Source organism: Vibrio sp. CyArs1 (genome assembly GCF_022432925.1).
Lineage (GTDB): Bacteria > Pseudomonadota > Gammaproteobacteria > Enterobacterales > Vibrionaceae > Vibrio > Vibrio mediterranei.
On the sequence record NZ_JAKRBO010000006.1, the window covers coordinates 288,098 to 345,768 of the forward strand.

At 45.1% G+C, this 57,671-nt stretch carries 50 protein-coding genes (2 of these 50 running past the window's edge); 18 read left to right on the top strand and 32 right to left on the bottom strand.

Going from position 1 to position 57,671, the window contains the following annotated elements; translation table 11 throughout:
- Nucleotides 1–221, bottom strand: partial view of a sulfurtransferase TusA family protein gene (locus MMA19_RS18805; protein WP_038167498.1) — the 5' portion only. It extends 7 nt beyond the left edge of the window; the window shows 221 of its 228 coding nt (coding positions 1–221); its start codon is at nt 219–221; its stop codon lies beyond the left edge, outside the window.
- A 291-nt stretch (nt 222–512) separates the two neighbouring features.
- On the opposite strand from MMA19_RS18805, the gene MMA19_RS18810 reads away from it, so the two are divergent.
- The 4 genes from MMA19_RS18810 to MMA19_RS18825 are packed head-to-tail and all read left to right on the top strand — an operon-like array spanning nt 513 to nt 3,336.
- Nucleotides 513–1,964 carry a M48 family metallopeptidase gene (locus MMA19_RS18810; RefSeq protein WP_240206951.1) on the top strand — a complete coding sequence of 484 codons (1,452 nt, stop codon included), beginning with the start codon at nt 513–515 and terminating at the stop codon, nt 1,962–1,964.
- A gap of 22 nt (nt 1,965–1,986) precedes the next feature.
- Nucleotides 1,987–2,337: an arsenate reductase (glutaredoxin) gene (arsC, locus tag MMA19_RS18815; RefSeq protein WP_006072845.1), complete on the top strand. Its 351-nt coding sequence runs from the start codon at nt 1,987–1,989 to the stop codon at nt 2,335–2,337.
- Nucleotides 2,337–2,906, top strand: a complete 570-nt coding sequence (wrbA, locus tag MMA19_RS18820; protein ID WP_240206952.1) for an NAD(P)H:quinone oxidoreductase — start codon at nt 2,337–2,339, stop codon at nt 2,904–2,906. Before arsC ends, wrbA begins: the two co-directional genes overlap by 1 nt.
- A gap of 7 nt (nt 2,907–2,913) precedes the next feature.
- A complete protein-coding gene (locus tag MMA19_RS18825; RefSeq protein ID WP_006072843.1) occupies nt 2,914–3,336 on the top strand; it encodes a DUF2069 domain-containing protein in 423 nt (140 codons plus the stop codon).
- 93 nt (nt 3,337–3,429) lie between these two features.
- Here MMA19_RS18825 and MMA19_RS18830 read toward each other — a convergent pair whose 3' ends face one another.
- Complete coding sequence (locus MMA19_RS18830; RefSeq protein ID WP_240206953.1) at nt 3,430–4,650, bottom strand: DUF2066 domain-containing protein; 1,221 nt, start codon at nt 4,648–4,650, stop codon at nt 3,430–3,432.
- Nucleotides 4,651–4,924: 274 nt separating this feature from the next.
- Here MMA19_RS18830 and MMA19_RS18835 point away from each other — a divergent pair, with 274 nt between their 5' ends.
- Complete coding sequence (locus MMA19_RS18835; protein WP_062460781.1) at nt 4,925–6,166, top strand: uracil-xanthine permease family protein; 1,242 nt, start codon at nt 4,925–4,927, stop codon at nt 6,164–6,166.
- Between the two features lie 66 nt (nt 6,167–6,232).
- Here MMA19_RS18835 and upp read toward each other — a convergent pair whose 3' ends face one another.
- Nucleotides 6,233–6,859 (bottom strand): uracil phosphoribosyltransferase, encoded by a 627-nt coding sequence (upp, locus tag MMA19_RS18840; protein WP_006072840.1) that lies wholly within the window; start codon nt 6,857–6,859, stop codon nt 6,233–6,235.
- Nucleotides 6,860–7,104: 245 nt separating this feature from the next.
- Here upp and purM point away from each other — a divergent pair, with 245 nt between their 5' ends.
- Together purM and purN are read left to right on the top strand one after the other, a co-directional pair.
- The gene (purM, locus tag MMA19_RS18845) at nt 7,105–8,145 is read left to right on the top strand and encodes a phosphoribosylformylglycinamidine cyclo-ligase (protein WP_038227867.1); all 1,041 of its coding nucleotides are present in this window, start codon (nt 7,105–7,107) and stop codon (nt 8,143–8,145) included.
- Nucleotides 8,146–8,149: 4 nt separating this feature from the next.
- Complete coding sequence (gene purN, locus MMA19_RS18850) at nt 8,150–8,788, top strand: phosphoribosylglycinamide formyltransferase (RefSeq protein ID WP_006072838.1); 639 nt, start codon at nt 8,150–8,152, stop codon at nt 8,786–8,788.
- Nucleotides 8,789–8,872: 84 nt separating this feature from the next.
- Here the strand turns inward: purN and MMA19_RS18855 are convergent, their stop codons facing one another.
- Nucleotides 8,873–9,715, bottom strand: a complete 843-nt coding sequence (locus tag MMA19_RS18855; protein WP_240206954.1) for a class II glutamine amidotransferase — start codon at nt 9,713–9,715, stop codon at nt 8,873–8,875.
- 50 nt (nt 9,716–9,765) lie between these two features.
- Nucleotides 9,766–10,341 (bottom strand): D-sedoheptulose 7-phosphate isomerase, encoded by a 576-nt coding sequence (gene lpcA, locus MMA19_RS18860; protein ID WP_006072836.1) that lies wholly within the window; start codon nt 10,339–10,341, stop codon nt 9,766–9,768.
- 316 nt (nt 10,342–10,657) lie between these two features.
- Between lpcA and fadE the strand changes: the two genes are divergently transcribed.
- Entirely contained in the window at nt 10,658–13,102 is a 2,445-nt protein-coding gene (gene fadE, locus MMA19_RS18865) for an acyl-CoA dehydrogenase FadE (RefSeq protein WP_240206955.1), read from the top strand.
- An 86-nt stretch (nt 13,103–13,188) separates the two neighbouring features.
- On the opposite strand, the gene MMA19_RS18870 is transcribed toward fadE, so the two are convergent.
- Both MMA19_RS18870 and dnaQ read right to left on the bottom strand, forming a co-directional pair.
- Nucleotides 13,189–14,433: a TIGR03503 family protein gene (locus tag MMA19_RS18870; protein WP_062460772.1), complete on the bottom strand. Its 1,245-nt coding sequence runs from the start codon at nt 14,431–14,433 to the stop codon at nt 13,189–13,191.
- A 9-nt stretch (nt 14,434–14,442) separates the two neighbouring features.
- Nucleotides 14,443–15,189: a DNA polymerase III subunit epsilon gene (gene dnaQ, locus MMA19_RS18875; RefSeq protein WP_038227872.1), complete on the bottom strand. Its 747-nt coding sequence runs from the start codon at nt 15,187–15,189 to the stop codon at nt 14,443–14,445.
- Nucleotides 15,190–15,246: 57 nt separating this feature from the next.
- Here dnaQ and rnhA point away from each other — a divergent pair, with 57 nt between their 5' ends.
- Nucleotides 15,247–15,711: a ribonuclease HI gene (rnhA, locus tag MMA19_RS18880; RefSeq protein WP_038227874.1), complete on the top strand. Its 465-nt coding sequence runs from the start codon at nt 15,247–15,249 to the stop codon at nt 15,709–15,711.
- A gap of 29 nt (nt 15,712–15,740) precedes the next feature.
- On the opposite strand, the gene MMA19_RS18885 is transcribed toward rnhA, so the two are convergent.
- Nucleotides 15,741–16,481: a class I SAM-dependent methyltransferase gene (locus MMA19_RS18885; RefSeq protein ID WP_240206956.1), complete on the bottom strand. Its 741-nt coding sequence runs from the start codon at nt 16,479–16,481 to the stop codon at nt 15,741–15,743.
- Between the two features lie 38 nt (nt 16,482–16,519).
- Here MMA19_RS18885 and gloB point away from each other — a divergent pair, with 38 nt between their 5' ends.
- Nucleotides 16,520–17,278, top strand: a complete 759-nt coding sequence (gene gloB / locus MMA19_RS18890) for a hydroxyacylglutathione hydrolase (protein WP_038227876.1) — start codon at nt 16,520–16,522, stop codon at nt 17,276–17,278.
- 76 nt (nt 17,279–17,354) lie between these two features.
- Nucleotides 17,355–18,917, top strand: a complete 1,563-nt coding sequence (locus MMA19_RS18895) for a LysM peptidoglycan-binding domain-containing protein (RefSeq protein ID WP_031493868.1) — start codon at nt 17,355–17,357, stop codon at nt 18,915–18,917.
- A gap of 62 nt (nt 18,918–18,979) precedes the next feature.
- On the opposite strand, the gene MMA19_RS18900 is transcribed toward MMA19_RS18895, so the two are convergent.
- The 21 genes from MMA19_RS18900 to rpsB form a co-directional block, all read right to left on the bottom strand.
- On the bottom strand, nt 18,980–19,831 hold the full coding sequence (locus MMA19_RS18900) for an endonuclease/exonuclease/phosphatase family protein (RefSeq protein WP_240206957.1): 852 nt from the start codon (nt 19,829–19,831) through the stop codon (nt 18,980–18,982).
- Nucleotides 19,832–19,897: 66 nt separating this feature from the next.
- Nucleotides 19,898–20,236 (bottom strand): nitrogen regulatory protein P-II, encoded by a 339-nt coding sequence (glnB, locus tag MMA19_RS18905; RefSeq protein WP_031495634.1) that lies wholly within the window; start codon nt 20,234–20,236, stop codon nt 19,898–19,900.
- Nucleotides 20,237–20,355: 119 nt separating this feature from the next.
- A complete protein-coding gene (locus MMA19_RS18910; RefSeq protein ID WP_031495636.1) occupies nt 20,356–20,667 on the bottom strand; it encodes a c-type cytochrome in 312 nt (103 codons plus the stop codon).
- A 112-nt stretch (nt 20,668–20,779) separates the two neighbouring features.
- Nucleotides 20,780–22,093, bottom strand: a complete 1,314-nt coding sequence (gene tilS, locus MMA19_RS18915; protein ID WP_240206958.1) for a tRNA lysidine(34) synthetase TilS — start codon at nt 22,091–22,093, stop codon at nt 20,780–20,782.
- A 67-nt stretch (nt 22,094–22,160) separates the two neighbouring features.
- The gene (gene accA, locus MMA19_RS18920; protein ID WP_006075352.1) at nt 22,161–23,120 is read right to left on the bottom strand and encodes an acetyl-CoA carboxylase carboxyl transferase subunit alpha; all 960 of its coding nucleotides are present in this window, start codon (nt 23,118–23,120) and stop codon (nt 22,161–22,163) included.
- A 50-nt stretch (nt 23,121–23,170) separates the two neighbouring features.
- Nucleotides 23,171–26,650, bottom strand: a complete 3,480-nt coding sequence (gene dnaE / locus MMA19_RS18925; protein WP_171391986.1) for a DNA polymerase III subunit alpha — start codon at nt 26,648–26,650, stop codon at nt 23,171–23,173.
- Between the two features lie 88 nt (nt 26,651–26,738).
- The gene (gene rnhB, locus MMA19_RS18930) at nt 26,739–27,365 is read right to left on the bottom strand and encodes a ribonuclease HII (RefSeq protein ID WP_239941189.1); all 627 of its coding nucleotides are present in this window, start codon (nt 27,363–27,365) and stop codon (nt 26,739–26,741) included.
- Nucleotides 27,362–28,504: a lipid-A-disaccharide synthase gene (gene lpxB, locus MMA19_RS18935; protein ID WP_240206959.1), complete on the bottom strand. Its 1,143-nt coding sequence runs from the start codon at nt 28,502–28,504 to the stop codon at nt 27,362–27,364. The genes rnhB and lpxB overlap by 4 nt, the downstream gene beginning before the upstream one ends.
- 95 nt (nt 28,505–28,599) lie before the next feature.
- On the bottom strand, nt 28,600–29,388 hold the full coding sequence (gene lpxA, locus MMA19_RS18940; protein ID WP_038227893.1) for an acyl-ACP--UDP-N-acetylglucosamine O-acyltransferase: 789 nt from the start codon (nt 29,386–29,388) through the stop codon (nt 28,600–28,602).
- A gap of 1 nt (nt 29,389) precedes the next feature.
- A complete protein-coding gene (gene fabZ, locus MMA19_RS18945) occupies nt 29,390–29,842 on the bottom strand; it encodes a 3-hydroxyacyl-ACP dehydratase FabZ (protein ID WP_006075357.1) in 453 nt (150 codons plus the stop codon).
- 156 nt (nt 29,843–29,998) lie between these two features.
- Nucleotides 29,999–31,030: a UDP-3-O-(3-hydroxymyristoyl)glucosamine N-acyltransferase gene (gene lpxD / locus MMA19_RS18950; protein WP_038227896.1), complete on the bottom strand. Its 1,032-nt coding sequence runs from the start codon at nt 31,028–31,030 to the stop codon at nt 29,999–30,001.
- A gap of 21 nt (nt 31,031–31,051) precedes the next feature.
- The gene (locus tag MMA19_RS18955) at nt 31,052–31,561 is read right to left on the bottom strand and encodes an OmpH family outer membrane protein (RefSeq protein ID WP_038223300.1); all 510 of its coding nucleotides are present in this window, start codon (nt 31,559–31,561) and stop codon (nt 31,052–31,054) included.
- Between the two features lie 50 nt (nt 31,562–31,611).
- Nucleotides 31,612–34,050 (bottom strand): outer membrane protein assembly factor BamA, encoded by a 2,439-nt coding sequence (bamA, locus tag MMA19_RS18960; RefSeq protein WP_088876136.1) that lies wholly within the window; start codon nt 34,048–34,050, stop codon nt 31,612–31,614.
- Nucleotides 34,051–34,097: 47 nt separating this feature from the next.
- Nucleotides 34,098–35,456 carry a sigma E protease regulator RseP gene (gene rseP, locus MMA19_RS18965; RefSeq protein WP_038227900.1) on the bottom strand — a complete coding sequence of 453 codons (1,359 nt, stop codon included), beginning with the start codon at nt 35,454–35,456 and terminating at the stop codon, nt 34,098–34,100.
- A 16-nt stretch (nt 35,457–35,472) separates the two neighbouring features.
- A complete protein-coding gene (gene ispC, locus MMA19_RS18970) occupies nt 35,473–36,672 on the bottom strand; it encodes a 1-deoxy-D-xylulose-5-phosphate reductoisomerase (protein ID WP_062460756.1) in 1,200 nt (399 codons plus the stop codon).
- 59 nt (nt 36,673–36,731) lie between these two features.
- Entirely contained in the window at nt 36,732–37,574 is an 843-nt protein-coding gene (locus MMA19_RS18975) for a phosphatidate cytidylyltransferase (protein ID WP_088876139.1), read from the bottom strand.
- Between the two features lie 12 nt (nt 37,575–37,586).
- Nucleotides 37,587–38,342, bottom strand: a complete 756-nt coding sequence (locus MMA19_RS18980; protein ID WP_038227905.1) for an isoprenyl transferase — start codon at nt 38,340–38,342, stop codon at nt 37,587–37,589.
- A 95-nt stretch (nt 38,343–38,437) separates the two neighbouring features.
- Nucleotides 38,438–38,995, bottom strand: coding sequence for a ribosome recycling factor (gene frr, locus MMA19_RS18985; protein WP_031494736.1), 558 nt, complete (start codon nt 38,993–38,995; stop codon nt 38,438–38,440).
- Nucleotides 38,996–39,078: 83 nt separating this feature from the next.
- Nucleotides 39,079–39,810, bottom strand: coding sequence for a UMP kinase (gene pyrH, locus MMA19_RS18990; protein WP_038227906.1), 732 nt, complete (start codon nt 39,808–39,810; stop codon nt 39,079–39,081).
- A gap of 150 nt (nt 39,811–39,960) precedes the next feature.
- Nucleotides 39,961–40,803, bottom strand: a complete 843-nt coding sequence (gene tsf, locus MMA19_RS18995) for a translation elongation factor Ts (protein ID WP_038227908.1) — start codon at nt 40,801–40,803, stop codon at nt 39,961–39,963.
- A 129-nt stretch (nt 40,804–40,932) separates the two neighbouring features.
- Nucleotides 40,933–41,664: a 30S ribosomal protein S2 gene (gene rpsB, locus MMA19_RS19000; RefSeq protein ID WP_006072474.1), complete on the bottom strand. Its 732-nt coding sequence runs from the start codon at nt 41,662–41,664 to the stop codon at nt 40,933–40,935.
- Nucleotides 41,665–42,034: 370 nt separating this feature from the next.
- On the opposite strand from rpsB, the gene map reads away from it, so the two are divergent.
- From map to MMA19_RS19015, 3 genes are all read left to right on the top strand, one after another.
- Nucleotides 42,035–42,913, top strand: a complete 879-nt coding sequence (gene map, locus MMA19_RS19005) for a type I methionyl aminopeptidase (protein WP_240206960.1) — start codon at nt 42,035–42,037, stop codon at nt 42,911–42,913.
- A gap of 110 nt (nt 42,914–43,023) precedes the next feature.
- Nucleotides 43,024–45,648 carry a bifunctional uridylyltransferase/uridylyl-removing protein GlnD gene (glnD, locus tag MMA19_RS19010; RefSeq protein ID WP_240206961.1) on the top strand — a complete coding sequence of 875 codons (2,625 nt, stop codon included), beginning with the start codon at nt 43,024–43,026 and terminating at the stop codon, nt 45,646–45,648.
- 181 nt (nt 45,649–45,829) lie between these two features.
- Nucleotides 45,830–46,213 (top strand): DUF3461 family protein, encoded by a 384-nt coding sequence (locus MMA19_RS19015; RefSeq protein ID WP_006072480.1) that lies wholly within the window; start codon nt 45,830–45,832, stop codon nt 46,211–46,213.
- A gap of 47 nt (nt 46,214–46,260) precedes the next feature.
- Here the strand turns inward: MMA19_RS19015 and MMA19_RS19020 are convergent, their stop codons facing one another.
- Nucleotides 46,261–47,847 carry an AbgT family transporter gene (locus tag MMA19_RS19020; protein WP_006072482.1) on the bottom strand — a complete coding sequence of 529 codons (1,587 nt, stop codon included), beginning with the start codon at nt 47,845–47,847 and terminating at the stop codon, nt 46,261–46,263.
- Nucleotides 47,848–48,195: 348 nt separating this feature from the next.
- On the opposite strand from MMA19_RS19020, the gene tsaA reads away from it, so the two are divergent.
- From tsaA to MMA19_RS19035, 3 genes are all read left to right on the top strand, one after another.
- Nucleotides 48,196–48,894 (top strand): tRNA (N6-threonylcarbamoyladenosine(37)-N6)-methyltransferase TrmO, encoded by a 699-nt coding sequence (tsaA, locus tag MMA19_RS19025; RefSeq protein ID WP_006072483.1) that lies wholly within the window; start codon nt 48,196–48,198, stop codon nt 48,892–48,894.
- Between the two features lie 90 nt (nt 48,895–48,984).
- Nucleotides 48,985–50,700, top strand: a complete 1,716-nt coding sequence (locus MMA19_RS19030) for a proline--tRNA ligase (protein ID WP_006072485.1) — start codon at nt 48,985–48,987, stop codon at nt 50,698–50,700.
- Between the two features lie 147 nt (nt 50,701–50,847).
- A complete protein-coding gene (locus MMA19_RS19035) occupies nt 50,848–51,534 on the top strand; it encodes a tellurite resistance TerB family protein (protein ID WP_240206962.1) in 687 nt (228 codons plus the stop codon).
- Between the two features lie 47 nt (nt 51,535–51,581).
- On the opposite strand, the gene MMA19_RS19040 is transcribed toward MMA19_RS19035, so the two are convergent.
- Nucleotides 51,582–51,836 carry a DUF3622 domain-containing protein gene (locus MMA19_RS19040; protein ID WP_240206963.1) on the bottom strand — a complete coding sequence of 85 codons (255 nt, stop codon included), beginning with the start codon at nt 51,834–51,836 and terminating at the stop codon, nt 51,582–51,584.
- A gap of 193 nt (nt 51,837–52,029) precedes the next feature.
- Nucleotides 52,030–55,944, bottom strand: coding sequence for a phosphoribosylformylglycinamidine synthase (purL, locus tag MMA19_RS19045; RefSeq protein WP_240206964.1), 3,915 nt, complete (start codon nt 55,942–55,944; stop codon nt 52,030–52,032).
- A gap of 296 nt (nt 55,945–56,240) precedes the next feature.
- Here purL and mltF point away from each other — a divergent pair, with 296 nt between their 5' ends.
- Nucleotides 56,241–57,671 carry the 5' portion of a membrane-bound lytic murein transglycosylase MltF gene (gene mltF / locus MMA19_RS19050; protein ID WP_261359915.1) on the top strand. Its footprint extends 132 nt past the window's final position, so only the first 1,431 of its 1,563 coding nucleotides appear in the window; the start codon lies at nt 56,241–56,243; its stop codon lies beyond the right edge, outside the window.

The following is a 57,671-nucleotide window of genomic DNA, read 5'->3' on the forward strand; positions in this document are numbered from 1 at the left end:
TCCTGTTTACGAATATTGATAACGCTCACTTCACCTTCAATCCTATGATGTATTGCCGCATTCTGGATAGATAAGTATTGAAGGACGTCCGAGACTGAGTGTTTGTCGATTAATCTCACCGACAATAGTTGTCCTATTTCAACCTGTTTAAAAGCGCGCTTGACCAAGAGTAATGACATCGGGCATCGTTCTTCCACTAAGTCTAGATGTATATCGGTCATACACTTTCCATTTGAACAGCGTTGAAACTAAACATATACGCTACGAATCTCTCAAAGTCTTCCATTGTAAAGACTTTTGATAGCATACCCAACCAGTAAGTGTTACAGAAACTATGAATAATGGATATTCACACAAACCAAAGATAACTAAATACAGCTAAGCCCGAGAATGAGAAAACCTTTCCTATCCCAGTTCCGTATGCAAAAATGAGTGGCAAGAGGATAAGGTAGGAAACCAAGTTAGGATTTCATGGTCAAAACTACCACATTTTAAGGAGTCACCTCAGTCGTATGTTGAAACGCGCCCGTTCATTGATTTGCCTATGCGTTGCTACCGCATTAAGCGTCCCTCAAGTTGCCTATGCCGAACTCGATCTTCCTGATATCGGAACTGCAGCAGGGGCGACGTTGACCATAGATCAAGAACTTATTTATGGTGATGCGTATATGCGGATGATTCGCGCTAGCTCTCCAATTGTTAATGACCCAGTGCTCAACGAGTACGTAGACTCTATTGGCCATCGATTGGTTTCCAGTGCTAATGATGTAAAGACCCCTTTCACCTTTTTTATGATACGCGACCGTAACATAAATGCTTTCGCATTCTTTGGTGGTTATGTCGCTTTGCATACGGGGCTGTTCCTTCACGCCCATACTGAAAGCGAACTGGCCTCCGTTATGGCGCACGAAATCGCCCACGTCACTCAGCGCCACTTAGCACGTAGAATGGAAGACGAAGCTCGCCGTTCACCCGCTACCGTTGCAGCACTTGTTGGTTCACTCTTATTGGCGATTGCTTCCCCTCAAGCGGGTATGGCAGCGCTCACAGCGACCACCGCGGGTTCGATGCAAGCTTCTATCAACTATACACGCAGTAACGAAAAAGAGGCCGACCGATTTGGCATTGCCACTCTTGCTCGTGCAAAGTTTGATGTCAACGATATGCCACGCTTCTTCGGTCGCCTTGCGGATGAATATCGTTATGCAAGCAAGCCGCCACCAATGTTACTAACTCACCCACTTCCAGAAGATCGTATTACCGACACTCGTGAGCGAGCTCAGAGCTATCCGCCACTACGAGTACAGCCTTCGATCAATTATCACTTGGCTCGGGCTAGAATTGTGGCCCGCTATGCTGGAATTAAGTCCGCTTCGGCAATGGATTGGTTCGAGCGAACTGCTCGTAAAGCCGGGCCGAAAATTCAGGACTCTTTCGAATACGGCAAAGCCCTAGTGTATCTAGACACAAATAAACTCGATGAAGCTGAAGCGATACTCGACAAGCTTTTAAAGAAAGATCCAAACAATAATTTCTATCTTGATGCAGCATCCGATCTTTACATTGCTCAAAAGAGGCCTGAAAAGGCAGCCGAGCTGATGAAAGAAGTCTTAACTGTTAAGCCTAATAACCCAGTCATCACTATCAATTACGCCAACGCGCTACTCAAGGGCGAAAAATACAAAGACGCAATTCAAGTTCTCCAGCGATACACTCACGAGCACCCTAATGATACTAATGGCTGGCACTTGTTATCCGAAGCTAACATTAAACTAGGCAACAGTGCCGAAGATCTCGCCGCACGCGCTGAAATCTTGGCATTGAATGCTCAGTGGGATAAATCTATTCAGCTTTACTCTCAGGCTAGTCAACTGGCCGAGTTAGGAAGCCTAAAACAGGCTCGCTATGACGCACGTATTGACCAATTACTGGTACAACGTGACCGTTTCATGGCATTACAATAAAACCAAAAAGGAATAGCCATCTATGTCAGTCACCATTTTTCATAATCCACGTTGCTCTAAAAGCCGCCAAACTCTTGCTCTTCTTGAAGAAAAAGGCATTCAACCAGAAGTAGTTAAATACCTAGATACTCCACCAACAGTAGAAAAGCTCAAAGAGATTTTTGGTCAGCTGGAATTAGAAAGCGTTCGTGCGATGATGCGTACTAAAGAAGATATTTACAAGGAACTTAATCTAGCAGATCCAGCACTGACCGATGATCAACTGTTTCAGGCTATGTTCGATAATCCAAAGCTAATCGAGCGTCCTATAGTGGTCAGCAACGGTAAAGCAAAGCACGGCCGCCCACCTGAGCAAGTGCTAGACATTCTATAATGCCATGCCAAATTCTGGTGCTTTACTACAGTCGACATGGAAGCACCAAGCAACTCGCTCGCGCAATAGCGCGAGGAGTTGAATCAGTCGAGCAATGCCAAGCCATTCTGCGTACAGTGGAAGAGTTGACGAAAGAGTCAGACTCAAAGAGTGGCGATCCGGTTGTCTCCATCAAGGATCTAAAGCAATGCGACGGTTTAGCTATGGGGAGTCCAGTTTGGTTTGGCAACATGGCTGCTCCTTTGAAGCACTTTTGGGATCAAACCACCAGCTTATGGATCGCTGGAGACCTAATCGATAAACCCGCTTGTGTGTTTACCTCATCATCTTCATTGCACGGCGGCCAAGAAAGCACCGCCATGAGTATGCTACTTCCTCTGTTACACCACGGAATGATGATTTTAGGTATTCCCTATAGTGAGCCACAGTTGCATACCACGACAACCGGTGGAACGCCTTACGGAGCATCACACGTAGCAGATTCAAGCACACAACTTAGTATTGAAGAGTCAGAGCTAGCTTTTGCGTTAGGAAAACGCTTGGCACAAACCGCCAGAAAATTGAAGTAACGGAATCATGATAGCAATCCCTTTTAAAACCAAAACCATGCGCATCTTTGCACTGGCAGCCAACTTAGCATTGCTAACTTGGGTCACTGTTTGGCACGGCTATTTGTCTCCACACCCTCACATTAGCCCCACTGCGATTACAATCGCTTGGATAATTCCGCTGCTATTACCGTTACCGGGTATTATCGCGGGAAAACCTTATACCCACGCTTGGGCGAACTTTGTGTTGATGTTGTATTTTCTGCATGCACTAACACTGCTTTATGCCGATGAAGGAGAACGTTGGCTAGCATTAGTAGAACTTCTGCTCACCTGTTCGGCCTTCGCAGGAAACATCCTCTACGCCAGATTAAAAGGAAAGGAGCTTGGACTTAAGCTGCCAAGACTGTCTTCGGTAGAGAAAAAGGAAAAGCAACGCTTCGAAGAGTAGGCTTTGAAGAAGAAGGATAGGTTCTTGTTTCAAGACCAAGAAAAAAGGAGGCATTGCCTCCTTTTTTAATCTGTAAATTTACATCTCAGCTAATTATAGCCATTCAAAAGTCAGTTGTGGCTTAGCGATTAGGCCAGATGTAGACGCTGTAGACTCTGATGAGTCCGTAGCCACATTAACCTCATCAACTGACGACACTGTTGCTGGTTCAGCGGTATCGGGCTGAGCTGGAGTATTCGCCTCAGGATTTGCCGTTGAGCTATCGACTTCAGGTAAAGTCGCAGGTACGGCAGTAGGGGCAGGCTCAACCACAGTTTCTTCCGGCAGAACTTCAACCAACTTGACTAAACCAAGCTTAAGTACTTCTTGTTCAAATGACTCAATCGAACCAAGTAAGTAAGCTCTGATAATGACTTCATCACCTTTAACTTCAGCCACTTCCACTTTCGCCGTCGAAGCTAAGCGCCCTAATGCACGTTCCAGAGTAAAGAACGCATCTGCACTCTTCATACCGGTAAAAGACACAGTAACGGTGCCTGCACTTTCGCCGCTAATCACTGTTGCATTTTTAGAGGCGTAATAGTCACTGACTTGATCGATAAGGTTAGCCATTGCAACGCCACCTGACGCTGAACCAGTGATAGGCTCTAACTGGTTTCGACCTAAGGTTTCTGGTGCTTGGTCGTATAGTGTCCAGCGTAAACTACTACCTTCAGCTCTTACAACCATCACCGCATCTACAGGATAACGCTGAGTTGCTTGTGATATTGGACCAACAAAGCCTCCCCACAAATCTGTTGGTTGAATTCCCGTCATGTCATCAAAGTCGCCAACAGGGAACGTTACTGGAAGCCCACGTCGTTTCGCTTCTTTTCTTAACTGATTCGCCGCTTCAGAATTGGTATGCTCCCAAGTGATAGCGCGATCCCGACCGTCATCTTCAACCAACCACACCATGACATTGGCGCGATCAATTGGCCAAGACGACAAATCAGCTTGCTTCAATAGGGTGTTAATTTGCTCACTATTGAATGTCATTCTTAATGCTTGCTCACCATTTAGCCGCGTGTAACCCAACTGTGTAATGAACTGAGAGCTCTTGCCTAGTGCTTTCTTTACCACGGGATTAGCCGCAGCTTTCGAATCACCACTGGCTTTAATGAGTACTTCCAGCATGCCTTGCTGGCGAGCCACTTCATCAGCGTTCGGTTCTTCAGAATTCACCACCACTTCGGTCGAGTAAATATCAACCTTGGTCAGTGCATAAGCTGGCAGTACAAAGACTGTTGCCAACAACCAAGCTAAATAACGCATAAGCATCCTAAATTACAAAGATATAAGTCGAAATGATAAGCAAGTATGAGTTCAGGAGCAAGCCAAGTGCTTCAAGGTTTGGTTAATATTTTTTGCCACAGCTCCTATCCATCAAGATCTAAAGCACGATATCTGGCCTTGTATAGCAATTTTACTAACAAATAATCCAGATTTTTTACCAAGATCATTAAGTAATCGATTGCAAAGTGATATTATCGCGCCAATTTGCCCAAAGCCCTTGGGTGAAAACTTCTATTTGCTTGGATATCAAACTATGAAAACTATCTTACAAGGTTCGCAAATGCTATTCGTCGCGTTTGGTTCCTTAGTCCTAGTACCGCTGCTTACTGGGTTAGATCCTAACGTTGCTCTGTTTGGAGCTGGTGTGGGCACACTGTTGTTCCAATTAATCACCCGTCGTAGCGTTCCTATTTTTCTAGCGTCTTCTTTTGCTTTCATCGCTCCGATCATGTTCGGTGTTCAAACTTGGGGCGTCGGTGCCACTATGGGTGGCTTGATGGCCGCAGGTGTTGTTTACGTCATAATGGGTGCCGTTATCAAAGCAAAAGGCGTGGAGATCATTCACAAGCTATTACCACCTGTTGTAGTAGGCCCGGTTATTATGGTGATTGGTCTTGGCCTAGCGCCAGTTGCTGTAAACATGGCATTGGGTAAAACTGGCGATGGCGCCATTGAACTCGTCAACGGTAATGCCGCACTATGGATTTCGTCAATTTCGCTATTAGTGACGATTGCTGTCAGTGTCTTTGCAAAAGGTTTCCTTAAGCTTCTGCCTATTTTCAGCGGAATCGTGGCGGGATATGTCACTAGTTTAGCATTTGGTGTCGTTGACTTTACTCCTGTTGTTCAAGCGTCTTGGCTGTCGATGCCAAACTTCACTACTCCCGAATTTAACATCAATGCAATTCTGTTCATGTTACCTGTTGCGATTGCACCAGCGGTTGAGCACGTTGGTGATATGCTAGCCATCTCGAACGTTACTGGTAAAGATTATTTGAAAAAGCCAGGGCTTCATCGCACCATCACAGGTGACGGCGTAGCAACAATCGCAGCCTCTATGGTAGGTGCTCCGCCAAACACGACGTATAGCGAAGTTACCGGCGCTGTGATGCTAACCAAAGCGTTCAACCCAGTTATCATGACCTGGGCGGCAGTGACTGCGATCGTCTTAGCATTGGTAGGTAAACTTGGTGCTATTTTACAAACCATCCCTGTTCCTGTGATGGGCGGCATCATGATCTTGCTGTTTGGATCTATCGCTACCGTAGGTCTGAATACACTGATTAAGAACAATGTTGATTTGCATAAATCCCGCAACTTAGTGATTGTCGCTATCACATTAGTATTCGGTATTGGCGGCATGGCATTTGGTATTGGCGACTTCAGCCTTCAAGGTGTGAGTTTGTGCGGTATTGTGGCGATTGTTCTTAACCAGATTCTTCCTCATGACCTAGGTGAGAATAAAATGGTTGATAACGCTCAAATGGAAGATTAATTGCTCTGAACGCAAAAAAGGCTGACACTTGTCAGCCTTTTTCTTTTTAAATCATCAGACTCTTAATTATTGAGTACCGAAAATCTTATCGCCAGCATCACCTAGACCTGGAACGATGTAGCCTTTGTCATTCAGACACTCATCGATAGCAGCAGTATATAGCTCAACATCTGGGTGGGCTTTTTCTAGTGCTTCGATGCCTTCTGGAGCAGCAACAAGAACCAAGACTTTAATTGCTTTACAGCCTTTTTCTTTCAGCAGGTCGATGGTGGCAATCATAGAACCACCCGTTGCTAGCATTGGATCAACAACTAGCGCAATACGCTCGTCGATGTTTGACGCTAGCTTGTTGAAGTAAGGTACCGGCTCCAATGTTTCTTCATCACGATAGATACCAACAACACTGATACGTGCGCTTGGCATGTGCTCAAGCACACCATCCATCATACCTAGACCAGCACGAAGAATTGGCACTACAGTCACTTTCTTACCTTTGATTTGGTCTACTTCAACAGGACCATTCCAACCTTCAATAGTTACTTTCTCAGTTTCAAAGTCTGCGGTCGCTTCATACGTCAACAGGCTACCTACTTCTGTAGCAAGTTCACGGAAACGCTTTGTGCTGATGTCCCCTTCACGCATCAAACCCAGTTTGTGCTTCACAAGAGGGTGTTTAACTTCAACAACTTTCATGTCCTACTCCGGCAATTTTTAACAAAACCTGCAAATTATACATGGTTTCTTTCGCTATTTCAGTCAAGATTATAGGTTAATGGTGTTTTTTCCGCATATTTACTCGCTTAAACCGGCCTATATCAACAGATTACCCTCGCTCAAAAATAGTTTGTAATTTCTTACGCAAACGTTTTCCTTTTTGTTTAAACCCCTGTTAGAATAGCGCCGCTTTTCACATCCATTTATTTATCGAGGACTGTCCCGTGAGCGGAAACAACACTTCCCTAAGCTATAAAGACGCTGGTGTAGATATTGATGCTGGTAACGCATTAGTTGACCGTATTAAAGGCGCGGTTAAGCGCACTCGTCGCCCTGAAGTTATGGGAGGCATCGGTGGATTTGGTGCTTTATGTGAGCTGCCAACTAAATACAAAGAGCCTGTACTCGTATCTGGAACAGACGGTGTGGGTACCAAACTGCGCCTAGCTCTAGATATGAACAAACACGACACTATCGGTATCGATCTGGTTGCGATGTGTGTGAATGACTTGATTGTTCAAGGTGCAGAGCCATTGTTCTTCCTCGACTATTACGCAACAGGCAAACTGGACGTAGACACTGCAGCTGATGTGGTATCTGGTATCGCTGAAGGTTGTATCCAAGCTGGTTGTTCGCTTATTGGTGGCGAAACGGCTGAAATGCCTGGTATGTATGAAGGTGAAGACTACGACGTTGCTGGTTTCTGTGTCGGCGTCGTTGAAAAATCAGAAGTTATCGACGGTACAAAAGTCGCTGCCGGTGACGCACTTATCGCGGTTGGTTCAAGTGGCCCACATTCAAATGGCTACTCTCTTGTACGCAAGATCTTAGAAGTATCTGGCGCAGATAAAAACGAGATGCTAGGCGAACGCACAATTGGTGAACACTTACTAGAACCGACGAAAATTTATATCAAATCAGCTCTGAAAATGATCGCTGAACACGATATCCATGCAATCTCACACATCACAGGTGGTGGTTTCTGGGAAAATATCCCTCGCGTACTTCCTGAAGGAACAAAAGCTGTGATTGATGGCAACAGCTGGGAATGGCCAGCAATCTTCAACTGGCTACAAGAAAAAGGTAATGTTGATACATTTGAGATGTACCGTACCTTCAACTGTGGCGTAGGCCTAATTGTTGCTCTGCCAAAAGATCAAGCAGAGGCAGCCGTTGAACTATTAAAAGCTGAAGGCGAAAACGCATGGGTAATTGGTGAGATCGCGACTGCACAAGCTGGTGAAGAGCAAGTAGAGATCAATTAGTTTCATGAAGAATATTGTTGTTTTAGTTTCAGGGAATGGTACCAACTTACAGGCGATTATTGACGCTTGTGAGTCCACCATCGAAAACGCCAAGGTTCGAGCGGTATTCTCAAACAAAGAGTCCGCTTTCGCCTTAGAACGTGCACGTAAAGCAGGAGCGGAGGCTGAGTTCCTTGATCCGAAATTAAGTGAAACACGTGAAGCGTTTGATGCTGAACTGATGCGTCGCATTGACGTGCACAAACCTGACTTATTGGTACTAGCAGGCTACATGCGTATCTTAAGTGGCGAGTTTGTACGCCACTACATGGGACGAATGATCAACATTCACCCTTCGCTGTTACCAAAATATCCAGGTTTGCACACACATCAACGTGCAATTGATAACTGTGATGAACACCATGGCACCAGTATCCATTTTGTTACTGAGAAGCTAGATGGTGGTCCAATTATCTTGCAAGCTAAAGTTCCAGTATTCGATGATGATACGATTGAAACACTAGAACAGCGTGTTCAAAGTCAGGAACATAAGATCTACCCGCTGGTTGTAAAATGGTTCGTCGAAGGCCGCTTATCTATGGATGGTAGCAAAGCGATGTTGGATGGTTTAGAACTTGGCCCTCAAGGCTACGCAGACAAATAACCTTCTAACTCACAACGAGTCAATATCAAAAAAGCGAGTGATTCCATCACTCGCTTTTTTCTTATGTTCCAGTTTGATGTGGACTTATAACGGCTCAGTAGGCGCTTGGCTTGCAGGCTTTGCTTCCGCAAACTCCAGGTCTTTTAACTCATCAACATTGCTGGCGACTAACTCCCCAAAATGAAACAGGTTAAATTCACCCGGCTTCATTCGATGCCAACTCTCATTGCTAGTCAGCGGTTGAGTCGCAACAACCGTCACCACATCGTTAGGTGTCGTCTCTTCGTGGAAGTTAATCGTCACATCTTCATCGAGTAAAGTAGCTTTACCAAATGGGGCTTTACGCGTGATCCAGTACAAATGGTTAGTGCAATAGGTCATCACAAACTCACCATCACTTAACAACATGTTGTAGACACCGTATTCTCGTAATTCATCACAACATTCGGAAATGTACGCGAACATCGCCATCATATCTTGCGGTGGTTCAGGAAAGCGCTCATCCAATTTTCGCAGCAGCCAACAAAACGACAATTCACTGTCAGTTTCGCCCACTGGACGAAAGTGACCAGTCTCCAGTCCTTGATAGTCACTAAGCTGACCATTGTGTGCGAATGTCCAATAGCGTCCCCATAGTTCACGCGTGAATGGGTGCGTATTTTCTAGATTAACCTGACCACGGTTCGCTTGTCGTATATGACTAACAACTGCACGACTCTTTATCGGATAATTCTGAACCAACTCCGCAATTTTCGAATCACAACTCGGTTGAGGATCTTTAAAGGTTCTAAAACCTTTCCCTTCATAAAAGGTTATACCCCAGCCATCTTTGTGAGGGCCGGTGTTGCCACCCCGTTGAATCAAACCGGTAAAGCTGAAACAGATATCTGTTGGCACATTTGCACTCATGCCAAGCAATTCACACATTGAGTTCCCTACTCTTTTTCTTCCACAATAATGTCACTAGTAAACTGAGATTATTCCATCTCTTTTTCAATCAATTGGATCACAATATGAATGATCTTGATGTGTACTTCTTGAATTCGATCCGCATAACCAAAGTGCGGTACGCGAATCTCAATATCAGCAACACCTGCCATTTGACCACCATCTTTACCTGTAAGAGCAATTGTCTTCATGCCCTTTGCCTTGGCAGCTTCAATAGCTTTCAAAATGTTGCCAGAGTTGCCCGATGTAGAAAGACCAAACAAAACATCACCAGAACGGCCTACTGCTTCCACATAACGTGAAAATACATAATCGTAACCAAAGTCATTGCTCACGCATGAAAGGTGGCTTGGATCAGAAATAGCGATACCAGCGTAACCCGGACGGTTCTCACGATAGCGACCTGTTAGCTCTTCAGCAAAGTGCATCGCATCACAATGCGATCCACCGTTACCACAGGACAATACCTTGCCGTCTTGCTTGAATGATTCCGCAATCATTTTCGCTGCTGCTTCGATCTGCGCAATGTTGTGATCGTCGCTTAGGAATTTATTTAGTACGTCTGCCGCTTCTGTTAGCTCGTTTCTAATTAGATCTTGGTACATAGGTTTATTCTCTTTATTTTCCGACATCAACGCGTCGTTGCGATTACCTGAGTTTAACTATAAACCCCCAATTCTGTCGATAGGCACAGGCTCATCTAACCCCTTCCTGATTGGTTTTTCATAGCTTCGCATTCGAAACTGGTGGGAAATTATACAAAGCTCTCATTTTTGAATCGAATTAGAGTAATTACTTTTGAAAATTTACATTTATGCAATAATTGAGTTACAATTATTACTGGTACGACCTCTTACCTTACGTATTACTAAAACGGTCAACCACTACAACAACGATAAGTACCCAGATAAAGGAACAATCATGGACATCTTGCTCTCTCTCGTCGCCTTGCTCGGCGCAGTTGGATTCAGTTTCTACCAACGAGCATCGCTGGCAAAATCTTTATTACTCGTGACCGCTGCTATGGTCTTAGGTTCACTACTCGGTGTATTTGGCGCCATCATATGGGCGTTGTACGTTGCTACGGTAGCGGTATTGTGTGTTCCTTCTATCCGACAATCACTGATTTCTGCTAAAGCGCTTAAACTATTTAGGAAAGTGCTTCCTGCCATGTCTCAGACAGAAAAAGAAGCATTGGATGCGGGTACGGTTTGGTGGGAAGCAGAGCTTTTCAAAGGCAAGCCAAACTGGCAAAAGCTACAGAATATAAGTCAGCCAAAACTTAGCGCAGAAGAGCAAGCCTTCTTAGATGGTCCTGTTAACGAAGTCTGTGCGATGGTGAGCGATTATCAAGTCACTCACGAGTTAGCTGACCTTCCACCAGAAGTTTGGCAGTACCTAAAAGATCACAAATTCTTTGCCATGATCATTAAGAAAAAATACGGCGGCCTTGAATTTTCTGCGTATGCACAGTCTCTCGTTCTACAAAAACTAACCGGCGTGTCGGGTGTGCTTTCATCTACAGTTGGTGTCCCTAATTCCTTAGGCCCAGGTGAACTCCTTCAGCACTATGGTACAGAAGATCAAAAAGACTACTACTTACCTCGCCTAGCAGTCGGTAAAGAGATTCCGTGTTTTGCTCTAACTAGCCCGGAAGCCGGCTCTGATGCAGGCTCAATCCCTGATTTTGGTGTCGTATGTAAAGGCAAATGGGAAGGCAAAGAAGTCTTGGGCATGAAGCTCACTTGGAACAAACGTTACATTACCCTTGCGCCAGTCGCTACAGTACTTGGTCTTGCTTTCAAACTTCGAGATCCAGATGGCCTGCTAGGTGACAAAGAAGACTTGGGCATTACTTGTGCGCTTATTCCAACACACCTTAAAGGTGTAGAGATTGGTAACCGTCATTTCCCTCTGAACGTTCCGTTTCAAAACGGCCCTACAACAGCGAACGAGTTGTTCGTGCCACTGGATTTCATTATCGGCGGTCAAAAAATGGCTGGTCAAGGCTGGCGTATGTTGGTTGAGTGCCTCTCAGTTGGACGTGGCATCACACTACCATCAAATTCAACAGGTGGTATCAAAACAGCAGCTTTGGCAACAGGTGCTTACGCTCGTATCCGTCGTCAGTTCAAACAACCAATCGGCCATATGGAAGGTATTGAAGAACCATTAGCACGTATTGGCGGTAATGCTTACGTAATGGATGCAGCCAGCCATCTTACGGTTACAGGGATCGACTTGGGCGAGAAGCCATCAGTGATCTCTGCCATCGTCAAATATCATTGTACTCATCGCGGTCAACAAAGCATTATCGATGCCATGGATATTATTGGCGGTAAAGGCATTTGCCTTGGCCCATCAAACTTCTTAGCACGCGGCTATCAAGGTTCACCTATCGCTGTAACGGTAGAGGGTGCCAATATTCTCACTCGTTCAATGATCATCTTTGGTCAAGGCGCGATTCGTTGCCATCCATATGTTTTGACGGAAATGGATGCCGCGCACTCTACCGCCAATGATGCTGTTGATGAATTCGACAAAGCCCTTGCAGGCCACGTTTCATTTACGATCAGTAACTTAGTACGCAGTTTCTGGCTCGGTCTTACGGATGGTCGTGGCTCATCAACACCACAGAAAGATGCAACCAAACGTTATTACCAACAGTTGAACCGTTACAGCGCCAACCTAGCATTGCTTTCAGATGTGTCTATGGCAGTCCTTGGTGGCTCACTAAAACGTAAGGAACGCCTATCGGCGCGCCTTGGTGATATTTTGAGTCAGTTGTATCTAAGTAGTGCTGCATTGAAACGTTATGACGTGGAAGGCCGTAACAGCGAAGATTTACCGCTTCTTCATTGGGGTCTACAAGATAGCCTAATGCAAACTGAAAAAGCGTTGGACGATTTCTTGGCTAATTTCCCCAATAAAGCGATTGGTCGTTTGATGCGCTTCATCGTCTTACCACTAGGCACAGTTCGCAAAGCGCCTTCAGATAAGCTTGATAGCCAAGTGGCTCGTATCTTACAAACCCCTTGTGGTGCTCGAAGCCGTTTGGGTCGTGGTCAATATCTAGAACCAACCGAATTCAATGCTGCAGGTCGTATTGAGCAAGCGCTTGATATCATTCTACGTGCTGAGCCTGTGTTTACTAAAGTGTGTAAAGCGCTTGAGCAGCGACGTCCATTTACGCAGCTTGATAAAGTCGCGGCATTAGGTTTAGAGAAAGGCCTAATCACTCAGGATGAGGCGACACTGCTTATTACTGCAGAAGCACATCGTCTGTACACTATAAACGTTGATGACTTTGCACCAGAGGAGCTCGCAGCAAAGCCTGTCTACCCGACAATGGAAGAAGTCGCGTAATTGGTCACTCCAGATAATTGATCATTCCAAATAGCTAAAAGGGTCAGCAATTGCTGACCCTTTTTTATGTCATTACCGTTACTAAACTAACGCGGCATATTTAACTGCATTTCTGGTAGTGAAGCCTTAATGGCTCGCTTACGTCGAACCAACCACCAGATGAGTCCACCCACCACGATAAGCACTAGATTACCGATCACGATGGCCAGTATTGCTCGAGTTCTTACTTGTTCTCTGTGTGCAAGGATTTGCGCTTCTTGTTCCGCTTTTTTCTTCGCTTCTCGTGCCGCCGCTTGCATTTCCTCGGCTTTTTCTAAATCCAAAGCCCCGACAACACTGAAGGTACGCATTGGAAGATCAAACACTAACGAACGCCCCGTGGAAGCCTCATTGGCATATACATGGCCAGTCCAATGATATGTCCCCATTTGATGTAAGTCGTTAAAATACGAGGTGACATCGTTTTTACCTGCGTCCGCTTGGTGTTGCACGACCTGCTCTGACTCATCAGGGGACTGCAGTTCAATTGAGGTGGCCAAACTACCAGCTTCTATCGTCGCGACTTCACCGCGAACTACAATTTGATGTGGTTTCTTATCATCGCCTTGGATAAATTTGCTAGAAAATGGCGTCGGGTAAATCAGCACTTCTTGCTCTAAAGCGCGTAAAAACACCCCATTGCCTGTAGTAATTCGAACATTGTATTTCCCGGGCTCAAGTTCAATAGGTAGCTCAACGGTGAACACACCATCTCCAGCGCGCTCATCCAACCCTTCACCGTTATCATAAAACTCACCAATAACAATAGGTACCGGGCGCACCTTGTTATCCGTTTGTTCTTGAGATTCTAAATAGCGCGTCATCACCACTTTAAGGTTCACACGGTCGAGGATGTTCTCAACAATTAACGGCTTGCCATCGGTCATGAGTCGGGCCGTAAACTTTAACTTCTCACCTTGATAAATACGCTGTGGCAAGGTGTCAGCTTTTAAAGACAGCTGAGAAATGATTTGAATGTTATTCTTGGGCGTGACTTTGCCAATGGCTTGCCAAGGGCCTGGCATTGGCTTTTCGATTGAAATGACATCGACACTGGGCTCTTCAATCCAGTGAACATTTTCAGGATGACGCCAAGCGTAGTATTTTTTACCGTCAGGGCGAACTAGCGTAACCGGCTTAGAGTTATCCTGTCGATAAACCAAAAAAGTGATTCGCTCCACCGTTTGGTCAACTCGAAACCGGTTATCAAGAAATGACATTGAGGACTCAGTCGCGAAGGCACCAACTGTCAGCGATAACCATAACGCCATCGCAAAAATAATCCTCTGCATGTTTCTCTCCTACAGGCGCCAGAGACAACTGCCACCTTTTTCAACAATATCTAAGCGCGAATTGTGCGCTTCTATTTCATCGGCAGAAGCATGCAAGATCTTTAGCGATTTTCTTCCCGTTGTGAGCCTCTTAATGGTTTCACCACCGCTTTCGTCCCCATCAGACTGTCCCGCATTAAATTGCATCGAAGTTTGGCCGCCCGTCATTGCCAAATACACATCCGCCAAGATCTCCGCATCGAGCAAAGCGCCGTGGAGAATACGAGCAGACGTATCTATCGTGTAGTGTTTTGCTAACGAGTCGAGGTTCTTTCTTGCCGGCATGTTCGCCATGCGTTTTGCCATCGCAAGCGTATCGGTAACCTTACAATACTGTTCGGTTTTACCAATCGAAGCGTCTAACTTCTCAAACTCGTAGTCCATAAAGCCCACATCGAAGGGCGCGTTGTGGGCAACTAGTTCTGCGCCTTTAATAAAATCTAAGAACTCTTCGTGAACTTGATGATATAGCGGCTTATCTAATAGAAACTCATCAGTGATACCGTGAACATCAATAGCGTCAGGTTGGATTTCACGATCGGGCTTTAAATAAACATGAAAATGGCGACCAGTCAGTTTACGGTTGATGATTTCCACCGCACCGATTTCAATGATTCGATGCCCCATGTAATGAGGACCACCTTCGCGGTTCATACCTGTGGTTTCGGTATCGAGTACCACGATTCTGCGTTGTTCTGAATTGAGACTGGTATTCATGATGTTTTGTATGTCAGACTATATAGATAAACTTACTGAGCTATATAGTATCAAATCATGACGAAGCAGGTTGAAATTTTCACAGATGGTTCTTGTTTGGGTAATCCTGGTCCCGGCGGCTATGGAATCGTCCTAAGGTACAAACAGAACGAAAAAACGTTAGCCAAAGGCTATACGTTGACAACAAACAATCGCATGGAAATGATGGCAACCATTGTTGCACTTCAGACACTGAAAGAACCTTGCAACGTTATCTTAACCACAGATAGCCAGTATGTAAGACAAGGGATTACCCAGTGGATACACAACTGGAAAAAACGTGGTTGGAAAACCGCAGATAAGAAGCCAGTTAAGAATGCGGACCTATGGAAAGCACTCGACTCAGAGACTGCACGTCACGATATCGACTGGCGCTGGGTGAAAGGTCATGCAGGTCATAGAGAAAATGAAATGTGTGATGAACTAGCAAGAGCCGCTGCGGAAAACCCAACAGAAGAAGACACTGGCTATCAACCAAGCTAAGGTTTCTCCCGCTTATAGCTTTCCCTTGCTTACGAGCTTTGCTTTTTATCTGCAGTACGATAGCTAACACTGGCCGGTGTTAGCTTTTTCTTTAGACGCCAATGCGGCTTTATCGGTTTAAGAGGGTAGGTGCGCTTTCTCGCTACGATAAAATACAAACTTCCCATAGGCGACGCCCAGTCACCAATACTGCTTTCTAACCACGTCCACATCGTCCGATATCGTTTCATAGGAAACAGCGCATAAGTATCCGCATAGACGACCTGATAATTGAGTACCCCTAACCAGTCTTTTATCCGATTTGGCGTAAACATACGGCCACTCCAAGGGAAATTGTTCTTTCTCCAAGGCATCAAGCTAGCAAGACCGGTGAAGCTCATAGGGTTGAAGCCAGTAATGATAAGGTAACCATCATCGATCATCACTCGATCCACTTCGCGCAATAGACGATGGGGGTCTTCGGCATACTCAAGTTGATGCGACATTACAACAGCATCAAAACTCTTCTCTAAGAATGGTAATTCGTAGCGGTCAGCGATAACATTGTGCAGAGGGTTCTTAGAATCAAGGTTCACTTGATGCTGAATGTTGCAATTACAGCTTGTGAGTTCACAACTCAGTCCTCCAAGTTTTAGCATATGATAGCCAAAGAACTTGGGGCACCACTCATCAAGCCTCGTTTGAATAGATTCAGAGACCCATTGACCGTTGGCAAGCTCTTCCCAAGAATGGGGATGTTCAACTTTTTTCTTGCTGCGTGCTGGCTTCATTTACGCGCTCTCTCCCATACTGAACTGGAGAAACAACAATGTTACATATCAAAAGCATACCTGCATTTAACGATAATTACATCTGGCTGATTCAAAATAACCAGAACTTGTGCGCCGTTGTCGATCCAGGAGATGCTGAACCTGTGATCGAGTATTTAGAAGCCAACCAACTTGAGTTAGTAACGATATTGATTACTCATCACCACTGGGACCATACTGGTGGCATAGAGAAACTGGTAGAAAAGTACCCGACGATCACCGTTCTTGGTCCTGAGAATTCCAATATAGGACAGCTTACTCATCATGTCAGTGAAGGACATCGTATCAACTTGTTCAATGAAGAGTTTTTGGTGCTCAATTTACCTGGCCACACGCTCGATCATATTGGCTATGTAGGCGACGGTAAGCTATTTTGTGGCGATGTCCTATTTTCTGCGGGCTGTGGACGCATTTTTGAAGGCACTCCGGAGCAAATGTACAATTCGCTACAAAAACTCACTCTACTACCTGAAGAGACGGAAGTGTACTGTACTCACGAATACACACTTAGTAACCTCGCCTTTGCCATGGCCGTAGAGCCCCATAATGAGTTCCTTCATGAATACAGAGATGGTGCCAATCAGAAACGCGCTAAAGGTTTCCCAACCTTGCCAACCACAATTTCCATAGAGAAGCGCATCAATCCATTTTTACGAACTACTCAACCAGAAGTTGTGAGCTCGGTAGCAAACCGAACTGTCAATAATGATCCCCTATCAACTTTTACAGCATTACGTGAGTGGAAAAACGAATTTTAACGTTTTGCTGCTTGTTTGGCCCAATCCGTATTAGTATTATGCACAACCGTTCAAATTAGAGGTTGTAGCAAACAAAATGCATAAGAAATACAGTTGGGCCTTAGCCCTGTTGCTGGCCGGTTGTCAGATGACACAGCCAGATTCAAGCAACACAACAACAGAGCCCACCAACTCTCCTGCAGAAACAGCAACCACTAATACAACAAAGCCCGTTTCCGTTGATACTCCAACTCCAGCAAAAGCACTAACGCCACAAGAGCAAGAAGATGTATGGCAGCGCATTGCTATGCAGCTAAAAATGGAGATTCCAGACAACGCTAAAGTGGACTATTACCGCGAATGGTATATTAAACATCCTAGCCACTTAAGAACGGTCTCACAGCGCGCTCAACCTTTCCTATATTTGATTACTGAAGAAATAGAAGCACGTAACCTACCATTAGAGCTTGCGTTACTGCCTATTGTCGAAAGCTCCTTTGATGCCTTCGCTTATTCTCATGGCAGCGCGGCAGGATTATGGCAGTTTGTCCCAGCAACAGGAAAAGCGTTCGGTCTAGACCAAACCTACTGGTATGACGGTCGTCGTGACGTTACCGCATCAACTCAAGCCGCTTTAGATTACCTGACTCAGTTGAACAAACGTTTTGATGGCAACTGGAATCACGCGATCGCGGCCTATAACAGTGGCGGTGGTCGAGTAAACAGTGCGATTCGAAAAAATCGTAACTTAGGCAAGCCAACAGACTTTTTCTCTCTTGATTTACCGAAAGAAACTAGCAGCTATGTCCCTAAATTGCTGGCTCTAGCTGATGTTCTGGCTAACAAAGAAAAGTATGGTGTCGACATTCCACCAATTGCAAATAAGCCTGTGTTGGAATTGGTCGACCCGAATGAACAGCTCGATCTTGCAATTGCAGCCAAATATGCCGGCATTTCGATTAAGGAACTGCAAAGTTATAACCCTGCATACAACCAATGGGCAACTGCACCAGATGGCCCTCAGACATTACTGCTACCCATCGAGACTTTAGATAAGTTCCGCTTCGAACTGGAACAGAATCGCGGTAAAGGGATGCGTCTTGTGCGTTATAAAGTAAAGTCAGGTGATTCATTGAGTGTGATTGCGCGAGACCACCAGACAACGACGCAAGTGATTCGCAGTGCCAATGGGTTAAAAGGCAACAATATTCGCGCGGGCCAGTATCTTCTCGTTCCGACATCAACCAAAGATGAATCAACCTATTCATTAAGCGCAGCAAATCGCTTGGCAAAAACACAATCAACATCTCGTGGTAACTATAAAGTGACCCACAAAGTTGCCAGTGGTGACAGTTTGTGGTCGATTGCCAGAGCAAATAAAGTTTCTCACCAATCGTTGGCAAAATGGAACGGTATGGGGCCTCGTGACACACTAAGAGTTGGGCAGGAACTCGTAATCTGGAAAAATGCGAGTGATGGCGCGATTATCCGCACCGTTTTCTACTCTGTAAGAAGTGGGGATACCATCAGCGGTATTGCACAGAAATTCAAAGTACGTACCAACGATGTTGTTAAATGGAACGACCTTCAGAAACAGAAATATCTTAAGCCGGGCCAAAAACTGAAACTCTACGTTGATGTCACCAAAACTAGTGCTTAGTTCTCATTAAAAAAGCGGCGTTTACGCCGCTTTTTCTATGTCTGACCACCTCATTGGTTCAATTACTTAGAGACAATCCTAAACTCAGCAAGTAGAGGATTATGATCAGAGGCATCAGATTCAGGAACGCGCTGTCCTGTCAGTTCCATTCCACGATAAAAAATGTGATCCAAAGGTAAACCAGTGATAAATCGCTTACGGTTATCACGTTGAAATTCGACCTCTTTAATATGGTATTTATGTAGGGCTTGTTTTAACGCGGAGAGTCGTGATTCACTCCAACTATTGAAGTCCCCTGCTATTAGCAGTGGTCCTTGATGCTTCTCGAGTACTTGCTTGAAGGACTCGAGTTGTTGCTTATACTCTTCTGTTCCTATCGTAAAATTTACAGAGTGCAGATTCACACTGATTAAAGTTTGTCCATTCGTCAGTGCGTATTCCGCATACAAGCCTGATTTAGGTAATCTTAGCCAAGGTTCGGTTTGCAGATTCGCGCAAGCGATTGAAGGCATGGTACGGCTTAAATTAAGTACGCCAGAAGAGACATCAAATGCTTTGAATGCACTAACTTGATTACTCCCCCAGTCCGAGCGCTGTAGCCAATCTAGAAATGTATCATTGAGGCTGGCTTCTTGAAGTAGGACCAATTGTCGGTCTTCGGACAGACGAGTAAGTTCGGGCAATAAGTTTTCGCGATTTTGTTTGTAAATATTCCAAACCAAAATATTCAAGTGCCCGGACTCGTCCAACGCAACTGGATGGTCATTGCGGTAACACTTTAGCTCCGTTTGAACTTGGCTATCCTTAATACTGGTAATTTCTGGTGTTTCTCGCACGGTAAATACCGATTGAAAACCACCCACTGTCATTCCCACAATAGCGACACCAGTAAGCAGTACCCACTTTAACTTCATAATACCTCTTCTCTAAAACGAAAAAGGAGCAGTTACCTACTCCTTTATGATTCTTTGAGATTCGACTTAGATAGCGTCTTCATCTTCTTCGCCAGTACGAATTCGTACTACACGTTCGATATCAGTGATGAAAATCTTACCATCACCAATCTTACCCGTTTGAGCGGTCTCAATGATGGTTTCCACACATTGATCAGCCACGTCACTTGATACGACAATTTCCAATTTTACTTTTGGCAAAAAGTCGACCATGTATTCAGCACCGCGGTAAAGCTCTGTGTGACCTTTCTGGCGACCAAAACCTTTTACTTCAGATACGGTCATACCTGTAATGCCCACTTCTGCCAATGCTTCACGGACGTCATCAAGTTTGAATGGTTTGATAATCGCTTCAATCTTTTTCATGTTCTTCCCTTAAACCTCATTGATTGACACCATTATCTGGCAGGCTGCGCCAACAATCAACGAAAACAAAAAACCCGAAGGCAATCTTCGGGTCTCTTAATAGTAAATCGATAATGCGATTATTTCAGACTAGCGTAATAAGCAGCAACGTTGGCAATATCTTCGTCGCTCAGCATTGACGCTTGAGCTTGCATGACAGCAGCCAAACCGCCTGTACGTTCTTTATTCTTGTACGCTTTGATAGAAGTTGCTAAGTACTGCTCGTTTTGTCCCTTAAGGTTTGGGTAACCTGGAATAACTGCGATGCCATCAGCACCATGACAAGCGGCACAAATCGCTGCTTTTGCCTTACCAGCTTCAATGTCAGCGGCCATCGCCGTACCACTCAATAGGCCTGCAGCCAATACTGCACCAATTACCATATTTTTCATTGCTTTACCTTCTGTGTATTTCCATATAAGCCAGATAACAGCGTGTACTCTAGTTTGCGCTTTGCCATTTCTGGCGCTTTATTATTGTATACGATTGTGACATGAAATGTGGTCACTTGTCCCATACAAGTTCACAATCTGAACCATAAAATGCTTTATCTACAAATAAGTTACCAACAGCAACGACCTTATCATCCTGTATTAGAATTGGGATTCTACGTCGCTGCCAGCTAGGTATTTTCAGCTCTTGGAACAGTTTTTTTAACTTACGAGATCCTGCTCGTCCATGGGGGTGAGCACTCAAACCTTCAGGGTTGAAAATGACTTTTAACGACCTATTCAACGTTTGGCGATCTAGTGTCAACTTTGCGTCTTTGCTCGGTGAAACCAACTTTAATACGCCTAAGTTATCTGGCAACACTAACGTGTCTTTATCTAACCATGATTGTTGCCAATCGCTGACATCTTTATAAGCTTCAACCCAATATAGATGCCCCTGAGCACGTCTAATCGCTCCACCAGCCAAATTCATTTCCGGGTTAGCATCTTGCTTAGCTAGTGCCACTTCTTGCCAAATTTTGCGAAACTGCACCTCAGTAGGCATCAACGAAGTATTGGCTTCTAACCACAGTCTAAGTAGTTGTTCTCTCTTTAAAATAGAGTGTGATGACATCGTGGAAATACTCAGTCCTTGGAACTCATTCATACATACTTCAAGTTCAGGCAATAGTAACTCTTTAATTAACCGTTCTTGTTTCGCACATAAGCGCGCACTGCGACTTGCAGCTTTAGCAAAACTAGGCCAGCGCTGATTCAATACGGGTAAGACAGATTGACGAAGAAAATTACGGTCGAATCGAGTGTCTGAATTACTTTCATCCTCGATCCACTGTAATTGCTCATGCTGCGCATAGCGCTCAATATCATGTCGTGCAATATTTAAGAGTGGACGAACTAACCTCCCCGAGCCAAAGTTCATTGAAGAGGCCATCGAAGAGAGCCCTTTGGGTCCGCTACCACGTTTTAAGGCCAGTAACATGGTCTCAGCTTGATCATCAAGATGCTGACCCGTAAGCAAAATATCGCCGCTCTGCATATGTTGACGCAGTGCTTGATACCGAGCTTGACGCGCCAACTGCTCAAGGCTTTCTCCCGAGTCTTGCGACAATGTTACGCGCTCGCAGGTAAACTCAACGGCCTCCTCTTGAGCCCAACGCTCACACTGAACTTGCCATTCATTTGCGTTATCGCTTAATCCATGATGCACATGTACCGCTAAACAGGTTATTGAATGCTGTTTGCTATACCTTGCTGCTAATCGCAGCAGTACACGTGAATCCACCCCGCCACTAAATCCAACAATGATCTTGCCATGCATCACTTTCTGTTCATCAAGCACTTGAGAAAATTGCTGGTACAGAGTCATGGTTTCTTCCTAGGTTAAATAAAAAAGGCGAGCATCTCGCTCGCCTTATTATATAAACAGTTTCTACTTAGCAGTAGCCATAACTCATCAAACGTTGATAACGACGCTCAAGTAAGTTGTCATCATCCAACTGATCAAGTTCTTCTAATTGGCGTAGCAATGTCGCTTTCATATTAGCAGCCATTTGCACCGCATCACGATGAGCGCCACCTAGTGGCTCTTCAATGATTTCATCAATAAGCTCAAGCTCTTTTAATCGAGGAGCAACCAATCCCATTGCTTCCGCTGCTTGCGGCGCTTTATCAGAGTCACGCCATAAAATTGACGCACAGCCTTCAGGAGAAATTACCGAATACGTTGAGTATTGCAGCATGTTCACGTAATCGCCTACACCGATCGCTAAAGCACCACCAGAACCGCCTTCACCGACAACGTTACAGATGACTGGCACTTTTAGACCAGCCATGACTTTAAGGTTCATCGCAATCGCTTCTGATTGACCACGTTCTTCTGCGCCAACCCCTGGGTAAGCACCCGCAGTATCGATAAAAGTGATGATTGGCATATTAAAACGCTCTGCCATTCTCATCAAACGAAGTGCTTTACGGTAACCTTCTGGTTTTGGCATACCAAAGTTACGCTTCACTTTCTCTTTTGTTTCACGGCCTTTTTGGTGGCCAATGATCATAACCGGACGACCATCTAGGCGAGCCATACCACCAACAATAGCTTTATCGTCCGCAAACGCGCGATCGCCAGCCAGTTCATCAAACTCAGTAAATACATGCTCTACATAATCAAGCGTGTACGGACGCTGTGGGTGACGCGCAAGCTGTGCCACTTGCCATGCCCCAAGATCACTAAAGATTTTTTTCTTAAGCTCTAAGCTCTTTTTCTCTAGTTGTTCAATTTCTTTATCTAAGTCAATTGCACTATCACCACCATGACGAGAAACGTCACGCAATGCTTCGATTTTTGCTTCTAGTTCGGCAATTGGCTTTTCAAATTCAAGAAAGTTCAAGCTCATCTGTGAATCCTTATCGATTCAGCCCCAAGTCTTTTTGCTCTGGGACTCAATTAGTTAAATTCGAGTTCAACCTGGTCTTTACCAAGTAACTGCTGTAATTCTTCTAGTAACGCATCATTCGGCGTTACACGCCATTCTGTTCCTAGCGTAAGTTTTGCGCGTGCATCGGCACGCTGGTAGTAAATATTAACAGGTACTGTCCCAGCTTTGTGTGGGGTTAATATTTCTGTGAAGCGCTGGTAAAAACGCTCATCTATTTGTTGCTCTAACAACGAAATGGATACGCCTCGTGTAAATTTCTCACGAGCGCTACCTAAATCTAAAACTTCGCGGCCAGACATTTTAAGGCCACCGTTGAAGTCATCAAAGCTGACCTGTCCAGAAACGACCACTATTTTATCTTTTTCTAACAATTCAGCATATTTATCTAGCGCATCTGAGAACAACATCACTTCCATACGACCGCTTCGGTCATCCAAAGTCATCAGTCCGATACGTGTTCCACGCTTGGTTGTCATTACCCGAGCAGCAATCACCAAACCTGCGACCGTCAACGATTGATCGCGTCTTGTTGGTGTTGCGTCTTTTAATCGACAACTGGTGTATTTGGTAAGTTCCTTAAGATAGGCGTTTATTGGGTGCCCCGTCAAATAAAGCCCCAAAGTTTCTCTCTCACCTTCTAACCATACCTTTTCTGGCCATGGTGGAACTTGAGTATATTTATGCTCCACATCTTCTGGCGCATCAGTCAATACACCAAACATGTCAGCCTGACCAAAGGCTTCAGCCTGATGGTGTTGGCTCGCCGCTTTAACCGCATCGTTCAGTGATGCCATCATCGCCGCTCGATGTGGCCCTAGTCGGTCAAGTGCACCCGACATAATAAGCTTCTCAATGACTCGCTTGTTGACTTTCTTGATGTCAATACGAGCACAAAAATCGAATAAATCTCGGAAATGGCCACCTTTATTACGAGCTTCGATAATGACATCAATAGGACCTTCACCAACCCCTTTGATCGCGCCAATACCATAAACGATCGCGCCCTCTTCGTTAACATTAAAGCGGAACAAACCAGCATTAATATCAGGTGGTAGCACTTTGAGCTTCATGCGGAAGCATTCATCTACGAGACCAACAACTTTCTCTGTATTATCCATATCGGCGGTCATAACCGCCGCCATAAACTCAGCAGGGTAATGGGTTTTCAGCCAAAGCGTTTGATAGGAGACCAGTGCATATGCCGCTGAGTGAGATTTATTAAAACCATAACCCGCAAACTTTTCTACCAGGTCAAAGATCTTCATGGCAAGTTCGCCATCAACGCCGTTGTTTATCGCCCCTTCTTCAAAGACGGCACGCTGCTTAGCCATCTCTTCCGGCTTTTTCTTACCCATTGCACGACGCAGCATATCCGCACCTCCCAGCGTATAGCCCGCTAGGATCTGTGCAATTTGCATAACCTGTTCTTGATAAAGAATGATGCCGTACGTAGGCTCCAGAGTCTCTTTTAGAGATTCATGTTGCCACGTTTCATCTGGGTAGGAGACCGCCTCTCGCCCGTGCTTACGGTCGATGAAGTTATCAACCATGCCTGATTGCAATGGACCTGGACGGAATAGCGCCACCAATGCAATGATATCTTCAAAACAGTCCGGCTGTAGACGCTTGATAAGCTCTTTCATACCTCGCGATTCCAACTGGAATACCGCAGTGGTTTCAGAATTCTGTAACAGCTGGAATGAAGCCGGGTCATCAAGTGGTATCGACTCAATTCGAACTGGGTCTTTACCCTCTCTTTCGAGTCGAGGGTTAATCAGTCCAAGCGCCCAATCGATAATCGTTAATGTTCTCAGACCCAAGAAGTCGAATTTAACCAAGCCTGCCGTTTCAACATCGTTCTTATCAAACTGAGTAACAGGGAAATGTCCCTCAGAGTCGGCATAAATCGGTGCAAAATCAGTAATCGTAGTCGGTGAAATTACTACCCCACCCGCGTGTTTACCGGCATTCCGAGTACACCCTTCCAATATGCGGCACATATCGATGAGGTCTCGAACTTCTTCATCGCCATCATAAAGCTGTGGCAATGCAGGCTCCGCCTTGAAGGCTTTTTCTAACGTCATGCCAGGGTCAGCTGGAATCAGTTTTGATATGCGGTCAACAAAGCCAAACGGGTGACCCAATACACGCCCCACATCACGAATAACCGCCTTCGCAGCCATAGTACCGAAGGTAATGATCTGCGATACCGCGTCCCGACCGTACATTTCGGCTACGTGATCAATCACTTGGTCACGTTTATCCATACAGAAATCAACATCGAAATCGGGCATGGAGACACGTTCAGGGTTCAAGAATCGCTCAAAAAGAAGATCGTATTCAAGCGGATCAAGGTCGGTGATTTTAAGAGCATAGGCCACCAATGAACCAGCACCTGAACCACGTCCAGGTCCTACTGGAATCGCATTATCTTTTGACCACTGGATGAACTCCATAACGATCAAGAAGTAACCAGGAAATCCCATCTGGTTGATAACATCAAGCTCAATTTGTAGTCGGTCATCATACTCTGGACGTCGCTCTGCTCGCACCGCTTCATCTGGGAATAAAAACTCCAAACGCTCCTCAAGACCCTCTCTTGATTTCATCACCAAGAAATCAGTCTCTTTCATACCTTCAGTTGGGAACGCAGGTAAGAAGTATTCACCGAGGCGCACTGTCACGTTACAGCGCTTAGCAATTTCTACTGAGTTCTGAAGTGCTTCTGGGATGTCCGCAAACAACTCACACATGTCTTCCTCACTACGAAGATATTGTTGAGCACTGTACTTTTTGGGACGTTTGGGGTCATCAAGCGTGTAACCATCATGGATAGCAACACGAATTTCATGAGCATCAAATAGTTCTTTGTCGACAAACACGACCTCATTGGTCGCGACAACCGGAAGATCGAGCTCCTCGGCCAACTCTACGGCAAAATGCAGGTAACTTTCTTCGTCGGGTCGTCCGGTACGAATCAGTTCTAAATAGTAGCGATCTGGAAAATGCGTCTGATAAAACTGAGCGCACTGCTTAGCAAGTGTTGTATTGCCTTTTAATAGCGCTTTACCTACGTCACCCTCTTTTGCTCCAGAAAGAACGATAAGCCCTTCAGATAACTCGACTAACCACGCCTTATCAATCACAGGTTGATGTTGGATATGGCCTCGAAGGTATGCTTTTGAGATAAGCAAAGTCAGATTGTTGTAACCAGTATTATCCGCTGCCAATACTGTAATGCGAGTTAACTCATCTCCAAATTCGTCAGACTGAACGGCAAAGTCAGCACCAATCAGCGGTTTAATCCCTGAGGAGTGCGCGTTACCATAAAATTTCACTAACCCACATAGGTTAGTAAAATCAGTCAGTGCCATTGCAGGCATACCCATCTCTGCCACTTTTTTAACTAATGGTGGCACCTTCGACAGGCCATCGATCATAGAAAAGTCACTGTGAACTCGAAGGTGTATAAACTTGGGGTCTGACATAATAAATCCTAAATTGCCATGACGAATATTTGGCGAATCATACTCTAACGAATCGTAGTATCACGATCCTTAAAACGACTAATGCGTGCTAGTCTTCAATACCTAATGCGCGTTTGACTGGCTTGAAACTTTTGCGATGCTCTGCAATGACGCCATGCTGTTCAATGGCTTCAAAATGCGCTTTCGTTGGATAGCCTTTATGTTTAGCAAAACCAAATTGTGGATGTTGCTGATCAAGCTCTTCCATCTCTTGGTCGCGAACGACTTTAGCGATAATCGATGCGGCACTGATTTCTGCGACACGCAAGTCTCCCTTAACAACCGCTTGAGCATCCATTGGTAACGTTGGCGTTCGGTTGCCATCAATAAGCACCATATCAGGTTGCATTTGCAGTCCAGCGACCGCACGCTGCATTGCTACCATGGTCGCTTGTAGGATGTTTAACTCATCGATTTCTGTTGGAGAACAACGCCCAACTGCCCATGCCAGCGCTTTTTCTTTTATCTCAGGATAAAGGGCGAGTCGTTTTTTCTCGGAAAGTTTCTTTGAGTCGTTCAATCCTTCAATCGGATTGTTGGGATCCAAGATAACCGCGGCTGTGACGACATCACCCACTAAAGGGCCTCGACCTACCTCATCCACACCCGCGACTAGTGAGTAACCTTGCGGATAATCAAAGGGGGGAAGCTCAGCACTTTTTTTCTTCGTTGTCATAACTTTCCAATTAGATTTAACACTGCATTTGCCGCTTGTTTGTCGGCATCTTTACAAATCCAGTGGTGCATTTCCGTGAATTTGGCAATCACCGGAATGTTGTCACTATTAAGAAGCTTGGTGAGCTCATTGTACAAGTTTTCCGGCGTACAAGCTTCTAACAGAAACTCTTTTACTATCTCATCATCGGCGAGAATATTCGGTAAGGAAACGTATTTGGTTTTCACTAAACGCTTGGCCAGAAATGCGGTTATTGCATTCATTTTATAACCAACGACCATTGGTCTTTTAAGTAGCATGCACTCTAAAGCTACGGTGCCAGACGCCAATAATACAGCATCTGCAGCAGTTATAACGTTACGTGCAGTATCTTGAACAATGTGAAATTCAAGTTGAGGTGCAATTTGCTGCCAAGCTTCAATAAACTGCTGTTTACGCTTTTCGTTGACCGCTGCTACCACAAAACCGAGGTTTGGGTTGTCTTGATGAAGTTTCACACAAGTTTCAATAAACGGTTGTGAAAGCATCTTCAATTCGTTGCCACGACTACCAGGCAAGACCGCTAGCCACTTTTTATCAGGCGCTAATCCTAAAAGCTCGCGAGCTTGTTGTGCATCCGATTCTAGAGGGATGGCATCAGCCAAAGTATGGCCGACAAACTCACAAGGAACTTGGAATTTGTCATAGAAGGCTTTTTCAAATGGCAAGAAAGCAAGTACGAGGTTAGTCGCCTCGGCAATCTTATGAATGCGCTTTTGTCTCCACGCCCAAACAGAAGGACTGACATAGTGTACCGTTTTTGTTCCAGCTTGTTTAAGGTCCAATTCGAGACGCAGGTTGAAATCAGGGGCATCTATACCGACAAACACATCTACTGGGTTTTGAGTAAAGTATTTCACCAACTCTGCTTTAACATGTAACAACCTTCTTAAGCGCCCAAGAACTTCTACCAATCCCATGACCGCAAGCTCTTCCATATCGAAAAGAGACTCGCAACCTTGAGCAATCATTTTAGGGCCACCGATACCAACAAACTCGGCATCTGGATATTGTTGCTTTATTGCTTTGATGAAGCCCTCTCCCAGAGTATCTCCGGAAAGTTCGCCAGCTACGATACCAATTCGCAATGGTCGTTCCATTACCAGTCCTTATTTTCGCCAAATTTCTCGAATACCATAAAACAGAAAAAGACCGCTAACTGATTAGCGATCTTTTTATACTTACGTGGTCAACGTTAGCGGATAATACCACGCTCTGAGCTTTCCAAAATATCCACAAAACGCTGAACTGATGTCCACTCTTGCGCCATTTCCTCAAGCACAGGCTTTACCTCTGCCAGTGTCTTGCCTGAACGGTAGATCTCTTTGTACGCTTTTTGCAAAGCACGTAGCTCTGGCTTCTCGAAACCGTTACGCTTTAATCCAACTAAGTTAAGACCAAACGGTGTTGCATGATTGCCTTGCGCTAGAACGTAAGGTGGCACATCTTGTACCACTGCCGAACAACCGCCAACATAAGCGTATGCACCAACTGTGCAGAATGGGTGGATCGCCGACAAGGCCATAACCCCAGCATGATCACCAACCGTTACATGACCACCGAGAATGGCATTGTTACCAATGTGCGTGTGGTTGCCCACAATCACATCATGCGCAATATGAGCATTCACACAAAGAAGGTTGTCATTACCGACCACTGTCTGGGTCTTATCTTGAACAGTACCACGATGAATTTGTACGCTCTCACGGATGACATTTCGGTCACCAACCACAACTCGCGTATCTTCACCACCGTATTTCTTATCTTGGTTCTCTTCACCAATGATCGCTTGAGGGAATACTCGGTTGTCGTTACCTATTGTCGTATGACCCTTAATAACAACATGCGACATAATCTCATTGTTCTCACCAATTGTGATATCACCTGAGATATAGGTAAAAGGACCTACTGTGGTATTTGCACCAATAGTGACGTTCCCTTCTATAACGGCACTAGGGTGAATCTTAGCGGTTTCATGAATCATATTAAAACTCTCGACGAGCACACTTTAGCTCAGCAGAACAAACAACCTCTCCATCAACCTTTGCCACGCCGTTAAAGGCAGCGATACCGCGACGTTCCTTGATGAATTCTACCTCAATAATCAATTGGTCACCTGGTACAACTGGCTTGCGGAACTTCGCTTTATCGACACTCGCAAAGTAGTACAGCTCATTGCCTTTTGGCGCACCAAACGATTTAAATGCTAGTAGACCCGTTGCTTGAGCCATAGCTTCTAAAATCAACACACCAGGAAATACAGGTAGCTGCGGAAAGTGCCCTGTAAATTGTGGTTCATTCACAGACACATTCTTAATAGCGGTTAGATACTTTTCTTCTTGATAATCGGTAACGCGATCGATCAACAGAAACGGATAGCGATGAGGAAGCAGTTCCTGGATCTCAGTGATTGTCATTGTTTTTGTATCAGTGCTCAAAGTAAAAATCCTATTATCAATTCTTTTTCTAACTAGAGGCATTATATACCCAAATGCCACTTAGTGTCAGTTCGGGGGAGCATTGCTCAACCTAGCGTTATCTGACACACATAAAAAGACTCGCCTAAGCGAGCCTTCATTTTTAAGCCACAGAAGTTAGTCTTCTGTTTGCTCTAGCAGTTTCTCAACTGCTTTGAGGCGCTTGTTCATCTCATCAATGCGATGAACTCGAGTAGCCGTTTTTCGCCACTCTTTGTTGGTTTGTAGTGGAATGCCTGATGAGTAGATGCCTTTCTCTGGCAAGCTACGCATAACCATTCCCATACCAGTAACAATAACACCATCGGCAATCTCGATATGTCCATTGAGAACACTCGCACCGCCAATTTGGCAGTATTTGCCAATTTTGGTGCTACCAGCAACGATAGTACCACCAGCCATTGCTGTGCCATATCCGATGTGCACGTTATGAGCAATTTGCATTTGGTTATCGATGATCACATTGTCTTCGATAATAGTGTCATCCAGCGCACCGCGGTCGATAGTGGTACAAGCACCAATTTCGACACGGTTTCCAATTCGCACGGTACCCACTTGAGGAATTTTGACCCACTCGCCTTTTTCATTAGCGTAGCCAAAACCATCAGAACCAATGACAGTACTTGACTGCACTAAACAATCATCACCAAGCACTACATCATGATAAATCGATACATTAGCCCAAAGCTTAGTATTGCGACCTAGCTTAGCGCCTTTTCCGATAAAGCAACCCGCGCCAACAATTACGTTGTCGCCAAGTTCTGCTCCGGCTTCAATCACAGCATTGGCGCCTACAGATACATTTTCACCCAAGCTAGCTTCTGAAGAGACTACCGCACTTGGCGCAATACCAGGTGCAGCTGGAGCTGGAGTCGTATCTAGCGCTTGGGCTACTTTAGCATATGCCACATAAGGATCAGCAACCACTAGAGCATTAGTTTTGCAATGCTCCAACTCACTGCTTTTCACCATGATTGCCGATGCTTGGCATTCACCAAGATGCTTCGCGTATTTCACATTAGTAAGGAAAGTAATTTGTCCCTCACCAGCGCTATTCATAGGCGCTACCGCACTTATTAGCGTGTTCTCATCACCATGGATTTCTCCACCAGTAATCTCCGCTAATTGTGCTAACGTCAATGCTGTCATGTCTAACCTACTGCAATACTGTTACTTAAGTGAGTCGATAACTTTCTTCGAGATGTTGAACTCTTCTTTTGCATAACCAACCGCTTGAATATCGATGATCATGTCGTAGCCTTCTTTTTTCGCTACTTTTTCAACTGCCTCTTGGATAGTCTTGAACAGCTTCTGTTTTTCTTCTGCTTCACGGCGCTGGCTCTCTTTCTCTAGAGCTTGGCCTTTGATCTTGTATTTGCTATCTAGCTGACCAATCTCGATACGTAGTTTCTCGATTTCATCTTTACCTAGTAGCTCACCATCACGCTGAAGTTTTTCCATCTTCTTAGCTGCATCCGCTTGAATCGCTTGTAGCTCAGCAGCTTTGTCTTTGAACTCATTCTGTAATTTTTGCAGTGTTGCTTCACGCTGTGGAAGTGCTTGGAAAACTTGAAGCGTATTCACATAGCCAATTTTCTGCGCCGCTTCTGCTGCGTTTGCAAACAGTGAAGACGTAAGGATAACTAGGCCAAGTCCAGCCGCTTTCATTAATTTTTTCAAGGTCGATTCCTCTGTTCGTATAGAAACTATTTTCGTTACAAAATATATAGTTAGAAAGTATTACCAATCGTGAAGGTAAAGGCTTCGGTTTTATCGCCTTCAAACTTCTTAACTGGCGTTGCGAGTGAGAATACTAGAGGTCCCATTGGAGACATCCACTGTACTGCTACACCTACCGACGCTCGGTAATTCGACGGATCCGAGTAATCGTAATAATACTGGCTTCCAGGCATGTTAGGGTCTGGTGAAACATAAGTAAACTCTGTGTCCCAAAGGCTTGCTGCATCCATAAACACGCTGGTACGAATTTGATTACGGAACTCATCCGAAGCAAATGGAGTTGGGACAATCAACTCAACGCTAGCAAGCGCTACCGCGTTACCACCCACTGATTGGTCAGTCGCTGAGTAACACGGGTTATTCCCACCTACATTACCGCAACCACCACCATTTGGATCGTTATAGACTGCTTTAGGGCCTACTGAGTTCTGACGGAAACCTCGAAGTGTGGAGAAACCACCCACATAGAAGTTCTCGTAAAACGGCAGCAAGTTATCATTGCCATTGGTTTGACCATAACCGTTACCGTAACCTAAGCGACCTTTCAACAATAACGTAAAATTGTGACTTTCAGTAATAGGAAAATACTGTCTTATGTCATATTGAGTCTTGAAGTATTGAACATCCGATCCAGGAACCGTCACTTTACCATAGAGTTTTTGATGGTTACCTGCGGTCGGGAAACGTCCACGGTTTAAATTATTTCGAGTCCATGCAGCCGTTAGATGGAAATCATCCGTAATCAAGTTACCTTCTGAATCACGGTTCTTCTCTTGAGCTTGCAGGAACTTCTCAATTTGAACGTACTCTTTGATATTACCCAATCGACTATGTGTATAACCACCACCAAACTCTAGGTAGTTAAGTTCGTCGACCGGGAAACCCCAAGTCAACGTACCACCATAACTTTGATCGGTATAGTCAACGATACCAGCTTTCGAGGCTTCAAACTCATTGTAGAAAATCTGACCACCAAGGCTGACACCATCTAGGTTCCAGTATGGGTCGCGATAATCCAACGTTACGTTTTTCTGATACTTGTTGGTCATCGCACTGATACCAACTCGGTCCCCAGAACCTGCAAAGTTATCTTGCTGAAGACCAACCTGGAAGCTAATACCTGATTCAGTACCATAACCGACACCAAAGTTAATGCTTCCTGAGTTTGCCTCTTTGACATCGTATACCAAGTCTACTTGATCATCAGTGCCAGGAACACGTACTGTTTGAACATCAACCGTTTCAAAGAAACCTAATCGGTTCAGACGGTTTTTACCGGTTTCAATAGACTTCGAGTTCAACCAGCTCGATTCCATCTGACGCATTTCACGACGTAACACTTCATCTTTGGTGGAGTTGTTACCTGTGAATCGAATATCGCGAACATAAATACGGTTTCCAGCTTCAACATTAATGACCAAAGAAACTTGGTTATTCTCATCATCAAACTCTGGAATGGTGCGTACTTGCGGGTAAGCATAGCCAGCTTCACCCAAGACGCGCTTAATGTTCTCTTCTAATGCAGTAACACTAGAGCCGTTATAAGTATCACCATCCTTAAATGGAACCATACTTTCGAACTCAGCTTGTTTACCAATTAGCTGACCACGGAACTTCACATCTTTTACTTGATAAGGTTCACCCTCATCAATACCTAGTGTGATGTAAACGCCTTTCTTGTCAGGAGAAATCGATACTTGAGTCGTATCGACTTTGAACTTTAAGTAGCCTCGATCGAGGTAGAACGACTTGAGGGCTTCAATATCGCCTGCGAGAACTTGCTTTTGGTATTTATCATCCGCAAGGAAATTCCACCATGCGACATCTACATTCAGGTTAAAACGTGATAGTAATTCCTGATCGCTAAAGACAGTATTACCAATGAAGTTAATCTGTTTGATCTTTGCCGAAACACCTTCAGAGAATACAAACTTCAAGTCAGCACGATTACGTGGCAACGGTGTAACCACCGCTTGAACCTTCGCGTTATATTTACCGACACTGTAATAGAAATCTTCTAGACCTTTTTCGATATTACTTAACGTTGTGCGGTCTAGAGCTTCACCGACAATAACACCTGACGCATCAAGGTTTTGCTGTAGTTGCTCTTCCTTTATCGCGCTGTTACCTGAGAAAGAGATGCTCGCAATAGTTGGGCGCTCTTTGACACGTATCACCAGTGCGTCTTTATCACGAAGTACCTTAATATCCTCAAAGTTACCCGATTGATAGAGGGCATTAATGATCTCTGAGATATCTTTACTGTCTACCGAATCACCAATACGTACAGGCATTTTCAAAAGAGCGGCACCTAGTGCTACCCTTTGCAAACCTTCGATTCGAATGTCCTGTACAACAAAATCCTCAGCCCCATTCGCCGACACACTGGTCGCTAGTAGAGATGCGAATAGAATATGCTTAATCGCCATACCTGCTCTAATTAATCCTTGCTAATACCGCTGCCTAAATTCTGATATCAAAGGCGTGTAAAATCATTAAAAATTGCTATCAGCATCAATGAGAAGATAATAGCCCCTCCCACTCGATACCCCATTTCTTGTACTTTTTCTGGTACAGGTCTTCTAATTACTGCTTCAATTGCAAAGAACAATAAATGTCCTCCATCAAGCATTGGCAATGGTACTAAGTTGATAATACCCAAGTTGACACTAATCAGCGCCAAGAAGCCTAAGAAATAAACCAGTCCATAATCTGCGGTTGTACCTGCCCCTTTCGCAATCGAAATAGGTCCGCTTAGATTGTTTAGGCCAACATCACCCACGATCAGCTTTTTCAGCATAGAGATCGTAAGTTCGATAATTTGTCCCGTTTTCGCGATAGCTTTACCTACCGCTTCAACCGGCCCGTATTGAAGGTCAAAGCGATAACTCGCAGGCCACTCACCAATCTCTGGAGCGATACCCGCAAAGCCAATAACCGTGCCATCTCTTAGCTCACGTGACCCAGGAGTCAATGTTGTTGTTAATCGCTCACCGTCTCTCAGCACTTGTATAGTCACTGGACTATTTGGGTTCGCTTGAATCACATCCACAACTTGTTGCCATTGAGAGATGTCTTGCTCTCCCGCCGAGATAATAGTATCACCAACCTGAAGGCCAGCTGCCGCACCGGCTCCGTCTTCACTTACATTTGTCAGCGTTGTTTTAATCTCTGGGGTATACGGTTTAAAACCAAGCGTCCCCATAGCAGACTCTGTTTCTGGATTAAAGTTCCAGTCCGACAAATCAATTGTTAATTTTTTGTCCGTTCCTATTTGGCTATCTGATGAAACTGTGACCGTCATTTGATTATCGCCAATATGCGACACTAGCCCCAAATTAACCGATTCCCAGTCCAACGTTGGCGTACCATCAATGGATTTGAACTCCATTCCGGAAGTCAGTCCAGCTTGGGCAGCAATCGAGTGTGGGGTAACTTCGCCAATAACAGGCTTAACCGCAGGCACACCAATCAAAAACACCAGCCAGTAAGCAAACACCGCAAAAAAGAAGTTAAAAGCTGGCCCTGCACCTACAATAGCGGTTCTTTTCCAGAGAGGCTTTTTATCAAAGGCATACTTGTGATCGGCTTCAGAGACTTCATCGACTCGACTATCGAGCATCTTGACATAGCCGCCTAAAGGAATGACAGAGATACTATATTCAGTTCCATCTTTACCGATTTTCGACCAAATCGATTTACCGAAACCAATCGAGAACTTTTCGACATACACACCACACTTTCGCGCTACCCAAAAGTGACCGTATTCATGTACGGCGACTAGAATCCCTAGCGCAACAATAAAGGACGCGAAGTTCCAAAGGATGTCCGTCATATCAAAAATTCTCTCACTAAATCGAACGCACGATTTCTCGTGCATAGTTTCGAGCCATTCTATCTAGCTCAAGAATAGTTTCCAAGTTATCTAATTGTATAAATTCATTTGCTGAACAGACTTTCGACATAACGCGCTCATTTACCACGCTAATATCAGTAAAACGGATTTTTTCCGACAAGAAGGCTTCAACCGCAATTTCATTCGCGGCATTGATAGCCGTCGTTGCATGTTGTCCTTCAAAACAGGCATCCATTGCTAACGCTAAGCAAGGATACTTGGCATAGTCTGGAGCCATAAAACTCAGTTCACCGATTGTCGTAAAATCAAGAGGAGCTACTCCGGAAGGGATTCGCTCAGGATAAGACATCGAATAAGCAATCGGCGTTGCCATATCTGGCTGTCCCATCTGTGCTATGACCGAACCATCATTGTATTGCACCATAGAGTGAATCACCGACTGAGGATGAATGACTACTTTTAGCTGCTCTCGATTGGTATTGAATAGCCAGCGAGCCTCAATAAATTCCAAACCCTTATTCATCATTGTTGCTGAATCAACAGAAATTTTTGGCCCCATTGACCAATTTGGATGAGCGATTGCCTGCGCAGGTGTTACTGAAGAAAGCGTTGAAACGTCTGTATATCTAAAAGGACCACCCGAACCGGTTAAAAGGATATGATTGATACCCGCTTCAGCTAACTGGCAGTTCCCAAGATTGGTTTGAATATTTGCAGGTAAACATTGGAATATGGCGTTATGTTCACTATCAACAGGCAGCAACTGAGCGCCAGATTCATACACGGCGTCCATAAATAGCTTACCAGACATGACCAGCGCTTCTTTATTAGCTAACAGGACGCGTTTGCCCGCTTTCACAGCGGCAAGCGTAGGTAACAAGCCCGCTGCACCGACGATAGCAGCCATTACAACATCGACATCACTGGATTCCGATACCATGCACATCGCTTGTTGACCAAACAGTACTTCGGTTATCGTATCACGAGGAAGCAGTCGCTTTAGCTCTGATGCATCTGCCTCCTCATTTAAGACCGCAAACTTGGGTTTCCAAATGGAGCAAAGCTCAGCCATCTTGGCTACGTTTTTACCACCAACAAGAGCATAGATGGCGAAAGATGAAGGGTTTTCTGAAACGACTTTTAGAGTGCTTGCTCCAATAGAACCAGTAGCGCCTAGAATGGTTAGATTTTGCATGCTATTACAACCGCTTATAAGCAACCAGAGAATAAGAACTTATTCTCTGGTTGGGAAGATTAGAAAATGAGATAAAGAAGAGCAAATACAGGAAACGCTGCGGTTAGACTGTCCACACGATCGAGGACACCACCATGACCCGGAATAATGTTACTACTGTCTTTTATCTTCGACACTCGTTTAAACATACTTTCCACTAAGTCGCCAAGCACTGAAATAACAACTGTGGCAAGAGTAATGATAGTCATACTGACATAGCTCGTAAACTGAATATCGAAGAGTAATGAGCTTCCCCATGCGACAACCAAAGCTGCAGCAATGCCGCCAATCAAACCTTCAATCGTCTTATTAGGGCTTACATGAGGGGCCATCTTACGTTTACCTAAACTTTTTCCAGCAAAGTAAGCGCCGCTATCGGCAGCCCAAACGATCAAACAGACAAACAGAACCAGTTTTGAGCCGTAATAAGGGTCTAGGTAGTAATGCTGTCCTCTCAGGATAACAATGCTCCACAAAAATGGCAGCAAAGTTAGCAGACCAAATAGATGTCGGAGTACATTAGAGTGCTCCCATAGTCCTGCAGACTTAGGATAGGACATCGCTAAACCACTGGCGATAAGCCACCAGCTAAAACCAATACCTAGCAATAAAAGGTGTGATGAATCTACCTGGTTCAAAGAGACAATGTCAGACGGGACAATAAATAAAGAGAGTCCAACTGCAAGGCCAGAAGGAATTAAAGCGAGTAGCCGAGAACGGGTAAGAGTAAATTGAGTCCATTCCCATGCGCCAACAAGCGTGACTGCCGCAACAAAACCGATAAACCACGTTAATGGCAGTGAAAAAATACCCCAAACCACCAGCGGAGCTAGTATTAGGGCGGTAATAATTCGTTGTTTCAAATTAAATCGTCCTTAATTGGCTTCCATTAACGCTTTGACTTGTTCTCCGGTACAACCGAAGCGCCTTTCGCGATTCACAAACCAAGTGATTGCCTGAATGAGGCTGTCCTCGTCAAATTCTGGCCAGTACTCTTCCGTGAAGTACATTTCGGCATACGCCATTTGCCAAAGCATAAAGTTGCTAATGCGACATTCACCACTAGTACGAATCAAAAGGTCGACATCTGGGAGATCGGACATAGTGACACAACGACCAATCATATCTTCAGTAATGTCATCCGCAGAGAGCTCTCCTTGTTCTACAAGTCCAGCTAACCTTTTGGTTGCTTGTAAAATATCCCACTTACCGCCGTAGTTTGCTGCGACGTTGATAACAGTACCAGTGTTGTTTTCTGTCAATTTCTCCGCTTCAGCGATTTTTCTTTGTAATCTGTCATTAAAGCGTGATTTGTCGCCGATGATGCGAAGACGTAAGTTATTTTTATGAAGCTTTTTGATTTCACTCGACAGAACCGTAATAAACAGCTCCATCAGCAGACCGACTTCATCTTCAGGTCTACGCCAATTCTCACTACTGAAGGCAAACAGTGTCACTGCTTGAATATTCAGTTTTGCAGCGGCAGAAATGGTCTTACGTACCGCAGAAACCCCTTTTTTATGCCCGAAAACGCGTGGTTTTCCCTTAGATTTTGCCCAACGTCCATTACCATCCATGATGATAGCAATATGTTTTGGAAGGGAATCATTGAAGATGTGTGAGTTTTGCATAAAAGAGTATAGTTATAATTCGGGTCGGACAGAGTAGCATAAAAAAACGCTGTGCTGTCAGCACAGCGTTCAAACTAGAACTGATTGGTGAAATATTAGACTTCCATCAACTCTTTTTCTTTTGCTGCAAGAAGTTCATCAACATTTTTCACTGCTGCATCGGTAAGCTTTTGAATCTCATCTTGTGCTTTACGATCTTCATCTTCAGAAATTTCTTTATCTTTCAGTAGCGCTTTCAAGTCACCGTTAGCGTCACGACGAATATTACGGATTGCAACGCGGCCGCCTTCAGCTTCACCACGAACGATCTTCACTAGGTCTTTACGACGCTCTTCTGTTAGCGGTGGAAGTGGCACGCGGATAACCGTACCCGCAGACATTGGGTTTAAACCAAGGTCAGAAGTCAGAATCGCTTTTTCAACTTTAGGCGCAAGCTCTTTATCGAATACTGTAATAGCAAGTGTACGCGCGTCTTCAGCAATGACGTTTGCTACTTGGTTTAGAGGTGTTGGCGCACCGTAATATTCAACAGAGATACCTTGAAGAAGGCTTGGGTGTGCACGACCTGTGCGAATTTTAGTTAGGTTATTCTTAAGTGCTTCAACACTTTTTGCCATGCGCTCTTGAGCGTCTTGTTGGATTTCGTTAATCACAATATCACCTTAAATAATAGTAACCTGAAAGCCAGTCTGCTTTCAGGCTATGTCCTTCGATAATTCTGGTTAAGAGTGTACTCTTATTCTGCGTCGCTGATAAGTGTGCCTTCTGCTTCACCCATCACAACACGACGCAATGCACCTGGCTTATTCATGTTGAATACGCGGATTGGCATCTTATGGTCACGAGCCAATGTGAATGCCGCCAAGTCCATTACTTTCAGCTCTTTCTCTAGAACTGCGCTGTAAGAAAGCTTATCACATAAAACTGCATCAGGGTTAGCCACTGGATCAGCAGTGAAAACACCATCTACTTTTGTTGCTTTAAGCACAACATCAGCTTCGATTTCGATACCACGAAGACACGCAGCAGAGTCCGTTGTGAAGAATGGGTTACCAGTACCTGCTGAGAAAATCACCACGCGGCCTTGACGTAATTCACGAATAGCATCAGCCCAGTTGTAATCGTCGCAAACACCTTTAAGAGGGATAGCAGACATAACACGTGCATTCACATACGCACGGTGAAGTGCATCACGCATAGCTAGGCCATTCATAACCGTTGCTAGCATACCCATGTGATCACCAACTACACGGTTCATACCTGCTTCAGCAAGGCCTGCACCACGGAACAAGTTACCACCACCAATGACTACACCAACTTGAACACCCAGTTCAACCAGTTCTTTAACCTCTTGTGCCATACGGTCAAGGATTTTTGGATCGATACCAAAGCCTTCCTCGCCTTGTAGCGCTTCACCACTAAGTTTTAACAGAATACGTTGATAAGCTGGTTTAGGGTTCGTTGTCATGAAGTATACCTTCCAAAGAGTTATCGATTAACGGTCATGGCTTGAGACTAGTATAGACTCAACTCATGACGGCTAAAAAATGACAGATAGCCTAGTCGTAAAAAGACCGTAGCCTAGGCCACGGTCTTTTCATCAACAAATCATCAAGGATTAACCTTTCTGAGCTGCTGCTACTTCGTCAGCGAAGCTCATTTGCTCGCCCTTGTCGATGCCTTCACCAACTTCTAGACGTACAAAAGTAGCTACTGATGCGCCACGCTCTTTAAGGATTTCGCCAACAGTTTTCTTTGGCTCCATTACGAACGCTTGACCAGTTAGAGAGATTTCGCCAGTGAATTTCTTCATGCGGCCAACAACCATCTTCTCAGCGATCTCAGCAGGCTTGCCTTCGTTCATAGCGATTTCAACTTGAACAGCTTTCTCTTTTTCTACTACGTCTGCAGGTACGTCTTCTGGGTTAACGAACTCTGGACGAGAAGCAGCAACGTGCATAGCAACGTGCTTAAGAGTTTCTGCGTCGCCTTCACCAGCAACAACAACACCGATCTTCTCACCGTGACGGTAAGTAGCGATAGCAGCGCCTTCAACGTACTGTACGCGACGGATGTTGATGTTTTCACCGATCTTAGCAACAAGAGTAACACGCTCGTCTTCGAACTTAGCTACTAGCTCTTCAGCAGTTGCTTTAGTTGCTAGAGCTTCGTCAGCTACTTTCTCAGCAAATGCTGTGAAGTTTGCATCTTTAGCAACGAAGTCAGTTTGGCAGTTAACTTCAAGAAGAGCAGCAACGCCGTTCTCTTCTTTAATGATGATCGCGCCTTCAGCAGCGATGTTACCTGCTTTTTTAGCAGCTTTAGCAGCGCCAGACTTACGCATGTTTTCGATTGCTAGTTCGATGTCGCCGTTAGTTTCAACAAGCGCTTTCTTACATTCCATCATGCCTGCGCCAGTGCGGTCGCGCAGTTCTTTAACTAGAGCAGCAGTAACAGCCATTCTCTATTCCTCAGTTGATTCTGATTAGGGTAAAAATCAGGGGCTCTCATTCGGCCCCTGATGCTAACTATAACTCAGTTTATATGAAGACTAGATGTCTTCGAAACTAAGTGTGACTTCGAGCCGCTATTATTCAGCTTCTTCTACGAAACCGTCTTTGTCAGCTACAGCTGCAACGTCTTTGTTGCGACCTTCTTTAACCGCGTCTGCAGCAGCGTTTAGGTAAAGCTGTACTGCACGGATTGCGTCGTCGTTACCTGGGATAACGTAGTCAACGCCGTCTGGGTTAGAGTTAGTATCAACAACAGCAAATACTGGGATACCTAGGTTGTTTGCTTCTTTAACAGCGATGTGCTCGTGATCAGCGTCGATTACGAATAGAGCGTCTGGTAGGCCGCCCATGTTCTTGATACCACCAAGAGACTTCTCTAGCTTCTCCATTTCGCGAGTGCGCATTAGAGCTTCTTTCTTAGTTAGTTTCTCGAAAGTACCGTCTTGAGCTTGTGCTTCGAAATCTTTTAGACGCTTGATAGACTGACGAACAGTTTTGTAGTTCGTTAGCATACCGCCCAACCAACGGTTGTTCACGTAGAACTGGTCAGCGTTGATTGCAGCTTCTTTAACAGCTTCAGATGCAGCGCGCTTAGTACCAACGAAAAGAACTTTACCTTTCTTCTCACCGATTTTAGCTAGCTCAGCTAGTGCATCGTTGAACATTGGTACAGTTTTTTCTAGGTTGATGATATGTACGCGGTTACGAGCACCAAAGATGAATGGCTTCATTTTTGGGTTCCAGTAACGAGTCTGGTGACCGAAGTGAACACCAGCTTTTAGCATATCGCGCATTGATACAGTTGCCATTTTAAATTCCTCTATGGGGTTAGGCCTCCACATTTCCCATGAATCCGACTTGGTATGAATGATTACTCAAGCACCCCGGAACATGTGACGAAATGTGTGTGATTTAAATTAAAGTTAATGGGAACAAAACCGAGCTCGCCGATTCGAAGAAACTAAGTCCTGTTTCCGGCGCGCTTTATACCATAATTTGGCCACTGATTTCTACAAAAATCGCAATAAATGTACAAAGTACAATCATCACAGCAGTGAGTTTTTAACTAAACCCAACTAAAATGAATCACGTACATAACTACAAACGAGTTTTATTCTTGTTGCGCTTAATCTCGCCACTGATAGAATAACCCGTCAATTTAGAAAGCAGAGAACACAGATGTCTATCAAAATCAAAACTGAAGCTGAAATCGAAAGAATGCGTATCGCAGGTAAGCTTGCAGCAGAGCTTTTAGAAATGATCGAACCTCACGTGAAAGAAGGGGTAACGACGGAAGAGCTCGATAGAATTTGTGCGGATTTCACTCGTGAGCGTGGCGCTTACTCGGCCCCACTTGATTATCACGGTTATCCAAAATCAATCTGCACATCGATCAACCACATTGTTTGTCACGGTATCCCAGCAGAACAAGACGCAATGGGTACTACAGGTAAACTAAAACCGGCTGTTCTAAAAAATGGCGATATCGTCAACGTGGACGTGACAGTTATTATTCCTAACGATGAAAATGCCTCACTAGACACTCGTCCAGAAGGTTATCACGGCGATACATCAAAAATGTTTTTAGTCGGTGATGTTTCACCTGCTGATAAGCGCCTATGTATGGTTGCTCAAGAAGCACTGTATCTGGGCATGAAGACCGTCAAACCAGGTTCCACAGTTGGTGCTATCGGTACTGAGATTGAAAAATTCATTAAAACGAATAACAAGAACAACCCACGTAATAAGTTCTCTATCGTGAAGGATTTTTGTGGCCACGGTATCGGTTCTGAGTTCCATGAGGAGCCACAAGTGGTTCACTACAAAAACAACGACCGCCGTGTACTAAAAGAAGGTATGGTGTTCACTATTGAACCAATGATCAATGCTGGTAAATTTGGCTGCAGCATTGACGCAGAAGACGATTGGACAGTCTACACTGGCGACGGCAAAAACTCCGCGCAATGGGAACATACGATTGTGGTAACCAAAACAGGTTGCGAAGTATTGACCTTACGTAGCGACGAATCTATTCCTCGTCACATGAACAATATCTAGCCATTCCGCTTCGATTCAACAATATCCCCAAACACTGGGGATATTTTTTTATCTGAATCATTTTGGTATAACCGTAGTTAGAAACTTTTTTGCTTGCACGGATCGCACTCATGACTTTTCAGAGCCCAACCACACTAAGCGACGAACAACTCACGATCAGCGAGTTAAAGTCACAATTAGAAACCTTTTCTGAACATCAGAAACAGGAGTTCTTAAATCACCACCCTATTACCGATTTGGTCCTAGGTCGTTCAGATTACATTGACCAGCTACTTAACCGGTTATGGCAGTTCACTGGTCTAGCTAACCAAACCAGCCTAGCGTTAGTGGCTGTAGGTGGATATGGTCGCGGCGAGCTGCACCCGCTATCGGATATCGATATTCTGGTAGTCTCGCGCAAAAAGCTTCCAGCGAACCTTGAAAGCACCATCAGTGAATTCATTACCCTACTTTGGGATCTGAGATTAGAAGTCGGTCACGCAGTAAGAACCGTTCAAGAATGCCTAGAAATCGGCCAGTCGGACTTAACCGTTGCGACGAATCTTCAAGAGGCGCGTTTGCTATGTGGCAGCGAAGACACCTTTTCCTTACTTAAGAGCCAGATTGATTCCGAAGAATTTTGGCCCTCAGAAACCTTTTATCACGCAAAAATCGAAGAACAACGCACTCGTCACGCCAAGTACCACGACACCACCTACAATCTAGAACCCGATATTAAATCCACCCCGGGCGGATTGCGTGATATCCATACTCTAAGTTGGGTAGCGCGCAGCCACTTTGGGGCTACTTCCTTGTACGAGATGAGCCGATTTGGTTTCCTCACCGATGCAGAGTACCGAGAACTCGTCGAGTGCCAGAACTTTCTCTGGCGCGTGCGCTTTGCACTACACATCGAACTACGACGCTACGACAATCGGCTAACCTTCGCTCATCAAGCTCAAGTGGCCGAGAACTTAGGCTTTGTTGGTGAAGGCAACGTAGCGGTCGAGATGATGATGAAAGAGTTCTATCGAACACTACGACGTGTCGCTGAACTGAATAAGATGTTGTTGAAACTGTTTGATCAAGCCATCGTCAATAAAGGTAAGATTCAAGACGCTATCGTCATTAACGATGATTTCCAGCGGAGGGGCAAACTCATAGAAGCAAGAAAGCCTGCGCTGTTTCAAGCTAGGCCAGAAACCATCTTAGATATGTTTATTCATATCGCTAATGACTCGAGTATTGAAGGCGTCAGCCCAGCAACATTGCGTCAATTACGTACTGCTCGACGTCGATTAAACAAGTTTTTGCACACCATTCCGGCAGCAAGAGAGAAGTTTATGGATCTGGTTCGCCACCCGAACGCGCTGCACCGAGCGTTTCGCTTGATGCACAAGCTAGGGGTTTTATCGGCCTACCTGCCCCAGTGGAGTCAGATCGTCGGACAAATGCAATTTGACCTGTTTCATGTCTACACCGTTGACGAACACAGTGTCCGCCTACTGAATCATATCCACACCTTTAGCATCGAGGAAAACTACTCCAAGCACCCCATTTGCTGCGAGGTCTATCCTCGTATGCAGAAAAAAGAACTGCTTATCCTCGCTGCCATTTTTCATGACATCGGTAAAGGTCGAGGGGGCGATCACTCTGAGATCGGCGCTGTCGAAGCGTATGATTTCTGTATGGAACACGGCTTGTCTAAACCGGAAGCCAAACTGGTCTCTTGGTTGGTTCAAAATCACCTTTTGATGTCGGTTACCGCTCAACGTCGTGATATTTACGACCCAGATGTAATTATCGAATTTGCTAAAAAAGTTCGCGATGAAGAATACCTCGAGTATCTAGTCTGCCTCACTGTTGCCGATATCTGTGCCACGAACCCAGAGTTATGGAACAGTTGGAAGCGAACCTTGCTTGCTGAGCTCTTCTACTCCACACAGCGAGCACTTAGAAGAGGCCTAGAGAATCCCGTCGATGTTCGTGACCGTATTCGACACAATCAACAACTCTCTTCAGCGCTTCTACGTAAGCAAGGCTTTAACGCTCGAGAGATCGAAGTACTTTGGCAACGATTCAAGGCTGACTATTTCCTAAGACATACTCATAAGCAGATTGCCTGGCACAGTGAACATATCCTTAATGCCGATGATCCTACTAAGCCGCTAGTGCTGATGAGTAAGAATGCGACACGTGGCGGCACTGAAGTCTTTGTATATTGCCAAGATCAGCCTGCATTATTTGCCACAGTGGTTGCAGAACTCGATCGCCGCAATTTTAACGTGCATGACGCACAGATCATGACCAGTAAGGACGGTTTCGTCCTTGATACCTTTATGGTGCTTGATCAACATGGTGATGCCATTGATGTAGAGCGACACTCTGCGGTGATCAAACATTTGGTTCATGTCTTGGAGGATGGACGCCCTACCCGCGTAAAAACGCGTCGCGCACCAAGAAACCTAAAGCATTTCAATGTAAAAACTCAGGTCGACTTTTTGCCCACTAAGGGGAAAAAGCGCACACTGATGGAACTGGTCGCTTTGGATGCCCCAGGCTTACTAGCAAAAGTGGGAGCGACGTTTGCCCAGCTTGGCGTTAATCTACATGCGGCGAAAATCACCACAATTGGTGAACGTGCAGAAGACTTATTTATCTTAACAAGCGCAACGGGTGGCAGACTGTCTGAAGAGGAACAGAGCCAGCTAAAACAAAAACTACATGACACAATTTCAGAACAAATTGCTAGTTAGCAAATAGTTGTTAGTAATAATGACTGGCCACACCGTCGTGGCCAGTTGTCTAAATTAAAATTGCGCATCATTTAAGCGATCTCGTCCACATTTCTCTCTTATTTGTCTAATTATCAGCTATCTACCACATTAATTGCCTGCTACAGTTGTAGAGAAAACACACTGCAATAAGAGGTAACTTATGTATCCAAACCTCACAGGTTTAGGCATTCACGATCCTAAACAAATTGAGCGTTACTCACTACGACAAGAAGCGCACAAGGATGTGTTGAAGATATACTTTCATAAACAAAAGGGCGAGCTCTTCGCCAAAAGCGTTAAGTTTAAGTATCCAAGACAAGTAAAGAATGTTCGCGTTAACAGCAGCAGTGGCAATTACAAAGAAGTCACCGAAATTAACCGCAATCTCACGCTTGTGATTGATGAATTAAATAAACTAACCAAACCTGTAGAAGTCGCAGAAGTCGATGTTAAGCAGAAAATCCTCACCGATCTTCGCCACTTAGAAAAAGTCGTTTCTAGCAAAATTGCTGAGATTGAAGCGGATTTAGAAAAGTTAAAATAATCAAAAAAAATGCTCCCCTAAGGGAGCATTTTTTATAGGCGTATCTATTAAGGCGTATAGAACGTTGCTGCACCTGGACCTACTGGTAGACCTAGTAAGAATACCCAGATGTAGAACAGTAAACTCCAACCTACCAAGAAACAGATAGAGTACGGCAACATAGTTGCGATTAGCGTACCAATACCTAGATTCTTCATATAGCGTGTTGCCACTGCCAGAATCAGTCCAAAGTAGCTCATCATAGGTGTGATGATGTTGGTAGTTGAATCACCAATACGGTATGCCGCCTGAATGGTTTCAGGAGCATAACCAACCAACATAAGCATTGGAACAAAGATAGGTGCTGTTACTGCCCACTGTGCAGACGCTGAACCAATCATTAGGTTGATAAAGCCACACATTAGGATAAATGCAAAAAACAGAGCAGGACCTGTTAGACCGATAGTCTGTAGGAAGTCAGCACCCGCTACAGCAAATACCTGACCAAAGTTTGTCCACTTAAAGAAAGCAACAAATTGCGCAGCAAAGAACACCAATACAATGTACATACCCATCGAAGACATAGACTTCGACATCGCATCGATCACGTCACGGTCATTCTTCATAGAACCAGTCACTTTACCGTAGACAAAGCCCGGAATCGCGAAGAAGACAAAGATGAATGCTACGATACTCTTCAAGAACGGAGAACCTGCAACCTGACCATCAGCAGTGCGAAGCACGCCATTTTCAGGAACAACAGTTGATGCAATGATTGCACTTACAACCAGTACTGCAATACCTGCCATTTTCAGGCCTTTCTTTTCTACTGCAGTCAGTGAACCCATGCTGTCATTAGAAAGATCTTCTGCTGCTTCTTCTTCATTGTATTTACCCAGTTTAGGTTCAACGATTTTTTCGGTAACAAATGCACCTGTAATCGCAATGAAGAAGGTCGACACAAACATAAAGTACCAGTTCACCTCAGGGCCAACGGTGTAGTTTGGATCGATCATTTGAGCGGCAGTTTCAGTAATACCTGATAGTAGTGGATCCACAGTACCAATTAAGAGGTTTGCTGAATAACCACCAGATACACCAGCAAACGCTGCTGCAAGACCTGCTAGAGGGTGACGTCCTAGAGAGTGGAACAGCATCGCTGCCAATGGAATAAGTACGACGTAACCAAGCTCTGAAGCAGTGTTAGAAATAATACCTGCAAATACAACGGTTACTGTTACCATGCGCTGAGACGCACCCATAACAAGACCACGCATTGCGGCAGATAGCATGCCAGAGTGTTCAGCAATTGCCACACCCAGCATAGCGACAAGAACGGTTCCTAATGGCGCAAAACCTGTGAAGTTTTTCACTAAGTTTGTCACGATTAGCTGTAAGCCTTCTGCGTTCAATAAGCTCACTACTTTAATCATGCCGTCTGCTGCACGACCAGCAGCGCCTTCAGGGCGCGGATCGGCAACCGCTACGTCAAAGTAGCCGGCGATGCCTGACATAACTAAGATAGCAACACAGAAAATAGCAAACAGTGTGATTGGGTGGGGTAATAGATTCCCCAAGTACTCTACCGCGTCAAGAAAACGGGTAAATAGAGGCTTTTTTGGCTTGTTGTGTTTCATTGTGGCAGATGAACTCATCTGTCCCCTCCTTTTTTATTTGTCCTAGCATTCTTTACAAAGCCATGGTCGATTCCTGACAACTTTGTAAAAAAGCAGCCGCAGGGTACGTGAGGGAGCTCAACATTAAAAGCCGAAAATGTTGCTAATTGTAAATAATGCGCAATTTACATCCAGTTATTTAGCAAAAACACAACAACTTATAATGACAAAAATATAAAACAAAAAATAACAATCTCGTGACATATTTACCTTTTTGTAATATCGACAACCGATTAGGGATAAAAAAAGCTCAACTAAATCATCATTGAAAACACACTCCGCTTCTGAAATGATGGATTGTGATTTATGTGAACTAGGACTCAATTCGTGACTTACTCATTGGAGCCAATTGGCATCATTCATTCTCCTTACAAAGAGAAGTTTGCTGTACCGAGACAACCTCGGTTAGTCTCGAGCGCCACCGCAACAATTGCGTTGCAGGGTGACATCAATTGTCTAGAAGCCGTTCGCGGCCTTGAACAGTTTTCTCACCTTTGGTTGCTGTTTCTCTTTGACCAAAACCTTGCCGCAGGCTGGAAACCTACAGTGAGACCGCCTCGATTAGGAGGCAATGAACGAGTCGGAGTATTAGCCAGCCGCGCGACATTTCGTCCCAATGGTATCGGGATGTCTTCAGTTGAACTGAAAGGTATTCGTCAGCAAGGTTCACAAGTCTTTATTGATGTGGGCAGTGTTGATCTTGTCGATGGCACCCCAATCGTCGATATCAAACCTTATATCCCTTATTCAGACTCAATCCCTGATGCCATCGGTGGCTATGCGGAATCTGAACCTGAATCGATAGAAGTCGCGTTTTCAGACATCGCATTAGAGGAACTAGCTAAGGACAAGGAGGTTGCCTATAAGACGCAAGTCATCAAAGAGGTACTCGCTCAAGATCCTCGACCTGCTTACAAAAAAAGTAAGGTTGATAATAAGGAATACGGAGTCAGACTCTTCGATTGGAACGTAAAATTCAAAATAATCGCGCAACTAGCCTTGGTAACTTCCATTGACTCTTTGTAGAAAGCGAATTGGCTGATATCATAAGCGGCTTAACTCAATTTGGGTCTTCTGCCCAAATTCTCTATTAACATAATGAACGGATACCCATAAATGCGTACCAGTAACTATCTTCTTTCTACTCTGAAGGAGACACCAAACGACGCAGAAGTTGTAAGTCACCAGCTAATGCTGCGTGCAGGTATGATTCGTAAACTAGCTTCAGGTTTATACACTTGGCTACCTACGGGTCTACGTGTTCTGCGTAAAGTCGAAAACATCGTTCGCCAAGAGATCGATAATGCAGGTGCAGTTGAGACTTTGATGCCCGTAGTGCAGCCGTTTGAACTATGGGAAGAAACAGGCCGATCTGAAAAGATGGGTGCGGAACTACTTCGCTTCACTGATCGCCACACGCGTCCGTTTGTTCTTAGCCCAACGGCTGAAGAAGTTATCACTAGCCTTGTTCGCAACGAAGTAAGCTCTTATAAGCAACTTCCGCTGAACCTATATCAGATTCAAACTAAATTCCGTGATGAGCGTCGCCCTCGCTTCGGTGTTATGCGTGCACGTGAATTCTCAATGATGGATGCATACAGCTTCGATATCGATAAAGAAGGTCTAGAAAAATCTTACCAAGCGATGCACGAGGCGTACTGCAAAGCCTTCGATCGCATGGGTCTAGACTACCGTCCAGTACTAGCAGACACTGGCGCTATCGGTGGTAACGGTTCACATGAATTCCATGTATTGGCAGAGAGCGGTGAAGATCTCATCGCCTTCTCTTCTGAATCTGACTACGCTGCTAACATCGAAAAAGCGGAAGCAGTAGCACCAGCAATGGATCTAGCAGCACCGACTCAAGAGATGACATTGGTTGATACACCAAATGCAAAAACTATTGCTGAGCTTGTAGAACAGTTCGATCTACCAATCGAAAAGACGGTCAAAACACTGTTTGTAAAAGCCTCTGAAGAGATCGATGCTCCACTTGTTGGATTGATCATTCGTGGTGACCACGAGCTTAACGAGATCAAAGCAGAGAAACTGGCTGAAATCGCTTCACCACTAGAAATGGCGACTGAAGAAGAGATTCGCGCTGCTATTGGTGCTGGTCCTGGCTCTCTTGGTCCAGTTGGCCTTGAACTGCCATTTATCGTAGACCGCTCTGTTGCAGTAATGAGTGACTTCGGTGCGGGCGCAAACATTGATGACAAACACTACTTTGGCATCAACTGGGGCCGCGATGTAGAGTTAGGTAAAGTTGAAGATCTACGTAATGTTGTTGAAGGTGACCCTAGCCCATGTGGTCAAGGTACTATCCAACTTAAGCGTGGTATCGAAGTTGGTCACATCTTCCAGCTTGGCAAAAACTACTCAGAGAAAATGAACTGTGGCGTACTTGGTCCAGATGGTAAAAATACTATTCTAGAGATGGGTTGCTACGGTATCGGTGTTTCTCGTGTAGTTGCTTCTGCAATTGAGCAAAACAATGACAAATACGGCATTATTTGGCCAGATGCGATTGCTCCATTCCAAGTAGCTATAGTTCCTATGAACATGCACAAATCTGAGCGCGTTAAAGAAGCAGCAGAAAAGCTATACGCTGAATTAACTGCTGCTGGTATCGAAGTTCTGTTTGATGACCGAAAAGAACGTCCAGGCGTAATGTTCTCTGACATCGAACTTATCGGTATTCCTCATACGATCGTTATTGGCGACCGCAGCATGGACGAAGGTAACTTCGAGTATAAGAACCGTCGCACTGGTGATAAGACTCCAGTTGCCATGGAACAAATCGTAGCGCACGTTACTTCGCAGCTAGCGTAATACTGCGTTATCGCGACTGGTCCTCTACGCCAGACGAGCTAAATTTTATCTTTAAGGCCGCTTACGCGGCCTTTTTTATCACCTTCATATTCTGTTCATCTTCCCTCTTTTACTATGACCTATATCGGTAAGTACCAGGAGAACAAGATGGACTTGAAAGCACTTCTTAATCAAGCTCTCAACTCAGATCTAGCAAAACAGGCCACTCAAAAAGCAAGCCAATCTTCATCCAGTTTAAGTAACGCACTTGGTGACAAAAAGACTCTGGGAGCGTTAGGAGCAGGAGCTGTAGGCGGCGGTATTCTTGGCATGTTAATGGGCTCTAAGAAAACGAAGAAAATGGGTAAGAAAGCCTTAGGTGTTGGCGGTGCAGCAGCGCTTGGAGCTCTAGCCTATAAACTTTACAACGACTACAGCAATAACAACGGAGGAAACTCCGATGCTACTACAGTTACACATTCATCAACACCGGCTAATTATACTCAGACTAACCAGCACGATGAATCGGTACTCAAAGCCATGATAGCCGCAGCTAAAGCAGATGGTCATATTGATGAGCAAGAAATGGCGAAGATTGAACAAGCTCTGACAGGATTAGATGCAGACCCATCAGTGCATCGACTTGTTCAAACTGAAATGGCAAAACCTCTCGATCCAAGCGAAATTGCTAAGCTAGCCGTCTCTCCCGAGCATGGTACTGAAATCTATTTAGCGAGCCTATTAGTCGCGGATGAACAAAACTTTATGGAAAAAGCGTATTTGAAAGAACTGGCGAACCAGTTAGGTTTAGAAGAGGGGTTAGTAGCACAACTGAATGCGCAAATCAGTCAATAAAGTAACAAAGTACCTAAGGCCTAAACCGACCTTAGGTACATAAATTCTTATTCTTCGCTTGCAACAGCCGCAGCAGCTTTAACAGCACGTGCTTCCGCTTTACGCTCATTGCGCTTTGCTTGGTTTTCAATGAAACCAGCTAGCTCTTTATCCGCCCAAGCTTGAGCCAGCTCTTGACTCTCAAAACCCATCTCACGCTTTGAAACAACAGTGCGACGAGACGTTACTTGACGAATGATCTCTGCAGACCAACCGTTACGCTTTTCCGTTAGACGGATAGTAAATTTTTTATTTTCAGACATTTATGTATTTCCTAAAGACTTTGTTAAGGGATATTCCAGCAATGTAATGCTGGCCATCCCTAAGCCAGCGCGGTATTAGAACACAAATCGAGCGCTGACGCTCAGAGTTTTTATAAGAAAAAGTCCCCAGTGTTTCCACTGAGGACTTCATTAACTATTGGGTTGCGACCTTTGAGGCTGTTGCCTTGGTCGATTACTTACCAACGTTCACGCGAGCGTTGCGGAACATGCGCATCCAAGCACTGTCTTCACCCCAAGACTCTGGCGCCCAAGAGTTAGCAACCGTACGGAATACACGCTCTGGGTGCGGCATCATGATAGTCACACGACCGTCACGAGTCGTTAGACCTGTGATTGCGTTTGGTGAACCGTTAGGGTTGTTTGGATACTGCTGCGTTGGGTTACCGTGGTTATCAACGTAACGCACCGCTACCGTACCTGAAGCTTCAATCGCGTATAGGTGGTCAGTGTCGCGAACTTCTACGCGGCCTTCGCCGTGAGAAACTGCGATTGGCATACGAGAACCTTCCATGCCATCGAAGAAGATAGAGTCAGACTTCTGAACTTCTACCAGGCTAAAGCGAGCTTCAAAGCGCTCAGATTCGTTACGAACGAAGCGTGGCCATAAGTCTGCACCTGGAATCAGCTCTTTTAGGTTCGATAGCATCTGACAACCGTTACACACACCTAGTGAGAAGGTGTCTTCACGGTGGAAGAAGTTCTGGAACTGGTCACGCGCTTGGTCGTTGAACAGGATAGACTTCGCCCAACCTTCACCCGCACCTAGAACATCACCGTAAGAGAAGCCACCACAAGCCACTAGACCTTGGTACTCTTCTAGAACTGCTTGACCCGTCAGGATGTCGCTCATGTGGATGTCTGTTGCTTCAAAGCCAGCGCGGTCAAACGCTGCTGCCATTTCAACGTGAGAGTTAACACCCTGCTCACGAAGAATTGCCATCTTAGGCTTAGCGCCTGTTGCGATGTATGGCGCTGCAACGTCTTCTTTAACGTCGAAGCTCAGTTTCACGTTTAGACCTGGGTCAGAATTGTCTTTCTTCGCTTCGTGTTCTTGGTCTGCACACGCAGAGTTGTCACGTAGAGACTGCATCTTGTGCGTAGTTTCAGCCCAGATAGTACGTAGCTCAGTACGAGAGCGCTTGATAACAACCGCATCACCAGAAGTGATAACGAAGTCGTCAGACGCTTCAACGCTACCAATTACGTGAGAGCATGCTTCTAGGCCGTTAGCCGCTAGAACCGCTTTCACCGCCTCAAGGTCGTCATTCTTAACCTGAACAACTGCACCTAGCTCTTCGTTAAATAGTGCCGCTAGTGCATCTTCGCCATTTTCTGCAGAAGATAGACCAGCAATATCAGCTTTCACGCCACAGTGACCCGCAAATGCCATCTCAGCAAGCGTTACGAATAGACCGCCATCGCCTTTATCGTGGTAAGCCACTAGCTTGTCATCACGAACAAGGGTTTGCATCGCATCGAAAAAGCCTTTTAGCTGCTCTGCGTTGTCAACGTCTGCTGGCTTATCACCAAGCTGTTTGTAAACCTGTGCCAATGCCGTTGCACCTAGACGGTTTTTACCGTTACCAAGATCAACAAGAACCAGTGACGACTCACCTTTGTCAGTGCGAAGCTGCGGCGTGACCGTCTTACGAACGTCTTCCACACGACCAAATGCAGTGATAACTAGTGAAAGTGGCGACGTGACTTCTTTGTCTTCACCATTCTCATTCCACTTAGTTTTCATCGACATTGAGTCTTTACCTACTGGAATCGTTAGACCCAGAGCTGGACATAGCTCTTCACCTACCGCTTTCACCGCTTCGTAAAGACCTGCGTCTTCACCTGGGTGACCCGCTGGAGACATCCAGTTAGCTGACAGCTTGATACGCTTGATATCGCCGATGTCTGTCGCTGCAATGTTAGTCAGAGACTCACCTACCGCTAGACGAGCAGAAGCGCCAAAGTCTAGTAGAGCAACTGGCGTGCGCTCACCCATAGACATTGCTTCACCGTGGTAAGTGTCGTAGCTTGCTGCTGTTACTGCGCAGTTTGCTACCGGCACCTGCCAGGGACCAACCATCTGATCACGAGCAACAAGACCTGTAACCGTGCGGTCACCGATGGTGATTAGGAATGTTTTCTCTGCAACCGTTGGTAGACGAAGAACGCGATCAACCGCATCGTTCATTTCAATGCCTTCGCGAGAGATCGCAGGGCTGTCTACTTTCAGTGTTTTCGCATCACGGTGCATCTTCGGCGTTTTGCCTAGAAGGATGTCCATCGGCATGTCGATTGGCGTGTTGTCGAAGTGTGAATCTTCAAGTTTCAGTTCACGCTCTTCAGTTGCCACACCCACTACCGCGTATGGTGCGCGCTCACGCTTACAGATAGCATCGAATGCTTCCATGTTCTCTGGCGCTACCGCCATTACATAGCGTTCTTGAGACTCGTTACACCAGATCTCAAGTGGGCTCATGCCTGGTTCATCGTTTGGTACGTCGCGTAGCTGGAAGATACCGCCGCGCTCACCGTCATCAACAAGCTCAGGAAGTGCGTTTGAGATACCGCCCGCGCCCACATCGTGGATAAATGCGATTGGGTTGTCTTCACCAAGCTGCCAGCAGCGGTCGATCACTTCTTGACAGCGACGTTCCATCTCTGGGTTTTCACGTTGAACAGAGGCAAAGTCTAGGTCTTCAGCAGACTGACCAGACGCCATAGAAGACGCTGCACCGCCACCAAGACCGATGTTCATTGCAGGACCACCAAGTACGATTAGGCTTGCACCTACTGGGATCTCTTTCTTCTGAACGTGCTCGTCACGGATGTTACCCATGCCACCGGCAATCATGATTGGCTTGTGGTAACCACGTACTTCTTCACCTGCGTGTGATGTAACTTTTTCTTCGTAAGTACGGAAGTAACCAAGTAGGTTTGGACGACCAAATTCGTTGTTAAACGCCGCACCACCTAGTGGACCTTCTAGCATGATATCCAATGCGTTAACGATACGACCTGGCTTACCAAAGTCGGTTTCCCAAGGCTGTTCGAAGCCAGGAATGCGAAGGTTAGAAGTCGTAAAACCTACAAGACCTGCTTTTGGCTTACCGCCAATACCTGTTGCGCCTTCGTCACGGATTTCACCGCCGCTACCTGTAGAGGCACCTGGCCACGGAGAAATCGCTGTTGGGTGGTTGTGTGTTTCCACCTTCATCAAGATGTGTGCTTTCTCGTGGTTGTAACCGTACTGACGTGTTTTTGGATCTGGGAAGAAACGACCCACTTCAGAGCCTTCCATTACTGCGGCATTATCTTTGTAAGCAGATAGAACGTGGTCTGGTGTCGTTTCAAATGTGTTTTTGATCATCTTGAACAGCGACTTGTCTTGCTTCACGCCGTCGATAGTCCAATCTGCATTGAAGATCTTGTGACGACAGTGCTCAGAGTTCGCCTGCGCAAACATCATCAGCTCGATGTCTGTTGGGTTGCGCTCTAGCTTAGTCACAAAGCTTTCAAGTAGGTAATCAATTTCATCTTCTGCAAGTGCAAGACCTAGCGTCACGTTCGCTTCTTCTAGTGCTTTGCGGCCACCTGTTAGTAGATCAACATCAGCTACCGGTGCTGGCTCTGCTACTTGGAACAGTGCTGCCGCTGATTCGAAGTCAGAGAAAACCACTTCCATCATACGGTCGTGGATCACCGCTTTAAGCTCAACAAGTTGAAGCTCAGTCAATTCGCTTGATGTCTCTACATAGTATGCCGTACCGCGCTCTAGACGAGTCACTTTGTCTAGGCCACAGTTATTGGCGATATCCGTAGATTTAGAAGACCATGGCGAGATGGTGCCAGGGCGAGGTGTCACTAGAAGCAGTGTGCCTGTTGGCTCGTGCTCTTCGATAGTTGGACCGTAAGTCAGCAACTTCTCTAATTTTTCAACTTCAGACGCATCCAGGTCTGCCGTTAGGTCGGCAAAGTGGGCAAACTCAGCGTAAATACCTGTTACTGGTAGGTTTAGTTCACGACAAAGCTCTAGTAGCTTGTTAACACGAAACTCAGAAAGAGCTGGGGAACCACGCAAAATTCTCATGTGCTTAGGTCTCTTATGCAGTTGATTGAGGTGAAATTAGTATAAATTCAAATAGTTAGATTGTATTTCTGAACTTATAACAATTTATCCTGCTCTAATGCGGCGCTATTATAGAGGATTTTTTTTTGTGACGTAACCGCTAACGCAAACGTTTTCGTCATTTTTTTTAGATCTGCAGCAAACGATATCGTCATGGTGATAAAGTGACCACTCTCGGGTGTTTATGCCTTCTTGCTTTGCCAAGCTCGCTAGCTTTGGTATAAAGGCAGCACTATCGTTGTGAGATAAATGAATTAATGCAAAATCCATCTGCTGTTTATTGGTTAAATTTACGCTGGCTCAAATTACTATCCGTTTGTCTGTTAACGCTTGGAATGGCAGGCTGCCAAATCGACTCTGATCCCAAAAGTGAACTAGAGAACATTAAAGAGCGCGGTGTCCTTCGTGTCGGTACACTCAATAATCAACTCTCTTATTACATTGGCCCTGATGGTCCAACTGGCTTGGACTACGAGCTTGCAAGACAGTTTGCCGACGAACTGGGTGTGCGGTTGGAAATGAAACCCGCTTACCGCCAAGCAAGTCTATTTCCAGCTTTGCAAAAAGGTGAAATCGATATTATCGCCGCCGGACTAAGCCAATCTCCAGAGCGTATCAAGCACTTTCGTGCAGGCCCTGCCTATTACTACGTAAGCCAACAGGTGGTCTATAAGAAGGGTCAATGGCGACCAAGAAACTTAGAGCAATTATTAAACAACCAGCAAGAGTTAATCGATAAAGCCGATGGTGAAGAGGTCTTTGCGATAGTAAAAGACTCTCACTTTGAGCAAACACTAGCGAATGTCGCTAACCAGAACCCTGAGTTCCGCTACTACATTGATGCTAATGCTGACGTCAATGACCTACTAAAGCAGGTTTCTGAAGGCCAACTTAAATTCACCATGGCAGACTCTGTGGAACTGTCACTTTCTCAACGAATTTATCCTGATCTCGCATTGGCGTTTGAAATGACCGAAGATCAACCGATCTCTTGGTATATGCGAAAGTCAGAAGATGAGAGTTTGTACGCGTTATTGATCGAATTCTTTGGCCGCTTGAAACAGACAGGTGAGCTGGCGAATTTAGAAGAGAAGTATATCGGACACATTGGTGTCTTCGACTACGTCGATACTCGCGCGTTTATTCGTGCTTTAGATGGCAAATTGCCTAAGTGGTCGCCTCTCTTCAAGAAATATTCGAACGAATTTGATTGGCGCTTAATCGCGGCTCTTGCCTATCAAGAGTCTCACTGGAATCCTGTGGCTAAATCGCCAACAGGTGTTCGCGGTATGATGATGCTTACATTACCGACGGCGAAAAGTGTTGGTGTTACCAACCGCTTGGATCCAGAACAGTCTGTTCGTGGTGGTGTGGAGTACTTAAGGCGAATTGTTGATCGTGTTCCAGATTCTATCGCGGAACATGAGAAAATCTGGTTTGCCCTCGCCTCTTATAACGTCGGTTTCGGTCATATGATGGACGCAAGACGCCTGACAAAACGACAGGGTGGTGATCCTGATGCTTGGGCGGATGTGAAAGATCGTTTACCGTTATTACGTCAAAAGAAATATTACAGCCAGACACGTTACGGCTATGCTCGCGGTGATGAAGCAAGAAATTATGTCGAGAATATTCGTCGCTACTATCAAAGCATTATTGGTCATATCGACAAACAGATAGCCGTTGAG

Bases quoted from the DNA above. Each gene is read 5' to 3' on its own strand.
- MMA19_RS18810 (WP_240206951.1), top strand. From the start codon at position 513: ATGTTGAAACGCGCCCGTTCATTGATTTGCCTATGCGTTGCTACCGCA.
- arsC (WP_006072845.1), top strand. From the start codon at position 1,987: ATGTCAGTCACCATTTTTCATAATCCACGTTGCTCTAAAAGCCGCCAA.
- wrbA (WP_240206952.1), top strand. From the start codon at position 2,337: ATGCCATGCCAAATTCTGGTGCTTTACTACAGTCGACATGGAAGCACC.
- MMA19_RS18825 (WP_006072843.1), top strand. From the start codon at position 2,914: ATGATAGCAATCCCTTTTAAAACCAAAACCATGCGCATCTTTGCACTG.
- MMA19_RS18830 (WP_240206953.1), bottom strand. From the start codon at position 4,650: ATGCGTTATTTAGCTTGGTTGTTGGCAACAGTCTTTGTACTGCCAGCT.
- MMA19_RS18835 (WP_062460781.1), top strand. From the start codon at position 4,925: ATGAAAACTATCTTACAAGGTTCGCAAATGCTATTCGTCGCGTTTGGT.
- upp (WP_006072840.1), bottom strand. From the start codon at position 6,859: ATGAAAGTTGTTGAAGTTAAACACCCTCTTGTGAAGCACAAACTGGGT.
- purN (WP_006072838.1), top strand. From the start codon at position 8,150: ATGAAGAATATTGTTGTTTTAGTTTCAGGGAATGGTACCAACTTACAG.
- MMA19_RS18855 (WP_240206954.1), bottom strand. From the start codon at position 9,715: ATGTGTGAATTGCTTGGCATGAGTGCAAATGTGCCAACAGATATCTGT.
- lpcA (WP_006072836.1), bottom strand. From the start codon at position 10,341: ATGTACCAAGATCTAATTAGAAACGAGCTAACAGAAGCGGCAGACGTA.
- fadE (WP_240206955.1), top strand. From the start codon at position 10,658: ATGGACATCTTGCTCTCTCTCGTCGCCTTGCTCGGCGCAGTTGGATTC.
- MMA19_RS18870 (WP_062460772.1), bottom strand. From the start codon at position 14,433: ATGCAGAGGATTATTTTTGCGATGGCGTTATGGTTATCGCTGACAGTT.
- dnaQ (WP_038227872.1), bottom strand. From the start codon at position 15,189: ATGAATACCAGTCTCAATTCAGAACAACGCAGAATCGTGGTACTCGAT.
- rnhA (WP_038227874.1), top strand. From the start codon at position 15,247: ATGACGAAGCAGGTTGAAATTTTCACAGATGGTTCTTGTTTGGGTAAT.
- MMA19_RS18885 (WP_240206956.1), bottom strand. From the start codon at position 16,481: ATGAAGCCAGCACGCAGCAAGAAAAAAGTTGAACATCCCCATTCTTGG.
- gloB (WP_038227876.1), top strand. From the start codon at position 16,520: ATGTTACATATCAAAAGCATACCTGCATTTAACGATAATTACATCTGG.
- MMA19_RS18895 (WP_031493868.1), top strand. From the start codon at position 17,355: ATGCATAAGAAATACAGTTGGGCCTTAGCCCTGTTGCTGGCCGGTTGT.
- MMA19_RS18900 (WP_240206957.1), bottom strand. From the start codon at position 19,831: ATGAAGTTAAAGTGGGTACTGCTTACTGGTGTCGCTATTGTGGGAATG.
- glnB (WP_031495634.1), bottom strand. From the start codon at position 20,236: ATGAAAAAGATTGAAGCGATTATCAAACCATTCAAACTTGATGACGTC.
- MMA19_RS18910 (WP_031495636.1), bottom strand. From the start codon at position 20,667: ATGAAAAATATGGTAATTGGTGCAGTATTGGCTGCAGGCCTATTGAGT.
- tilS (WP_240206958.1), bottom strand. From the start codon at position 22,093: ATGACTCTGTACCAGCAATTTTCTCAAGTGCTTGATGAACAGAAAGTG.
- accA (WP_006075352.1), bottom strand. From the start codon at position 23,120: ATGAGCTTGAACTTTCTTGAATTTGAAAAGCCAATTGCCGAACTAGAA.
- dnaE (WP_171391986.1), bottom strand. From the start codon at position 26,650: ATGTCAGACCCCAAGTTTATACACCTTCGAGTTCACAGTGACTTTTCT.
- rnhB (WP_239941189.1), bottom strand. From the start codon at position 27,365: ATGACAACGAAGAAAAAAAGTGCTGAGCTTCCCCCCTTTGATTATCCG.
- lpxB (WP_240206959.1), bottom strand. From the start codon at position 28,504: ATGGAACGACCATTGCGAATTGGTATCGTAGCTGGCGAACTTTCCGGA.
- lpxA (WP_038227893.1), bottom strand. From the start codon at position 29,388: ATGATTCATGAAACCGCTAAGATTCACCCTAGTGCCGTTATAGAAGGG.
- lpxD (WP_038227896.1), bottom strand. From the start codon at position 31,030: ATGACAGCATTGACGTTAGCACAATTAGCGGAGATTACTGGTGGAGAA.
- bamA (WP_088876136.1), bottom strand. From the start codon at position 34,050: ATGGCGATTAAGCATATTCTATTCGCATCTCTACTAGCGACCAGTGTG.
- rseP (WP_038227900.1), bottom strand. From the start codon at position 35,456: ATGACGGACATCCTTTGGAACTTCGCGTCCTTTATTGTTGCGCTAGGG.
- ispC (WP_062460756.1), bottom strand. From the start codon at position 36,672: ATGCAAAATCTAACCATTCTAGGCGCTACTGGTTCTATTGGAGCAAGC.
- MMA19_RS18980 (WP_038227905.1), bottom strand. From the start codon at position 38,342: ATGCAAAACTCACACATCTTCAATGATTCCCTTCCAAAACATATTGCT.
- pyrH (WP_038227906.1), bottom strand. From the start codon at position 39,810: ATGACAACGAACCCTAAACCAGCTTATCAACGTATTCTGTTAAAACTT.
- tsf (WP_038227908.1), bottom strand. From the start codon at position 40,803: ATGGCTGTTACTGCTGCTCTAGTTAAAGAACTGCGCGACCGCACTGGC.
- rpsB (WP_006072474.1), bottom strand. From the start codon at position 41,664: ATGGCAACTGTATCAATGCGCGATATGCTAAAAGCTGGTGTTCACTTC.
- map (WP_240206960.1), top strand. From the start codon at position 42,035: ATGTCTATCAAAATCAAAACTGAAGCTGAAATCGAAAGAATGCGTATC.
- glnD (WP_240206961.1), top strand. From the start codon at position 43,024: ATGACTTTTCAGAGCCCAACCACACTAAGCGACGAACAACTCACGATC.
- MMA19_RS19015 (WP_006072480.1), top strand. From the start codon at position 45,830: ATGTATCCAAACCTCACAGGTTTAGGCATTCACGATCCTAAACAAATT.
- MMA19_RS19020 (WP_006072482.1), bottom strand. From the start codon at position 47,847: ATGAGTTCATCTGCCACAATGAAACACAACAAGCCAAAAAAGCCTCTA.
- MMA19_RS19030 (WP_006072485.1), top strand. From the start codon at position 48,985: ATGCGTACCAGTAACTATCTTCTTTCTACTCTGAAGGAGACACCAAAC.
- MMA19_RS19035 (WP_240206962.1), top strand. From the start codon at position 50,848: ATGGACTTGAAAGCACTTCTTAATCAAGCTCTCAACTCAGATCTAGCA.
- MMA19_RS19040 (WP_240206963.1), bottom strand. From the start codon at position 51,836: ATGTCTGAAAATAAAAAATTTACTATCCGTCTAACGGAAAAGCGTAAC.
- purL (WP_240206964.1), bottom strand. From the start codon at position 55,944: ATGAGAATTTTGCGTGGTTCCCCAGCTCTTTCTGAGTTTCGTGTTAAC.